57 protein-coding genes and 1 pseudogene (1 of these 58 cut by a window edge) are annotated in these 55,204 nt (G+C 60.1%); 27 read left to right on the top strand and 31 right to left on the bottom strand.

Annotated features, from left to right (window positions below; translation table 11 throughout):
• Positions 1–69, bottom strand: partial view of a flagellar basal body-associated protein FliL gene (locus AC1RJ3_RS06055; protein ID WP_054594575.1) — the 5' end (the start) only. Its footprint begins 339 nt before the window's first position; 69 of the gene's 408 nt are visible here — the first part of the coding sequence; its start codon is at positions 67–69; its stop codon lies off the left edge, out of view.
• Between the two features lie 151 nt (positions 70–220).
• Between AC1RJ3_RS06055 and AC1RJ3_RS06050 the strand changes: the two genes are divergently transcribed.
• The 3 genes from AC1RJ3_RS06050 (at position 221) to glpT (ending at position 3,379) form a co-directional block, all read left to right on the top strand.
• Positions 221–1,198: an NADPH:quinone oxidoreductase family protein gene (locus AC1RJ3_RS06050; RefSeq protein WP_493077947.1), complete on the top strand. Its 978-nt coding sequence runs from the start codon at positions 221–223 to the stop codon at positions 1,196–1,198.
• A 51-nt stretch (positions 1,199–1,249) separates the two neighbouring features.
• On the top strand, positions 1,250–1,864 hold the full coding sequence (locus AC1RJ3_RS06045) for a flagellar basal body-associated protein FliL (RefSeq protein WP_493077945.1): 615 nt from the start codon (positions 1,250–1,252) through the stop codon (positions 1,862–1,864).
• A gap of 165 nt (positions 1,865–2,029) precedes the next feature.
• A complete protein-coding gene (glpT, locus tag AC1RJ3_RS06040; RefSeq protein WP_054594577.1) occupies positions 2,030–3,379 on the top strand; it encodes a glycerol-3-phosphate transporter in 1,350 nt (449 codons plus the stop codon).
• On the opposite strand, the gene AC1RJ3_RS06035 is transcribed toward glpT, so the two are convergent.
• Positions 3,376–4,014, bottom strand: coding sequence for a gamma-glutamylcyclotransferase (locus AC1RJ3_RS06035; RefSeq protein WP_054594578.1), 639 nt, complete (start codon positions 4,012–4,014; stop codon positions 3,376–3,378). The genes glpT and AC1RJ3_RS06035 overlap by 4 nt on opposite strands.
• A 341-nt stretch (positions 4,015–4,355) precedes the next feature.
• On the opposite strand from AC1RJ3_RS06035, the gene AC1RJ3_RS06030 reads away from it, so the two are divergent.
• Positions 4,356–4,835 carry a sn-glycerol-3-phosphate transporter gene (locus AC1RJ3_RS06030; protein WP_493077943.1) on the top strand — a complete coding sequence of 160 codons (480 nt, stop codon included), beginning with the start codon at positions 4,356–4,358 and terminating at the stop codon, positions 4,833–4,835.
• Here AC1RJ3_RS06030 and AC1RJ3_RS06025 read toward each other — a convergent pair.
• The 5 genes from AC1RJ3_RS06025 to AC1RJ3_RS06005 all read right to left on the bottom strand — a co-directional run bounded on the left by AC1RJ3_RS06025 (position 4,832) and on the right by AC1RJ3_RS06005 (position 10,088).
• Positions 4,832–5,818 (bottom strand): CDP-6-deoxy-delta-3,4-glucoseen reductase, encoded by a 987-nt coding sequence (locus AC1RJ3_RS06025; protein WP_103317839.1) that lies wholly within the window; start codon positions 5,816–5,818, stop codon positions 4,832–4,834. The genes AC1RJ3_RS06030 and AC1RJ3_RS06025 overlap by 4 nt on opposite strands.
• A complete protein-coding gene (gene ubiD / locus AC1RJ3_RS06020) occupies positions 5,818–7,284 on the bottom strand; it encodes a 4-hydroxy-3-polyprenylbenzoate decarboxylase (RefSeq protein ID WP_054594581.1) in 1,467 nt (488 codons plus the stop codon). Before ubiD ends, AC1RJ3_RS06025 begins: the two co-directional genes overlap by 1 nt.
• Before the next feature lie 141 nt (positions 7,285–7,425).
• On the bottom strand, positions 7,426–8,685 hold the full coding sequence (rho, locus tag AC1RJ3_RS06015; RefSeq protein ID WP_007899384.1) for a transcription termination factor Rho: 1,260 nt from the start codon (positions 8,683–8,685) through the stop codon (positions 7,426–7,428).
• A 248-nt stretch (positions 8,686–8,933) separates the two neighbouring features.
• Complete coding sequence (gene trxA / locus AC1RJ3_RS06010; protein WP_003206727.1) at positions 8,934–9,263, bottom strand: thioredoxin TrxA; 330 nt, start codon at positions 9,261–9,263, stop codon at positions 8,934–8,936.
• A gap of 120 nt (positions 9,264–9,383) precedes the next feature.
• Positions 9,384–10,088 carry a FadR/GntR family transcriptional regulator gene (locus AC1RJ3_RS06005; protein ID WP_493077940.1) on the bottom strand — a complete coding sequence of 235 codons (705 nt, stop codon included), beginning with the start codon at positions 10,086–10,088 and terminating at the stop codon, positions 9,384–9,386.
• A 254-nt stretch (positions 10,089–10,342) separates the two neighbouring features.
• Between AC1RJ3_RS06005 and AC1RJ3_RS06000 the strand changes: the two genes are divergently transcribed.
• The 5 genes from AC1RJ3_RS06000 to ppx all read left to right on the top strand — a co-directional run bounded on the left by AC1RJ3_RS06000 (position 10,343) and on the right by ppx (position 14,963).
• Positions 10,343–11,128 carry a transporter substrate-binding domain-containing protein gene (locus AC1RJ3_RS06000; RefSeq protein WP_427529728.1) on the top strand — a complete coding sequence of 262 codons (786 nt, stop codon included), beginning with the start codon at positions 10,343–10,345 and terminating at the stop codon, positions 11,126–11,128.
• Between the two features lie 34 nt (positions 11,129–11,162).
• Positions 11,163–11,831 carry an amino acid ABC transporter permease gene (locus AC1RJ3_RS05995; RefSeq protein ID WP_347928300.1) on the top strand — a complete coding sequence of 223 codons (669 nt, stop codon included), beginning with the start codon at positions 11,163–11,165 and terminating at the stop codon, positions 11,829–11,831.
• A complete protein-coding gene (locus AC1RJ3_RS05990) occupies positions 11,828–12,478 on the top strand; it encodes an amino acid ABC transporter permease (protein WP_019694200.1) in 651 nt (216 codons plus the stop codon). Before AC1RJ3_RS05995 ends, AC1RJ3_RS05990 begins: the two co-directional genes overlap by 4 nt.
• The gene (locus AC1RJ3_RS05985) at positions 12,465–13,202 is read left to right on the top strand and encodes an amino acid ABC transporter ATP-binding protein (protein WP_493077937.1); all 738 of its coding nucleotides are present in this window, start codon (positions 12,465–12,467) and stop codon (positions 13,200–13,202) included. Before AC1RJ3_RS05990 ends, AC1RJ3_RS05985 begins: the two co-directional genes overlap by 14 nt.
• 258 nt (positions 13,203–13,460) lie before the next feature.
• Entirely contained in the window at positions 13,461–14,963 is a 1,503-nt protein-coding gene (gene ppx / locus AC1RJ3_RS05980; protein WP_054594587.1) for an exopolyphosphatase, read from the top strand.
• A 106-nt stretch (positions 14,964–15,069) separates the two neighbouring features.
• Here the strand turns inward: ppx and ppk1 are convergent, their stop codons facing one another.
• Positions 15,070–17,283: a polyphosphate kinase 1 gene (ppk1, locus tag AC1RJ3_RS05975; RefSeq protein ID WP_493077934.1), complete on the bottom strand. Its 2,214-nt coding sequence runs from the start codon at positions 17,281–17,283 to the stop codon at positions 15,070–15,072.
• An 18-nt stretch (positions 17,284–17,301) separates the two neighbouring features.
• Positions 17,302–18,315, bottom strand: coding sequence for a porphobilinogen synthase (gene hemB / locus AC1RJ3_RS05970; protein ID WP_054594589.1), 1,014 nt, complete (start codon positions 18,313–18,315; stop codon positions 17,302–17,304).
• 207 nt (positions 18,316–18,522) lie between these two features.
• On the opposite strand from hemB, the gene AC1RJ3_RS05965 reads away from it, so the two are divergent.
• A complete protein-coding gene (locus AC1RJ3_RS05965; RefSeq protein WP_493077932.1) occupies positions 18,523–19,155 on the top strand; it encodes a DedA family protein in 633 nt (210 codons plus the stop codon).
• On the opposite strand, the gene AC1RJ3_RS05960 is transcribed toward AC1RJ3_RS05965, so the two are convergent.
• Positions 19,136–20,371: a sterol desaturase family protein gene (locus AC1RJ3_RS05960; RefSeq protein WP_493077931.1), complete on the bottom strand. Its 1,236-nt coding sequence runs from the start codon at positions 20,369–20,371 to the stop codon at positions 19,136–19,138. The two genes, AC1RJ3_RS05965 and AC1RJ3_RS05960, sit on opposite strands and share 20 nt — an antisense overlap.
• Positions 20,372–20,486: 115 nt before the next feature.
• On the opposite strand from AC1RJ3_RS05960, the gene elbB reads away from it, so the two are divergent.
• Positions 20,487–21,152, top strand: a complete 666-nt coding sequence (gene elbB / locus AC1RJ3_RS05955; protein ID WP_347928304.1) for an isoprenoid biosynthesis glyoxalase ElbB — start codon at positions 20,487–20,489, stop codon at positions 21,150–21,152.
• A gap of 41 nt (positions 21,153–21,193) precedes the next feature.
• On the opposite strand, the gene AC1RJ3_RS05950 is transcribed toward elbB, so the two are convergent.
• Together AC1RJ3_RS05950 and AC1RJ3_RS05945 are read right to left on the bottom strand one after the other, a co-directional pair.
• Positions 21,194–21,649, bottom strand: a complete 456-nt coding sequence (locus AC1RJ3_RS05950; protein ID WP_493077930.1) for a YaiI/YqxD family protein — start codon at positions 21,647–21,649, stop codon at positions 21,194–21,196.
• Positions 21,650–21,782: 133 nt separating this feature from the next.
• The gene (locus tag AC1RJ3_RS05945; protein ID WP_493077928.1) at positions 21,783–23,681 is read right to left on the bottom strand and encodes an FTR1 family protein; all 1,899 of its coding nucleotides are present in this window, start codon (positions 23,679–23,681) and stop codon (positions 21,783–21,785) included.
• A gap of 308 nt (positions 23,682–23,989) precedes the next feature.
• Between AC1RJ3_RS05945 and AC1RJ3_RS05940 the strand changes: the two genes are divergently transcribed.
• From AC1RJ3_RS05940 to AC1RJ3_RS05925, 4 genes are read left to right on the top strand one after another with little or no spacing between them, the layout of a single operon-like run.
• Positions 23,990–25,387: a COG3014 family protein gene (locus AC1RJ3_RS05940; RefSeq protein WP_347928306.1), complete on the top strand. Its 1,398-nt coding sequence runs from the start codon at positions 23,990–23,992 to the stop codon at positions 25,385–25,387.
• Positions 25,388–25,400: 13 nt separating this feature from the next.
• Entirely contained in the window at positions 25,401–25,772 is a 372-nt protein-coding gene (locus AC1RJ3_RS05935) for a YcfL family putative periplasmic lipoprotein (protein WP_347928307.1), read from the top strand.
• 32 nt (positions 25,773–25,804) lie between these two features.
• Positions 25,805–26,392 carry a penicillin-binding protein activator LpoB gene (gene lpoB / locus AC1RJ3_RS05930; RefSeq protein ID WP_054594596.1) on the top strand — a complete coding sequence of 196 codons (588 nt, stop codon included), beginning with the start codon at positions 25,805–25,807 and terminating at the stop codon, positions 26,390–26,392.
• A 3-nt stretch (positions 26,393–26,395) separates the two neighbouring features.
• Complete coding sequence (locus AC1RJ3_RS05925) at positions 26,396–27,139, top strand: penicillin-binding protein activator LpoB (protein WP_054594597.1); 744 nt, start codon at positions 26,396–26,398, stop codon at positions 27,137–27,139.
• Positions 27,140–27,202: 63 nt separating this feature from the next.
• Here the strand turns inward: AC1RJ3_RS05925 and AC1RJ3_RS05920 are convergent, their stop codons facing one another.
• Complete coding sequence (locus tag AC1RJ3_RS05920) at positions 27,203–27,835, bottom strand: LysE family transporter (RefSeq protein WP_054594598.1); 633 nt, start codon at positions 27,833–27,835, stop codon at positions 27,203–27,205.
• A 187-nt stretch (positions 27,836–28,022) separates the two neighbouring features.
• Positions 28,023–29,933 carry an ATP-binding cassette domain-containing protein gene (locus AC1RJ3_RS05915; protein ID WP_216744323.1) on the bottom strand — a complete coding sequence of 637 codons (1,911 nt, stop codon included), beginning with the start codon at positions 29,931–29,933 and terminating at the stop codon, positions 28,023–28,025.
• A 50-nt stretch (positions 29,934–29,983) separates the two neighbouring features.
• Here AC1RJ3_RS05915 and AC1RJ3_RS05910 point away from each other — a divergent pair, with 50 nt between their 5' ends.
• On the top strand, positions 29,984–30,448 hold the full coding sequence (locus tag AC1RJ3_RS05910) for a TIGR02444 family protein (RefSeq protein WP_123581038.1): 465 nt from the start codon (positions 29,984–29,986) through the stop codon (positions 30,446–30,448).
• Here AC1RJ3_RS05910 and AC1RJ3_RS05905 read toward each other — a convergent pair.
• Positions 30,445–31,524, bottom strand: a complete 1,080-nt coding sequence (locus tag AC1RJ3_RS05905) for an AlgP family protein (RefSeq protein ID WP_493077923.1) — start codon at positions 31,522–31,524, stop codon at positions 30,445–30,447. The genes AC1RJ3_RS05910 and AC1RJ3_RS05905 overlap by 4 nt on opposite strands.
• Positions 31,525–31,716: 192 nt before the next feature.
• On the opposite strand from AC1RJ3_RS05905, the gene AC1RJ3_RS05900 reads away from it, so the two are divergent.
• Positions 31,717–32,382: an FKBP-type peptidyl-prolyl cis-trans isomerase gene (locus AC1RJ3_RS05900; RefSeq protein ID WP_054594602.1), complete on the top strand. Its 666-nt coding sequence runs from the start codon at positions 31,717–31,719 to the stop codon at positions 32,380–32,382.
• Between the two features lie 69 nt (positions 32,383–32,451).
• Here the strand turns inward: AC1RJ3_RS05900 and AC1RJ3_RS05895 are convergent, their stop codons facing one another.
• The 8 genes and pseudogenes from AC1RJ3_RS05895 to AC1RJ3_RS05860 all read right to left on the bottom strand — a co-directional run.
• On the bottom strand, positions 32,452–32,910 hold the full coding sequence (locus AC1RJ3_RS05895) for an Rsd/AlgQ family anti-sigma factor (protein ID WP_054594603.1): 459 nt from the start codon (positions 32,908–32,910) through the stop codon (positions 32,452–32,454).
• A 175-nt stretch (positions 32,911–33,085) separates the two neighbouring features.
• Complete coding sequence (locus AC1RJ3_RS05890; protein ID WP_493077920.1) at positions 33,086–33,637, bottom strand: disulfide bond formation protein B; 552 nt, start codon at positions 33,635–33,637, stop codon at positions 33,086–33,088.
• A 230-nt stretch (positions 33,638–33,867) separates the two neighbouring features.
• The gene (locus AC1RJ3_RS05885) at positions 33,868–35,106 is read right to left on the bottom strand and encodes a heme biosynthesis protein HemY (RefSeq protein ID WP_347928312.1); all 1,239 of its coding nucleotides are present in this window, start codon (positions 35,104–35,106) and stop codon (positions 33,868–33,870) included.
• Positions 35,103–36,227, bottom strand: a complete 1,125-nt coding sequence (locus AC1RJ3_RS05880) for a uroporphyrinogen-III C-methyltransferase (RefSeq protein ID WP_493077917.1) — start codon at positions 36,225–36,227, stop codon at positions 35,103–35,105. Before AC1RJ3_RS05880 ends, AC1RJ3_RS05885 begins: the two co-directional genes overlap by 4 nt.
• 16 nt (positions 36,228–36,243) lie before the next feature.
• Positions 36,244–37,008 (bottom strand): uroporphyrinogen-III synthase, encoded by a 765-nt coding sequence (locus tag AC1RJ3_RS05875; RefSeq protein WP_347928314.1) that lies wholly within the window; start codon positions 37,006–37,008, stop codon positions 36,244–36,246.
• Positions 37,005–37,946, bottom strand: coding sequence for a hydroxymethylbilane synthase (gene hemC / locus AC1RJ3_RS05870; RefSeq protein WP_493077915.1), 942 nt, complete (start codon positions 37,944–37,946; stop codon positions 37,005–37,007). Before hemC ends, AC1RJ3_RS05875 begins: the two co-directional genes overlap by 4 nt.
• A 138-nt stretch (positions 37,947–38,084) precedes the next feature.
• On the bottom strand, positions 38,085–38,831 hold the full coding sequence (locus tag AC1RJ3_RS05865; protein WP_054594609.1) for a LytR/AlgR family response regulator transcription factor: 747 nt from the start codon (positions 38,829–38,831) through the stop codon (positions 38,085–38,087).
• A pseudogene (locus tag AC1RJ3_RS05860) lies at positions 38,828–39,077 on the bottom strand (sensor histidine kinase); the annotation flags it as partial. The pseudogene AC1RJ3_RS05860 and the gene AC1RJ3_RS05865, both read right to left, overlap by 4 nt.
• A gap of 252 nt (positions 39,078–39,329) precedes the next feature.
• Between AC1RJ3_RS05860 and argH the strand changes: the two are divergent.
• Positions 39,330–40,724, top strand: coding sequence for an argininosuccinate lyase (gene argH / locus AC1RJ3_RS05855; RefSeq protein WP_493077913.1), 1,395 nt, complete (start codon positions 39,330–39,332; stop codon positions 40,722–40,724).
• A gap of 126 nt (positions 40,725–40,850) precedes the next feature.
• Here argH and AC1RJ3_RS05850 read toward each other — a convergent pair whose 3' ends face one another.
• Complete coding sequence (locus tag AC1RJ3_RS05850; protein ID WP_493077911.1) at positions 40,851–41,510, bottom strand: glutathione S-transferase family protein; 660 nt, start codon at positions 41,508–41,510, stop codon at positions 40,851–40,853.
• A gap of 125 nt (positions 41,511–41,635) precedes the next feature.
• Between AC1RJ3_RS05850 and AC1RJ3_RS05845 the strand changes: the two genes are divergently transcribed.
• From AC1RJ3_RS05845 to AC1RJ3_RS05835, 3 genes are all read left to right on the top strand, one after another.
• Positions 41,636–41,920 (top strand): hypothetical protein, encoded by a 285-nt coding sequence (locus tag AC1RJ3_RS05845; protein WP_054594612.1) that lies wholly within the window; start codon positions 41,636–41,638, stop codon positions 41,918–41,920.
• 287 nt (positions 41,921–42,207) lie between these two features.
• Positions 42,208–42,453, top strand: a complete 246-nt coding sequence (locus AC1RJ3_RS05840; protein ID WP_019694230.1) for a TIGR02647 family protein — start codon at positions 42,208–42,210, stop codon at positions 42,451–42,453.
• 184 nt (positions 42,454–42,637) lie between these two features.
• Complete coding sequence (locus AC1RJ3_RS05835) at positions 42,638–45,487, top strand: class I adenylate cyclase (protein WP_493077908.1); 2,850 nt, start codon at positions 42,638–42,640, stop codon at positions 45,485–45,487.
• A 6-nt stretch (positions 45,488–45,493) separates the two neighbouring features.
• On the opposite strand, the gene rnk is transcribed toward AC1RJ3_RS05835, so the two are convergent.
• The 3 genes from rnk to cyaY all read right to left on the bottom strand — a co-directional run bounded on the left by rnk (position 45,494) and on the right by cyaY (position 47,021).
• On the bottom strand, positions 45,494–45,904 hold the full coding sequence (rnk, locus tag AC1RJ3_RS05830) for a nucleoside diphosphate kinase regulator (RefSeq protein WP_054594614.1): 411 nt from the start codon (positions 45,902–45,904) through the stop codon (positions 45,494–45,496).
• Positions 45,905–46,459: 555 nt separating this feature from the next.
• Complete coding sequence (locus AC1RJ3_RS05825) at positions 46,460–46,684, bottom strand: DUF1289 domain-containing protein (RefSeq protein ID WP_493078230.1); 225 nt, start codon at positions 46,682–46,684, stop codon at positions 46,460–46,462.
• Positions 46,685–46,688: 4 nt separating this feature from the next.
• On the bottom strand, positions 46,689–47,021 hold the full coding sequence (cyaY, locus tag AC1RJ3_RS05820) for an iron donor protein CyaY (protein WP_054594615.1): 333 nt from the start codon (positions 47,019–47,021) through the stop codon (positions 46,689–46,691).
• A 238-nt stretch (positions 47,022–47,259) separates the two neighbouring features.
• Between cyaY and lptM the strand changes: the two genes are divergently transcribed.
• The 6 genes from lptM to AC1RJ3_RS05790 are packed head-to-tail and all read left to right on the top strand — an operon-like array spanning position 47,260 to position 51,867.
• Positions 47,260–47,433, top strand: coding sequence for an LPS translocon maturation chaperone LptM (gene lptM / locus AC1RJ3_RS05815; protein ID WP_019694236.1), 174 nt, complete (start codon positions 47,260–47,262; stop codon positions 47,431–47,433).
• 9 nt (positions 47,434–47,442) lie between these two features.
• The gene (gene lysA, locus AC1RJ3_RS05810; protein ID WP_493077905.1) at positions 47,443–48,690 is read left to right on the top strand and encodes a diaminopimelate decarboxylase; all 1,248 of its coding nucleotides are present in this window, start codon (positions 47,443–47,445) and stop codon (positions 48,688–48,690) included.
• Between the two features lie 4 nt (positions 48,691–48,694).
• Positions 48,695–49,525: a diaminopimelate epimerase gene (gene dapF / locus AC1RJ3_RS05805; RefSeq protein ID WP_054594617.1), complete on the top strand. Its 831-nt coding sequence runs from the start codon at positions 48,695–48,697 to the stop codon at positions 49,523–49,525.
• A gap of 13 nt (positions 49,526–49,538) precedes the next feature.
• Positions 49,539–50,264, top strand: a complete 726-nt coding sequence (locus AC1RJ3_RS05800; RefSeq protein WP_054594618.1) for a DUF484 family protein — start codon at positions 49,539–49,541, stop codon at positions 50,262–50,264.
• 2 nt (positions 50,265–50,266) lie between these two features.
• The gene (xerC, locus tag AC1RJ3_RS05795) at positions 50,267–51,166 is read left to right on the top strand and encodes a tyrosine recombinase XerC (protein WP_054594619.1); all 900 of its coding nucleotides are present in this window, start codon (positions 50,267–50,269) and stop codon (positions 51,164–51,166) included.
• A complete protein-coding gene (locus AC1RJ3_RS05790) occupies positions 51,163–51,867 on the top strand; it encodes an HAD family hydrolase (RefSeq protein WP_054594620.1) in 705 nt (234 codons plus the stop codon). The genes xerC and AC1RJ3_RS05790 overlap by 4 nt, the downstream gene beginning before the upstream one ends.
• Positions 51,868–52,045: 178 nt before the next feature.
• On the opposite strand, the gene sutA is transcribed toward AC1RJ3_RS05790, so the two are convergent.
• The 4 genes from sutA to glnK form a co-directional block, all read right to left on the bottom strand.
• A complete protein-coding gene (sutA, locus tag AC1RJ3_RS05785) occupies positions 52,046–52,372 on the bottom strand; it encodes a dormancy-specific transcriptional regulator SutA (protein WP_019694242.1) in 327 nt (108 codons plus the stop codon).
• Between the two features lie 102 nt (positions 52,373–52,474).
• The gene (locus AC1RJ3_RS05780; protein WP_054594621.1) at positions 52,475–52,900 is read right to left on the bottom strand and encodes a secondary thiamine-phosphate synthase enzyme YjbQ; all 426 of its coding nucleotides are present in this window, start codon (positions 52,898–52,900) and stop codon (positions 52,475–52,477) included.
• A 213-nt stretch (positions 52,901–53,113) separates the two neighbouring features.
• Positions 53,114–54,451 (bottom strand): ammonium transporter, encoded by a 1,338-nt coding sequence (locus AC1RJ3_RS05775; protein WP_054594622.1) that lies wholly within the window; start codon positions 54,449–54,451, stop codon positions 53,114–53,116.
• Between the two features lie 33 nt (positions 54,452–54,484).
• Complete coding sequence (glnK, locus tag AC1RJ3_RS05770) at positions 54,485–54,823, bottom strand: P-II family nitrogen regulator (RefSeq protein WP_002555808.1); 339 nt, start codon at positions 54,821–54,823, stop codon at positions 54,485–54,487.
• Positions 54,824–55,204 lie beyond the last annotated feature (381 nt).

Genomic DNA, 55,204 nt, shown 5'->3' with positions numbered 1-55,204 from the left:
TTTGGCTTCTTCGGCCATCGCTGCCACAGGCAGAGACAGGGCCAGCATCAACATGATCCACGCTTTCACAATTCGCTCCTCATCCGGTTTGCGGCCTAGCATAACCACCCGCAGCCCAAGCACAAAGCTTATGGCTGCCTATCAGGGGCGGGCATGCTCGTTGACCCGTTGACTCACACACCTACACTTATCGGCCATCACTCCCAAAGGAATAGCCCTGATGAAAGCCGTGCTGTGCAAAGCCTTCGGCCCTGCCGAATCGCTGGTGCTGGAAGAAGTCGCGAGTCCTGTCGCCAAGAAGAACGAAATCCTGCTGGACGTGCATGCGGCCGGGGTGAACTTCCCTGACACGCTGATCATCGAGGGCAAATACCAGTTCAAGCCACCCTTCCCGTTTTCGCCGGGCGGTGAAGCGGCTGGAGTGGTGAGCGCGGTGGGCGAAAAAGTCAGCCACCTCAAGGTCGGTGACCGGGTCATGGCACTGACCGGATGGGGCAGTTTTGCCGAGCAAGTCGCGGTGCCGGGCTACAACGTGTTGCCTATCCCGCCGTCGATGGACTTCAACACCGCCGCAGCCTTCAGCATGACCTACGGCACTTCGATGCACGCGTTGAAACAGCGCGGCAACCTGCAACCGGGGGAAACCCTGCTGGTGCTCGGCGCTTCGGGCGGTGTCGGCCTGGCCGCCGTGGAAATCGGTAAAGCCATGGGTGCCCGGGTCATCGCTGCCGCCAGCAGCGCCGAGAAGCTCGCCGTGGCCAAGGCTGCCGGCGCCGATGAGCTGATCAACTACAGCGAAGCCAACCTCAAGGACGAAATAAAGCGCCTGACCGATGGCAACGGTGCCGACGTGATCTACGATCCGGTGGGTGGCGACCTGTTCGACCAGGCGATCCGCGCCATTGCCTGGAATGGCCGCCTGCTGGTGGTCGGTTTCGCCAGCGGACGCATCCCCGAACTGCCGGTGAACCTCGCCCTGCTCAAGGGTGCAGCCGTACTTGGAGTGTTCTGGGGCTCATTCGCCCAACGCCAGCCGCAAGACAACGCCGCCAACTTCCAGCAACTGTTCGGCTGGTTCGCCGAAGGCAAGCTCAAGCCTCTGGTGTCGCAGGTTTACCCGCTGGCTCAGGCGGCCAACGCCATCAATGATCTGGGCCAGCGCAAGGCCGTTGGAAAGGTGGTGGTGCGGGTACGGTGAACACGACTCCCTGCTACGCTTCGAGTCTGTTTACCCATCACAGGACGGAGGATGAGCATGATGCTGCGCAAGCTGTTATTGAGTCTGGCGGTCTTGCCTGCACTGTTGATTTCAATGCAGACATTGGCAAATCAGAATAACAAGGAGGTTCCGGGCTTGAAAAATGTCACCGTACTGATCGTCCGACATGCGGAAAAACCCGATCAGGGCATGGGACTCAGCCCTCGTGGCGAGCAGCGCGCCGAGGCGTATGCGCACTATTTCGACCCACTGCAGTTGGGCAGCAAGAACCTGGTACCGCAACGCCTGATCGCCACCAGCGACAGCAAGTCCAGCGCGCGACCACGGCTGACCCTGACACCGCTGTCGCAGCGTCTGCACCTTCTGATCGAGCAACCCTATGCCGATGAAGAAGTCGACAAACTGGTCAAATCACTGGGCAAGAACAACCAGGCCCCGGTCGTATTGATCGCCTGGCATCACGGGCATATCGACAATCTGATCGAAGCGTTCGGTGGTGATGGCCAAGCGTTGACCGGGCAGAAATCCTGGCCGGAAGACGTCTATGACTGGCTGATCGTATTGCGCTTCGACGACCAGGGGAATTTGGTCGAATCCCACAGCAAGAAGATCCAGGAACATCTGTTGCCCGGAGATGGCAGCTGATTATCCGAATCCCCCCGCCCCTCCACCTGAAGAGCGCATGTTCATAAAAGAACATGCGTTCTCGTTCACTTCTCTGGATTTCCTTGGCTACAAGCGGTGCTTTTTTCGGTAACGAAACTGTAACATTCGCATCCGCAGTCAAAACAAGAAATCTGGAGCTCTTGAATGTTTGCTTTTTTTCGTCCTGCCGCCCATCAGGCTCCATTGCCTGAAGAACACGTAGACAGCACCTACCGGCGCCTGCGCTGGCAAATCTTCGCCGGGATTTTCTTTGGCTACGCCGGTTATTACCTGCTGCGCAAAAACTTCTCCCTGGCCATGCCGTACCTGATCGACGAAGGCTACACCCGTGGCCAGTTGGGCCTGGCGATGTCGGCGATCGCGATTGCCTACGGTTTGTCGAAGTTTTTGATGGGGCTGGTGTCCGACCGTTCCAACCCGCGTTACTTCCTGCCCTTCGGCTTGCTGGTATCGGCCGGGGTCATGTTCATTTTCGGTTTCGCACCGTGGGCAACGTCCAGCGTGACCATGATGTTCATCCTGCTGTTCATCAACGGCTGGGCCCAGGGCATGGGCTGGCCACCGAGTGGCCGGACCATGGTGCATTGGTGGTCGCAGAAAGAACGCGGTGGCGTGGTGTCGGTCTGGAACGTCGCGCATAACGTCGGCGGTGGCCTGATCGGCCCGTTGTTCCTGCTTGGCATGGGCCTGTTCAACGACTGGCACGCGGCGTTCTACGTCCCCGCCGCCGTTGCGTTGCTGGTGGCTGTGTTCGCCTTCATGGTGATGCGCGATACCCCGCAATCGGTAGGCCTGCCACCCATCGAGAAGTACAAGAACGATTACCCGGAAGGCTACGACGCCAGCCACGAAGACGAATTCAGCGCCAAGGAAATCTTCGTCAAGTACGTGCTGCGCAACAAAATGCTCTGGTACATCGCCATGGCCAACGTCTTCGTCTATCTGCTGCGCTACGGCGTACTGGACTGGGCGCCGACCTACCTGAAGGAAGCCAAGCACTTCGACGTGGATAAAACCTCGTGGGCGTATTTCTTCTACGAGTGGGCCGGTATTCCGGGCACGCTGTTGTGTGGCTGGATGTCGGACAAGATCTTCCGCGGCAACCGTGGCCTGACCGGCATGGTGTTCATGGCACTAGTGACCGTAGCGACTCTGGTTTACTGGCTGAACCCGGCCGGCAATCCGACCATCGACATGATCGCGCTGTTCTCCATCGGTTTCCTGATCTATGGTCCGGTGATGCTGATCGGCCTGCAAGCGCTGGAACTGGCGCCGAAGAAAGCCGCCGGCACGGCTGCGGGTTTCACCGGTTTGTTCGGCTATCTGGGCGGCTCGGTCGCGGCCAGTGCAGCGATGGGCTACACCGTGGACCATTTCGGCTGGGACGGCGGCTTCGTGTTGCTGGTTGGTGCGTGCCTGCTGGCGATGGCTTGCCTGGCACCGACCTTGTGGCACAAGCAAGTCGCCAGTCAGGGCCGTGAAGCGCTCGCTTAAGCCTTGCAGCGCTTGAGCCGCGCCTCCAGATTCCGGTCTGGCATGGCGTGGCTGCGCAGGGCGTGGACGGTCTGCTCGACATAATCGCGAGTAGTGCCGTAACGCCCGCAAGCGCTTTCGAACACCTGGCTCAGCACATGGTCCGGCAAGTTGCCGGCATAGCTGGGCAGGTGCCGCTCCAAAACAAACCCCAATGCCTGAACCTTGCTGCCGTCTTCCAGCCGGCAATTGAGCCAGTGCGGGCGATAAGACGGCACCGGCATTTCGCGCTGCCACAAGGCAAACAACGAGGCTTCCAATTGCTCCTCGGGCAACCGATAGGCAAAGCCGCTGCAAGACCCACCGCGATCCAGGCCAAACACCAGCCCCGGCATTTCCGGCGTACCACGATGTTCGTGAGACCACAGGTACAAGCCGCGATGGTAACCATGCACGCGTCCGCGCACCCGCTCGACCGCTGTGCATTCCGGGCGCCAGATCAATGAACCGTAAGCGAATAACCAGACCGGCCCGCCCTTGTGCCGGGCCATGGTGGCCTGCATCGAGCTGAGCAATTGTTCGTGAGTCAGCTGCGCGCCCAGATCGAGCCGCGGAGGGTAAGCCAGATTCAAACAAGCAGATTCAATGGCGGTCATGGCAAAGGGTGTTCAGTCCCACAAGTATTACAGGATGTAAGCAAGATTAACGTCATAGAACATATAGCAGTAAACGTAAAACGAAAAGTGCTAAAGGACGTATGACCCTTCTATATCAAGGACTGCGCCAATTAAGGAGTCTGATATATAGCCTAATACTCTTTGGGAAATATCTTAAATACCCGAATGAAATATGCATAAGCCTTGCGGCCGTTCAGAATCAACCGTCATTTAACAGATCTTTCTGACGTATACGTCTGATACCCTGCCGCCCCTTCTTTGAATGCAGGCGTATAGCAGCCTCCACAGGCGCAAGCCGAATTACCAATAGAGGTCGCAAGATGAAAAACCTGAAAATGTACGGACTGCTGTTGCTGGCGCTGGCCACCCCGGCGCTGGCAGTCGAAAGCCCGACTCAAGCAGACAAGGGCTTCTGGTACCTGCAAGGTAGCCTCTATACCAAACACTATTCGCCAGACCCCGATCACAATAACAATCAGGACCTGATCGGCCTTGAACGCAATGAAGCATCCGGCTGGCTGTTTGGCGCGGTGACTTTTCGTAACTCGTTCAGTCAGCGCTCGTATTACGCCTATGCGGGGAAGCGTTACGAGAGCGCCGACTATCCGGTGTATATAAAACTGACCGGTGGATTACTCCAGGGTTACAGCGGTGAGTCCAAGGACAAGATTCCGCTCAACCACTTCGGTATAGCGCCCGTGATCATTCCATCACTGGGCGCGCATTACGGCCCGGTCGCTGCCGAGTTGGTTCTGCTCGGCTTTAACGCCGCGATGATCACCACCGGCGTGCGCTTTTAGGCAGGGTTGTTGGCTTGTGGACGAGGCGCGTAGGCGAAGACGTCAGCGCGCATCTGGTGCGCGTCCATCCCGGCGTTGACCAAGGCATCCAGCGTGCCGTAAACCATCGCCGGCGAACCGCTGGCGTACACATGCAGGGACTTCAGGTCGGGGAAATCCTCGCAAACCGCCTCGTGCAGCATGCCGCAACGCCCTTCCCAACCGCACAGATCGCTGACGACCTTGTGCAGGAACAGGTTGGGCAGCTTCAGCCATTCATCCCAATGTTCGATCTGATAGAAGTCTTCCGGCCGCCGCACGCCCCAGTACAGGTGTACCGGATGCTTGAAGCCCTTGGCCCGGCAATGCTCGATCAGGCTGTGGATCTGCCCCATGCCGGTACCCGCCGCCATCAACACCAGCGGACAGTCAGGCAACTCGGCCAGATGCGTATCGCCGAAGGGCATTTCAATGCGCACCATGCGATTGCGCTGCAACTGCTCGATCAGGCTGAGCGCACTGGCTTCGCGCGCCAGCACATGCAGTTCCAGATCTCGCCCTGAATGCGGCGCAGAGGCCAGCGAGAAGGCGGATTTCTCGCCATTCTCGCGCTCGATCAGCAGGTACTGCCCGGCGTGATAGCGCGGCGGCTTGCCAGCCGGTGCCCGCAGTCGAACCCGCCAGGTATCACCGCCGACGTCTACGCATTCAGTGACCTGACACGACAGGCTGCGCACCGGTAGTTCTCCCAGCGCAAGGACGCCATCCCACAATACGATGCAGTCTTCCAGCGGCTCTGCTATGCAAGTGTAGAACTCACCGTGATCGCGCACATCGCCGGTCTGCTTGACCCGACCTTCGACCAGCAACGCCGCGCAAACGTGGCAGTTGCCATTACGGCAGCTTTGCGGGCACTCATAGCCCAGGCGCCGCGCCCCATCGAGAATCCGCTCGCCGGGCAGTATCTCAAGCACTGCTCCGGACGGCTGCAAGGTTACACGCATCAATCTATTCCTAATTGATTCCAGATGGCATCGATCCGGCGTGTTACCGCCTCATCCTTGACGATTACCCGGCCCCACTCGCGGGTGGTTTCGCCGGGCCATTTATGCGTGGCATCGAGCCCCATTTTCGACCCCAGGCCGGAAATCGGCGAGGCGAAGTCGAGGTAGTCGATCGGCGTGTTATCGATCATCACCGTATCGCGCTTGGGGTCCATGCGCGTGGTGATGGCCCAGATCACGTCGTTCCAGTCGCGGGCGTTGATATCGTCGTCAGTGACGATAACGAACTTGGTGTACATGAACTGTCGCAAAAACGACCAGACACCGAGCATTACCCGCTTGGCATGGCCGGGGTACTGCTTTTTCATGGTCACGATAGCCATGCGGTACGAGCAGCCTTCAGGCGGCAGGTAGAAGTCGGTGATCTCCGGAAACTGCTTTTGCAGGATCGGCACGAACACTTCATTCAGCGCCACACCGAGAATCGCCGGCTCATCCGGTGGACGGCCGGTGTAGGTGCTGTGGTAGATCGGTTTGATGCGGTGCGTGATGCGCTCGACGGTGAACACCGGGAAGCTGTCGACTTCGTTGTAATAGCCGGTGTGGTCGCCGTACGGACCTTCATCGGCCATTTCGCCTGGATGAATCACACCTTCAAGGATGATCTCGGCGGTGGCCGGCACTTGCAGGTCGTTGCCACGGCACTTCACAAGCTCGGTACGGTTACCGCGCAAGAGGCCGGCGAAGGCGTACTCGGACAGGCTGTCCGGCACCGGCGTTACCGCGCCGAGAATGGTTGCAGGGTCGGCACCCAATGCCACGGACACCGGGAATGGCTGGCCCGGATGTTTTTCGCACCACTCGCGATAGTCCAGCGCGCCGCCACGGTGGCTCAACCAGCGCATGATGACTTTGTTGCGGCCAATCACTTGCTGGCGATAGATGCCGAGGTTCTGGCGGTCCTTGTTCGGGCCTTTGGTGACTGTCAGGCCCCAGGTGATCAGCGGGCCGACGTCGCCGGGCCAGCAGGTCTGCACCGGCAGCATTGCCAGGTCGACGTCATCGCCTTCGATGACCACTTCCTGGCAGACCGCGTCCTTGACGACTTTCGGCGCCATGGCAATGATTTTGCGGAAGATCGGCAGCTTGGACCAGGCATCTTTCAGCCCCTTTGGTGGCTCGGGCTCCTTGAGGAAGGCCAGCAACTTGCCAATCTCGCGTAGTTCGCTGACAGCTTCGGCGCCCATGCCCAAGGCCACGCGCTCAGGCGTACCGAACAGGTTGCCAAGCACGGGAATGTCATAACCGGTCGGGTTTTCGAACAGCAGCGCCGGGCCCTTGGCCCGCAAGGTGCGATCGCAGACCTCGGTCATTTCCAGCACTGGGGACACCGGAACCTGGATGCGCTTGAGCTCGCCGCGCTGTTCCAGGCCGCTGATAAAGTCGCGCAAGTCGCGATACTGCATGCGTTAGCCTCGTTTTGGCCATGGCGTTCGGGGGCATGAGTTTAGCCTCGAACCCACCCATTCAGAAGAGTGACCAGGCAAATCATCAACGGTCAGATAGCAAAAAGCCGGGTTTCCCCGGCTTTTGCTGGCCTGATCGACTTACTTGCGTTTCATCGACAGGAAGAACTCATCGTTGGTCTTGGTCTGTTTCAGCTTGTCGACCAGGAACTCGATGGCAGACACTTCATCCATAGGATGCAGCAGCTTGCGCAGGATCCACATGCGCTGCAACTCGTCGTCGGCAGTCAGCAACTCTTCGCGGCGGGTGCCGGAGCGGTTGATGTTGATCGCCGGGAAGACGCGCTTTTCAGCGATCTTGCGATCCAGAGGCAGTTCCATGTTGCCGGTGCCCTTGAATTCTTCGTAGATCACTTCGTCCATCTTCGAGCCGGTTTCAACCAGCGCGGTAGCGATGATGGTCAGCGAGCCGCCTTCTTCGATGTTCCGTGCGGCACCGAAGAAACGCTTTGGTTTCTCCAGGGCGTGGGCATCGACACCACCGGTGAGGACCTTGCCGGAGCTCGGGATCACAGTATTGTAGGCACGTGCCAGACGGGTGATGGAGTCGAGCAGGATGACCACGTCTTTCTTGTGTTCAACCAGGCGCTTGGCCTTCTCGATCACCATTTCGGCAACCTGCACGTGGCGGGTTGGCGGCTCGTCGAACGTCGAGGCAACCACTTCGCCGCGCACGGTGCGCTGCATTTCGGTTACTTCTTCCGGACGTTCGTCGATCAGCAGCACGATCAGATGAACTTCAGGGTTGTTACGAGCGATGTTGGCAGCGATGTTCTGCAGCATGATCGTCTTGCCCGCTTTTGGCGGAGCAACGATCAGACCGCGCTGGCCTTTACCGATCGGGGCGCACAGGTCGATGACACGACCGGTGAGGTCTTCGGTGGAACCGTTACCGGCTTCCATCTTCATGCGCACGGTCGGGAACAGCGGGGTCAGGTTCTCGAAGAGAATCTTGTTTTTCGCGTTCTCGGGACGATCGTAATTGATCGTGTCGACCTTGAGCAGTGCGAAATAACGCTCGCCTTCCTTTGGAGGACGGATCTTGCCAACGATGGTGTCACCGGTGCGCAAGTTGAAGCGACGGATCTGGCTCGGCGAGACGTAGATATCGTCTGGGCCGGCAAGATAGGAGGCGTCTGCAGAGCGGAGAAAGCCGAAGCCGTCCTGGAGAATCTCCAGCACGCCATCACCGGAGATTTCCTCGCCGCTTTTCGCGTGCTTTTTCAGCAAGGAGAAAATCACATCCTGCTTGCGCGAACGGGCCATATTTTCTATGCCCATCTGTTCGGCCAATTCGAGCAGTTCGGTAATCGGCTTTTGCTTGAGTTCAGTCAGATTCATATAGGAATGACGTAATCATTTATGGAGGGGGGGAAATTAAGCTTTTGGCTTAATGAGGCCGCGCCGCAGAGAAGGCGACAGGATCGCGTACTTATTCGAAAAGGAGAGCGTCGGCGACGGCTTGCAGGGGGCGCTGGAGAAACCAGTGCGGGGCCGAATGTAACACCTGAGTTTCGGAGCGTCTAGCCCTGAATAACGAAAAAGCCCCGCTATTTGCGGGGCTTTTTGGATGACGCTTGCAACAACGCTTAAATGTTGGCGTCGAGGAAGGCAGCCAGTTGCGACTTCGACAGCGCGCCGACCTTGGTCGCTTCGACGTTGCCGTTCTTGAACAGCATCAGGGTCGGGATACCACGTACGCCGTGCTTGGCCGGGGTTTCCTGGTTTTCGTCGATGTTCAGCTTGGCAACGGTCAGCTTACCTTTGTAGGTTTCAGCGATTTCGTCCAGAACCGGAGCGATCATCTTGCATGGGCCACACCACTCAGCCCAGTAGTCGACCAGTACAGCACCTTCGGCCTTGAGTACGTCAGCTTCGAAGCTAGCGTCGCTAACGTGTTTGATAAGATCGCTGCTCATGGAAGTCTCCAGGTTGTAAGCAAAAAAACGTGGCCCATCATAGCCGCCCTTCCCTCGTTCAGGAAGCCGCAGATGATTGAGTCTCGCTATGGTGGTGCATGAGTTTGGGTATAGCTCAAGTCACGCCGTGGCGGGGGTCACGAAGGAGATTCCAGTGCGCAAGGCCGCGTTGCGCACGTGCTCCTGCATAGCCTTCTGCGCGCCCCCCGAAGCCCGGCGGGCCAGCGCTCGGAGGATCTTGCGGTGTTCCTGCCAGGTTTCCATGGCCCGTTCGGCCCGGATAAACGGTAGTTTCTGGCTCTCCAGAAAGAGCTCGGCACTCGCCGTCAGAATGCTCAACATCGCCTGATTACCACTGGCCAGCAGGATTCGTCGATGAAATTCGAAGTCCAGCCGCGCCGCTGCGTCGAAGTCCCCGGCACGCAACTCGTCGCGCATCGCGGCGACGTTATCCTCAAGGGCATCGAGCTCATCGGCGCTCAATGTCACCGCCGCCAACCCCGCCGCAAAACCTTCCAGGGCATAGCGCAGCTGAAAGATATCCACAGGCGAGGCTTGAGCCGCGAACGGCCAACTGACTCCCGATACCGCCGGGGATGGCTCGACTGCCTGAACAAAGACCCCTTTACCGGGCTGCACGCTGATCACTCCCAAGGCACTCAAGGATGACAACGCCTCACGCAGCGACGCCCGACTCACGCCCAGTTGCAGTGCCAGGTCGCGCTGCGAAGGCAGCACGTCCCCCGGCCCGAAACCTTGTTCGGCAATCAGTTTACGGATGGCGTGCAGCGCCACTTCGGGTACGGCGCGGGAGATCGAATTCATGGTTTTTCAGACGAGCCAGACCAGTGAGCGGCTAGTTGTAAAGCTAATCGCCGAGTCAGGCAAGTCGTGCCCCACGGGGGTTCGAGCGCTTTGCGCGATGCCCGATCAAGGTGCGAAAACATCAGCAACTGTTCAGACCAGTAAGACCGACCAACACCAGTAAATCCGTGGCCTTACAGGCATTTCGCCGAGGGTTGGCATGGCCTGTGCTCTGTCGATTCGCAGAAATCACTAGCCGAATCCGGAGATTTGCCATGACCCAGCGTTGCAGCGCCCTGCTCACTGCCCTGTTCGCCAGCCTGATGCTCTGTCAGCTCCCCGCCCATGCCGACGGCCTGGAGGATGTGGTCAAACGCGGCACGCTCAAGGTCGCCGTGCCTCAGGACTTCCCGCCGTTTGGCTCGGTGGGCCCCGACATGAAACCCCGCGGCCTGGACATCGACACCGCCAAACTGCTGGCCGACCAGCTCAAGGTCAAACTCGAACTGACGCCGGTCAACAGCACCAACCGCATTCCGTTCCTGACCACCGGCAAGGTCGACCTGGTGATCTCCAGCCTCGGCAAAAACCCTGAGCGCGAGAAGGTCATCGACTTCTCCCGCGCCTACGCGCCCTTCTATCTCGCAGTGTTCGGCCCGCCGGACGTCGCCATCAATGGCCTGGATGACCTCAAGGGTAAAACCGTCAGCGTCACCCGCGGCGCGATCGAAGACATCGAGTTGACTGCCGTGGCTCCGCAAGGCGTGACCATCAAGCGCTTCGAAGACAACAACTCGACTGTCGCCGCTTACCTCGCAGGGCAAGTCGACCTGATCGCCAGCGGCAATGTGGTGATGGTGACCATCAGTGAGCGCAACCCGAAACGCATTCCGGCGCTGAAACTGAAGCTCAAGGATTCGCCGGTCTACGTCGGCGTGAACAAGAACGAGCCGGCGCTGCTGGACAAGGTCAACCAGATCCTGACCACCGCCAGGACCGATGGCAGCCTGGAGAAAAACGCTCAAACCTGGCTCAAGCAGCCGCTGCCGGCCGATCTCTGATCGTCGCGACGGCGCTTAATCGAGGAAACTGTCCATGGCCTATCAGTTCGACTTTTTACCGGTGGTGCAGAACACCGACCTGCTGCTGCGCGGTGCGCTGTTCACCCTTGAGCTGACGGCCATCGGCGCACTGCTCGGGGTGAGCCTGGGGATTGTCGGCGCGGTGGTGCGGGCGTGGAACATCCGTCCGTTTGCCGGGATTTTCGGGGTTTACGTCGAGTTGATCCGCAACACACCGTTTCTGGTGCAACTGTTCTTCATCTTCTTCGGCTTGCCGTCGCTGGGCCTGCAAATTTCCGAATGGCAGGCGGCAGTGCTGGCGATGGTGATCAACCTCGGCGCCTATTCGACGGAAATCATTCGCGCGGGCATTCAAGCGATTCCGCGTGGCCAGCTGGAAGCTGCGGCGGCGTTGGCGATGAGCCGCTTCGAAGCGTTTCGCCATGTGGTGCTGCTGCCGGCGCTGGGCAAAGTCTGGCCGGCCCTGAGCAGCCAGATCATCATCGTCATGCTCGGTTCGGCAGTGTGCTCACAGATCGCCACGCAAGAGCTGAGTTTTGCCGCCAACTTCATTCAGTCGCGCAACTTCCGCGCCTTCGAAACCTACGCCCTGACCACGCTGGTCTACCTGTGCATGGCCTTGTTGATCCGCCAGCTACTGAACTGGATTGGGCGACGCTACATTGCGAGGAACGACCAATGAGCGATTTCACCTTCTGGGACATCGTCCGCAACCTGCTCACCGGCCTGCAATGGACCCTGGCGCTGTCGCTGGTGGCGTTTATCGGGGGCGGGCTGATCGGCTTGCTGATCATGACCCTGCGTATCTCGAAAAACGCCCTGCCACGAGGCTTCGCCCGTACCTACATTGAGCTGTTCCAGGGCACACCACTGCTGATGCAGCTGTTCCTGGTGTTTTTCGGCGTAGCGCTGCTGGGGATCGAGATTTCGCCGTGGCTGGCGGCGGCGATTGCCTTGACGCTGTTTACCAGCGCTTACCTGGCGGAGATCTGGCGCGGCTGCGTCGACTCGATCGCCAACGGGCAGTGGGAAGCGTCGGCGAGCCTGGCGCTCAATCCTTTTGAACAACTGCGCTACGTGATCCTGCCGCAAGCCCTGCGCATTGCCGTGGCACCGACCGTGGGCTTCTCGGTGCAGGTGGTCAAGGGCACGGCGGTGACCTCGATCATCGGCTTCACCGAACTCACCAAAACCGGCGGCATGCTCGCCAACGCAACCTTCGAACCCTTCATGGTCTACGGCCTCGTGGCGCTCGGTTACTTCCTGCTCTGCTACCCGTTGTCCCTCAGTGCCCGCTACCTGGAAAGGAGACTGCATGCCTCTGCTTAGAATTTCCGCCCTGCATAAATATTACGGCGATCACCATGTGCTCAAAGGCATCGACCTGAGCGTCAACGAAGGCCAGGTGGTGGCGATCATCGGGCGTAGCGGCTCGGGGAAATCGACCCTGCTGCGCACCTTGAACGGCCTGGAGTCGATCAACGACGGGGTGATCGAAGTCGACGGCGAATACCTCGACGCCGCCCGCGCCGACCTGCGTAGCCTGCGGCAGAAGGTCGGCATGGTGTTTCAGCAATTCAACCTGTTCCCGCACCTGACGGTGGGCGAAAACGTCATGCTCGCGCCGCAGGTGGTGCAGAAAGTCTCCAAGACCAAAGCCGCCGAACTGGCGCGACAGATGCTGGAGCGGGTCGGGCTCGCGGAGAAATTCGATGCGTTCCCGGATCGACTGTCCGGCGGCCAGCAACAGCGTGTTGCGATTGCCCGGGCCCTGGCAATGTCGCCGAAAGTGCTGCTGTGCGACGAAATCACCTCGGCACTTGATCCCGAGCTGGTCAACGAGGTGCTGAGCGTGGTCCGGCAACTGGCCAGGGACGGAATGACGCTGATCATGGTCACCCACGAAATGCGCTTCGCCCGTGAAGTCGGCGACAAACTGGTGTTCATGCACCAGGGCAAGGTGCATGAGGTGGGCGATCCGAAAGTGTTGTTTGCCAATCCGCAGACGGCAGAGCTGGCGAATTTCATTGGCACCGTTGAGGCGACTGCCTGAAGCCTTGTGGCGAGGGAGCTTGCTCCCGCTCGACTGCGCAGCAGTCGTAAGGCCTGCAGATGCGGTCTGCCTGGTAGAAATCGGGCCCACCATTGAGGACCGCTTCGCGCTCCAGCGGGAGCAAGCTCCCTCGCCACAGGGGATAGACGCTCGAGCCACCGAGTTTCGTGCCTCATATCAATGCTTTAATTCGTGCGCGTTGGCGGCAGCGGTTGATCGTGGCAGGATGTCGAGGTTATCGACCGAGACCCCCTCACCATGCCTCAATCCCAAGCCAAAAATCTGTCCCTGATCGCCGCTATAGACCTGGGCTCGAACAGCTTTCATATGGTCGTGGCCAAGGCCCTGCACAATGAAATCCGTATTCTCGAGCGGCTTGGCGAGAAGGTTCAGTTGGCCGCGGGGATCGACGAAGAGCGCCAACTTACCGAAGAATCCATGCAGCGCGGGCTCGATTGCCTGAAGCGCTTTGCCCAACTGATCAACGGCATGCCACCGGGCGCCGTGCGGATCGTCGGCACCAACGCCCTGCGTGAGGCGCGCAACCGTGGCGAATTCATCCGCCGCGCCGAAGAAATCCTCGGTCACCCGGTAGAAGTCATCTCCGGTCGTGAAGAAGCCCGCCTGATCTACCTTGGCGTCTCCCACACCCTCGCCGACACACCGGGCAAGCGTCTGGTGGCCGACATCGGCGGTGGCAGTACCGAATTCATCATCGGCCAGCGCTTCGAGCCGCTGCTGCGCGAAAGCCTGCAAATGGGCTGCGTCAGCTACACCCAGCGCTATTTCCGCGACGGCAAGATCACCCCGGCCCGTTACGCCCAGGCCTACACGGCGGCGCGGCTGGAGATCATGAGCATCGAGCACGCCCTGCACCGCCTGACCTGGGATGAAGCGATCGGCTCCTCGGGCACCATCCGTGCCATTGGTCTGGCGCTGAAGGCGGGTGGCCACGGGACTGGCGAGGTCAATGCCGAAGGTCTGTCCTGGCTCAAGCGCAAGCTGATCAAACTCGGTGACGTTGAAAAAATCGATTTCGAAGGCATCAAACCGGATCGCCGGGCAATTTTCCCGGCTGGCCTGGCGATTCTCGAAGCGATCTTCGACGCTCTCGAACTGCAACGCATGGATCACTGTGAAGGCGCCCTGCGTGAAGGCGTGCTCTATGACCTGCTGGGCCGTCATCACCACGAAGACGTCCGCGAGCGCACCCTCAGCTCGCTCATGGAGCGTTACCACGTCGACGTGGGACAGGCCGACCGCGTCGAACGCAAAGCACTTCACGCATTCGATCAGGTGGCCGATGACTGGGACCTGAATGACGGCGTCTGGCGCGACTTGCTGGGCTGGGCCGCCAAGGTCCACGAAGTCGGGCTGGATATCGCCCACTATCAATTCCACAAGCACGGCGCCTACCTGATCGAACACTCCGATCTGGCCGGTTTTTCACGTGAAGACCAGCTGATGCTGGCGCTGTTGGTACGCGGCCACCGCCGCAATATTCCCAAGGACAGGTTTGCCGAGTTCGGCGATGACGGCATCAAGCTGATTCGCCTCTGCGTGCTGCTGCGCTTCGCGATTCTGTTCCATCACATCCGTGGCACCCAAAAGATGCCGCAGGTCACGTTGCAAGCCAACGGCGATACCCTGGATGTGTTGTTCCCGGAGAACTGGCTGGACGAAAACCAGCTGACCCAGGCCGACTTCGCGCTGGAAGCGGAATGGCTGACCCGCGTCAACTTCGTGCTTAACGTTCGCTAAAGGCCCGTTAAAACACGATCCCGTAGGAGCATGGCTTGGTGCGGGGGGCGTTCCGACGATGGCGTCTGTGAGATCGCCATCGCCGGCAAGCCGTGCTCCTACGGCGTTAACTAACAGTCAGAATCGGGCTACCCAAACGCTCCAGCAAGGTTGCCTGGGCGCTGCGCGGGTTCTGGTTGCCGGTCGGTGTGTTGCGGATGTAACGGCCGTCCGGCTGCAGGCTCCAGCTGTGGGTGTTATCGGTGAGGTAAAGCTCCAGCTCTTTCTTGACCCGGGTAATCAGCTTCTTGCCTTCCACCGGGAAGCAGGTCTCGACGCGTTTATCGAGGTTGCGCTCCATCCAGTCGGCACTCGACAGGAACATCTGCTCTTCACCGCCGTTGAGGAAGTAGAAGACCCGCGTGTGTTCCAGGAAGCGACCGATGATCGAGCGCACGTGGATGTTGTGCGAAACCCCGGCGATACCCGGCCGCAGGCAGCACATGCCGCGTATCACCAGATCGATCCGCACCCCCGACTGACTGGCTTTGTACAACGCGCGGATAACCTTCGGGTCGGTCAGCGAGTTGAACTTGGCGATGATGTGCGCCGGTTTGCCATCAAGGGCGAACTGGGTTTCCCGGGCAATCATGTCGAGCATGCCCTTCTTCAGCGTGAACGGCGCATGCAGCAGTTTTTTCATGCGCAGGGTTTTACCCATGCCGATCAACTGGCTGAACAGTTTGCCGACGTCTTCGCACAAGGCGTCGTCGGACGTCAGCAGGCTGTAGTCGGTGTAAAGGCGGGCGTTGGCGGCGTGGTAGTTGCCGGTGCCCAAGTGGGCGTAGCGGACAATCTCGCCAGCCTCGCGGCGCAGGATCAGCATCATCTTGGCGTGGGTCTTGAAGCCCACCACGCCGTAGATCACCACCGCGCCGGCCGCTTGCAGGCGGCTGGCCAGTTGCAGGTTGGACTCTTCGTCGAACCGCGCACGCAATTCGATCACCGCGGTGACCTCCTTGCCGTTACGCGCTGCGTCGACCAGGGCGTCGACGATTTCCGAGTTGGCGCCGCTGCGGTAAAGGGTCTGGCGGACCGCCAACACGTGCGGGTCCTTGGCCGCCTGGCGCAGCAAATCGACCACCGGAGTGAAGGACTCGAACGGGTGCAGCAGCAGAATGTCCTGCTTGCTGATCACGCTGAAAATGTTCTCGCTGTTCTGCAGCAGTTTCGGGATCTGCGGGGTGAACGGCGTGTATTGCAGCTCCGGGTGACTGTCCAGGCCGGTGATGCTGAACAGCCGCGTCAGGTTGACCGGACCGTTGACCTGATACAGCTCGGTCTCGCTCAGGTTGAACTGCTTGAGCAGGTAGTCGGACAGGTGTTTCGGGCAGGTGTCCGCGACTTCCAGACGCACCGCGTCACCGTAGCGACGGGAGAACAGCTCACCGCGCAGCGCGCGGGCCAGGTCTTCGACGTCTTCGGTGTCGACCGCCAGGTCTGCGTTTCGGGTCAGGCGGAACTGGTAGCAGCCCTTGACCTTCATGCCCTGGAACAGGTCGTCGGCGTGAGCGTGGATCATCGACGACAGGAACACATAGTTGTCGCCGGTGCCACCGACTTCTTCCGGCACCTTGATCACACGCGGCAGCAAACGCGGGGCCGGGATGATCGCCAGACCGGAATCGCGACCGAACGCATCGATACCTTCGAGTTCGACGATGAAGTTCAGGCTCTTGTTCACCAGCAACGGGAACGGGTGCGTCGGGTCGAGACCGATCGGGGTGATGATCGGCGCGATCTCGTCGCGGAAATAGCGGCGCACCCAGGTCTTGAGTTTGGTGGTCCAGTAGCGGCGACGAATGAAGCGGACCTGATGTTTTTCCAGTTCCGGCAGCAGGATGTCGTTAAGGATCGCGTATTGGCGATCGACGTGACCGTGCACCAGATCGCTGATGCGCGCCAGCGCCTGATGCGGTTGCAAGCCGTCGGCACCGGCTTGTTCACGGGCGAAAGTGATCTGTTTCTTGAGCCCGGCAACACGAATCTCGAAGAACTCGTCCAGGTTGCTGGAGAAGATCAGCAAAAACTTCAGCCGTTCCAGCAAGGGATAGGACTCATCCAGCGCCTGCTCCAGCACGCGGATGTTGAACTGCAGTTGCGACAGTTCGCGATGGATGTACAGGCTGCTGTCATCCAGACCCGGAATCGCGACTGCCGGCGCCACCGGTGCAGCTTCGGCTACCACCACCGCGGGCGGGGCAGGCTCGATTTCGACGACAGGCTCAACCAGGGGTTGAGCTTCTTTTACGGCAACTTCAGTAAGTCCTTCGGTATTCATCGGATGTTCCTGGGAGGGCTATTGTTGCTCTCGTAACAATTGAGCGGCACGTACGGCAAAGTAAGTCAGGATGCCATCAGCTCCAGCGCGTTTAAAAGCGGTCAGGGACTCTAGAATAACCCCTTCGCTCAGCCAGCCATTCTGGATTGCTGCCATGTGCATCGCGTACTCACCGCTGACCTGATAGACAAAGGTCGGCACTTTAAATTCTTCTTTGACCCGGTAAAGGATGTCCAGGTACGGCATGCCTGGTTTGACCATGACCATATCCGCGCCTTCTGACAAGTCCGCCGCCACTTCGTGCAGGGCTTCGTTGCCGTTGGCCGGGTCCATTTGATAGGACGCCTTGTTGGCCTTGCCCAGGTTCAGCGCCGAACCCACCGCATCGCGGAACGGACCGTAATAGGCGCTGGCGTACTTGGCCGAGTAAGCCATGATCCGCACGTTGACGTGACCGGCCAGCTCCAGCGCTTCACGAATCGCCTGGATGCGGCCGTCCATCATGTCCGACGGAGCCACCACCTGCGCACCGGCAGCGGCGTGGGACAAGGCCTGTTTGACCAGCGCATCGACGGTGACGTCGTTCTGCACATACCCTTCTTCATCCAGAATACCGTCCTGACCGTGGGTGGTGAACGGGTCCAGCGCTACGTCGGTAATCACCCCCAGCTCCGGGAAGCGTGCACGCAGGGCACGGGTGGCACGCTGGGCGATACCCTCCGGGTTCCACGCCTCGGCAGCGTCGAGGGATTTGAGTTCGGCCGGGGTCACCGGGAACAGCGCCACGGCTGGAATGCCCAGCTCGACCCACCGGGCCGCTTCTTCAAGCAACAGGTCGATCGTCAGGCGTTCGACACCTGGCATCGAGGTAACCGCTTCGCGACGGTTTTCGCCGTCGAGCACGAAGACCGGAAGAATCAGGTCATTGGTGGTCAGGACGTTTTCACGGACCAGACGACGAGAAAATTCATCACGACGGTTGCGACGCAGGCGGGTTGCAGGAAACAAACGATTGGCGGGGGTAAAGCTCACGGCAGACTCCTGAGCCCGCGCTGACGGGCGAGCGTGACAGTTATAAGCGGTCATTATGACCAACACATTACAGTTATGTGCACCCCTGCGACCTGTAGTCGCAACCATTGTCCTTGTAGGAAATGTTCACGTCGAGACACATTTCGACACTTTCCTGAATGTGCCTGAAGGGTTAGGCTGCGCGTTCATTTCGCCAGCACCCAGACAATGCTCCAACAATTTCTGCATGACTTCGGCTACTTTGCCCTTTTCCTCGGGACGTTCTTCGAAGGCGAAACCATTCTGGTACTCGCAGGCTTCCTCGCGTTCCGCGGATACATGGACATCAACCTGGTGGTAATCGTGGCGTTCTTCGGCAGTTACGCCGGCGATCAGCTGTGGTACTTCCTGGGGCGCAAGCACGGCCGCAAACTGCTGGCGCGCAAACCACGCTGGCAACTGATGGGTGATCGGGCGCTGGAGCATATCCGCAAGCACCCGGACATCTGGGTGCTGAGCTTTCGCTTCGTCTACGGCCTGCGCACGGTAATGCCCGTGGCCATCGGCCTGTCGGGTTACCCGCCGGGACGCTACCTGATACTCAATGGTATTGGTGCAGCGATCTGGGCCAGCGCCCTGGCGGCTGCCGCTTACCACTTTGGCGCGGTGCTCGAAGGCATGCTCGGCAGCGTCAAGAAGTACGAACTGTGGGTACTCGGCGCCCTGCTGGTGCTGGGCTTCTGCCTCTGGCTGCGCCGGCGTTTCAAGAATGCTCGCCTCGCCAAGCAGATCTACGAAGACGATCAGCTCCTGCAAGCTGAAGAGGCCAAGAGCAGCGAACCTACGACGCCAGTCGAGTGATGCGGTTTTTGCAGCAGTAGAGACCGATGCCGCTGAGCAGGCTGTAACTGAGCAGGCCGATCCAGCCCACCGCGCTGGCCGGCCATAGCCCGACCAGCGGCGCCAGCCAGACCAGCGGCAGGTTCAGCGCCAGCCGCAGCAACTCCAGCTTCAACGCCTGTGGGCGATTCTCCAGCGCCACGCCCAGCACAAACAAACCCAGCGCCACCGCCCCCCAACCCAACACCAGGGCCGCAGCTGGCAAGCTTCGCTGCAGATTCATCAGGTAGCTGCCCAGCGCGATGTACAAGCAAAACTGCAGCGCGATATACACCTGCTGTCGCCCATCCAGCGGCACCTCGAATTTGCGGAACTGACTCAGGTCCGGCTTGTTCATCGGGTACTTCGCCGCCACGTCCGCCGGCCGCCAACCGGTGCGCATGAACCATATTCGCAGCTTGTCCCACCAGCGTTCGGCGCGTCGTGCATCGGCCCATAACTGCGCATAGAACTGCACGTTCGCCCACAACGGGTTCCAGCTCGCCAACGGTGTGGTCACGCCAAAAATCACCGGTTCGTTGTCGTCCTCTTCCTGGAACGAGCCAAACAGCCGATCCCAGATAATGAACACCCCACCGTAGTTGCGATCCATGTAGAGCGCGTTCTGCGCATGGTGAGCCCGATGGTTGGAGGGCGTGACGAAGAACCATTCGAACCAGCCGAGCTTGGGGATGTGTTTGGTGTGAACCCAGAATTGATACAACAGGTTCAGCGCCGCGACGCTGACGAACACCAGCAGCGGCACGCCGAGTACCGCCATCGGCAGGTAGAAAATCCAGCTCAGCAGGAACCCGGTGCTGGTCTGGCGCAACGCCGTGGAGAGGTTGTAGTCCTCGCTTTGGTGATGCACCGAATGCGCCGCCCAAAGGATGTTGCGCTCATGCCCCATGCGGTGCAGCCAGTAGTAGCAGAAGTCATAGAGGACAAAGGCGAACACCCAGACCCAAATGCTCTCGGCCGACAGCTCGAACAACGCCAGATGCTTCAGCGCGAACGCGTACGTCACCAGCCCCACACCTTTGGTCAGCAGGCCGGTGGTGGTCGACAACACGCCGGTGCTGAGGCTGTTGATCGCATCGGCCAGGCGATAATTACGCACCCCGCGCCAACGATCCGCCAGCAGCTCGATGGCAATCAACACGAAGAAAAACGGCACCGCATACAGAATGAAGTCCATGACGCGACCTGATCGCAATGGTGATGACTGATCCTAGGTGTAGCCGTGAAATAACCCTATGGCAACGAGTGACAAATTAGTGGACATTTAACGCCATGAAACTGGAGAAGAACCCATGAGCAAAAAAGTTGCAGTGATACTTTCCGGCTGTGGCGTGTATGACGGCGCCGAGATCCATGAAAGCGTGATGACCCTGCTGCGCCTCGACCAACGCGGCGCGCAGGTGCAGTGTTTCGCCCCTGATATCGCGCAATTGCATGTGATCAACCACCTGACGGGCAAAGAAATGCCCGAGTCGCGCAACGTGCTGGTGGAGTCGGCGCGCATTGCCCGCGGGCAAGTGAAAGACCTGCGCGAGGCCAACGCCGAAGACTTCGATGCGTTGATCGTGCCCGGTGGTTTTGGTGCGGCGAAGAACCTGTCCAACTTCGCCATCGAAGGCGCCGGTTGCAGCATTCAGCCAGATGTCCTGGCGCTGGCCGAAGCCTTTGCCGAAGCCGGCAAACCGGTTGGCCTGATCTGCATCTCGCCGGCGTTGGCGGCGAAAATCTACGGCCCGGGCGTGACCTGCACCATCGGCAACGACGCCGACACCGCCGCCGCCATGACCCGTATGGGCGCGACCCATGTCGATTGCGCCGTCGGCGAGATCATCGAAGACAAGGCACGCAAACTGGTCAGCACTCCGGCCTATATGCTGGCGCAATCGATCAGCGAAGCGGCTTCAGGGATCAACAAGCTGGTTGATCGGGTACTGGAACTGACTCACGAGAATGCGTAAACCTTCTCTGACAGTCGAGAGCTTTGTGGCGAGGGGGCTTGTCAGGGTTTTCGGGATAGCCGGGTGATGATCCGGTCCAGCGCATTGGCGAACGCCTGCTTCTCGCGATCGCCAAACGGCGCTGGCCCGCCCCCCATTTGGCCCTGCTCGCGCAGGTCGGTGAACAGGTTACGCACCGCCAACCGATCGCCCATGTTCTGCGCATCGAACTCCTTGCCCCGCGGATCCAGCGCGGCAACGCCTTTCTTCACCAAGCGGTCGGCCAGCGGTACATCGCTGCAAATCACCAACTCACCCGGGATTGCGTGCTCCACCAGGTAATCGTCGGCGGCATCCGGGCCGCTCGGCACCACGATCAACTTCACCAGGGCCAGGCCCGGCTTGATCTGCGGCTGCCCGGCCACCATCACCACCTCAAACTGGCGCTTGAGCGCAAACTTCACCACCAGGTCCTTGGCTGCCCGAGGGCAGGCGTCGGCATCGATCCAGACACGCATTGTGTTTACCTCTTTCAAAAGCATCGCGGGCAAGCCTTGCTCCTACAGGGTTTCCTGTCGTGCCACAAACACGTGAACGACACGAATCCGTAGGAGCAAGGCTTGCCCGCGATAATGAGCGCAGCGAATACGGTTAAGACACTTGCACCCGCCGCTTCTCCGCCATGCGACTACGGCTATACAGCACGACAATCGCCAGAATCGCCACCGCCTGCGCACCCAGCGAATAAGCGTCAGCGTGAATCCCCAACCAGTCGAAGTCAAAGAATGGCACCGGACGAGTGCCGAAGATCCCGGCCTCCTGCAAGGCCTTGACGCCATGCCCGGCGAACACCACCGACAACGCGCAGAGCAAACCGGCGTTGATCCCGAAGAACAGCGCCAGCGGCAGTTTCGCCGAACCGCGCAGGATCACCCAGGCCAGACCAATCAACAGCACCAGCGCCGTGGCGCCACCTGCCAATACCGCGTTATGCCCGGCCGGGCCGGCTTGCAGCCACAGGGTTTCGTAAAACAGCACCACTTCGAACAGCTCGCGGTAGACCGAGAAAAACGCCAGCGCGGCAAACCCGAAACGCCCACCGCCGCTGACCAGGCTGCTCTTGATGTAATCCTGCCAGGCCGCCGCGTGGCGACGGTCGTGCATCCACACCCCGAGCCAGAGCACCATGACACTGGCAAACAATGCGGTGCAGCCTTCCAGCAACTCGCGCTGGGCACCGCTGACATCGATCACGTACGCCGCCAGCGCCCAGGTCGCCAGACCGGCCACCAGTGCCAATCCCCAACCGATGTTGACGCTGCGAATCACCGACTGCTGACCGGTGTTGCGCAAGAACGCCAGCACCGCAGCCAGGACCAGAATCGCTTCCAGCCCTTCGCGCAACAGAATCAGCAAGCCGGAGACATAGCTCAGCGACCAGCTCAAACCATCGCTGCCCAGCAGGTCCGCGGACTCCTTCAGCTTGGTTTTGGCAAACGCCAGCCGTTGCTCGACTTGCTCGATCGGCAGCCCGTCCTGCAACGACTGACGGTAAGCCATCAGGGATTTTTCAGTGTCTTTGCGCACTACGGTGTTGACGTTGTCCAGCGAGCTTTCGACCAGTTCGAAGCCCTCCAGGTACGCCGCTACCGAGAGGTCATAAGCCTGCTCGCGCTCGCCGGCACGGTAAGCGGCCAGGCTCTTGTCGAGGGTCGCGGCGGTGTAATCGAGCAACTGCGCCGGGCCACGCTTGACCTGCGGCGGTTGGGCGCGCTGGGCGCGGAACGTGGCGGCTGCCTGAGGGCCTTCGGCCGCCAGCACTTCCATCGGGGTCTGCCGGGCAAGGTCGGCAAGGTTGAAGTTCTTTTCACTTTTGGCCGCAGCCGGATCGGCGCTGAACGCGGCGATGTAGGTCGCCAGATCCCAGCGCTGACGCTCGTCGAGTTGATCGGCGAAGGCTGGCATGTCCGTGCCTTCGATGCCCTGCCCCAACGTGCTGTAGATCGCGTACAGGCTCAGGCGGTCGAGCCGCGTGGCATCACGCAGATTGGCCGGTGGCGGCGTCAGGCCAACACCTGCAGGACCATCACCGGCACCGGCGTCGCCATGGCACACCGAGCAGTGCTGCGCGTACAACGGCGCACCGCGCGTGGGATCCGGGGTAATGATCGGTGCCTGACTGACTTCATACGCCACCGCCAGTTTCGCGCCCAATTGCCGCGCTTGTCGGGCCACCTCCGCACCGTCCTGACGCTGGGTCACCGCGTTGCGCAGATTGCTCACGCCCTGCTCAATTTCCGCTCGCTCGGGTTTGGCCGGCAGCGCAACGATCAGCCCCTGCAAAACGCCAAGAAACTCCAGCTGTTCGCGGTATTCGCCGTCATCGATGACCTGGCCCGCCTCCACGGTCGCCGGATAATCGGCACCGATGTAATCGAGTAAATGCAGTGCCTGTGGCGCACCTTCCAGCGTGTCGGCCAGCAGGTTGAAACTGCACAGGGCAAACAAAGGGAACACCAGCCAGGCCAGGAAACGGGACGGGGCAGTCATGAATGAATCTCAATTGATAATACGAAGTAACACATTGTTCACTCTCAATGCTTTCCGCTCAAGCTTTGTCGTCCACAGTTTGAGGATTCGGACACCTCCCGGATGGTGGCACCAATAGAAAAAATGAAATTAAAAAGCCATCACATAGCCAGTATCCGCGCTTATAATGCCGCGCCCTCGTTATTGCGATCGGGCATTTAAGCTCCTCTTTTTATGAGGATTTGGCATGGAAAGCCATTTTCCCTGTCGATTGGTTCACCCAGCCCGACCAGCACGCTCGGCTGTTTAAACTCAGGGAAGAAGTACTCATGGCATCCCGCGCCCTCACCTCGATCGCGCTCAGCGCAGTCACTTTGCTTGCCGGTTGTTCGGCCTTTCGCAGCTACGACACAGAACTGCAGCAAACCAACCAGCAGTTGGCCAGCGGTCACGTCGACGCCGCACTGACACTGCTGGAAAAGAACAACACAGGTGAAAACAAGGACCTGCTCTATTACTTCGAGAAAGGTGAACTGCTGCGCGCCAAGGGTGACCTGACCGGCAGCCAGACCGCCTGGAGAAGCGCGGACCAGGTCGTCGGTACCTGGGAAGAGTCGGTCAAGCTGGACACCGACAAATACCTGACCCAGTTCGGCAGCTTTCTGGTCAATGACAAGGTCCGCCGCTACGAAGGCTATGACTACGAAAAAGTCATGCTGACCACGCAAATGGCCTTGAACCTGCTGGCGGTGAACGATTTCGACGGTGCCCGTACCGAAATCAAGAAAACCCACGAACGTGAAGCGGTGATCGCCGAACTGCGCGACAAGGAATACCTCAAGCGCGAGGACGAGGCCGAGAAGCAAGGCGTCAAGACTCAGTACAAGGACCTGCAGGGTTACCCGGTGGCGAGTCTCGACGCGCCTGAAGTGGTCGGCCTGAAGAACAGCTATCAGAGCGCATTCAGTCATTACCTGGCCGGTTTCGTCTACGAAGCCCTGGGTGAAAAAGACCTGGCCGCGCCGGGCTATCGCAAAGCCGCCGAACTGCGCCCCAACACGCCGTTGCTCGAACAAGCGCTGCTGAACCTGGACAAGCCGGCTGGCAAAAGCGAAGAAAGCGACATCCTGATCGTCGTGCAAAGCGGCCTCGCGCCAGCCCGCGACTCGATTCGCATCCCGCTGCCACTGCCGATCAGCAACAACGTGGTGATCACGCCGTTGTCATTCCCGGTGATCAAGCCTGACACCTCGACCGTGACTTACGCGCAGATCGGCGTCGACGGCCAGCAACAGAACCTGACCCAGCTCAACAGCACTACGGCCATGTCCCGTCGCGCACTGCGTGACGATATGCCCGGGATCATCCTGCGCACCACCGTCCGCGCGATAACTCGCGCTGTGGCGCAAAAGAAGATCAACGAGACCAATCCACTGGCCGGTCTGGCCGTGGGTATTTCGTCGGCGGTGATGGAGGGCGCGGATACCCGCACCTGGCGCACCCTGCCCGACAACACCCAGGTGGTGCGCCTACGCCTGGCCAAAGGCGAGCATCAACTGAGCCTGCCAAACGCTCTGGGCGGTTCGCGAATCACGGTCAAGGTCGATCAGCGCTTCCAGGTGATCAGCCTGCGTACGGTGGGCAATCAGGTGTTCGCCAGTGGCGCCGCCGCCCACGTGATCCCTAGCGCCACCCCGCAAGTCGTGGCCAGCGTCAAACAACCTTAAGCGGAGCTTCTCCATGCGTTTCAAACTGATTACTGTCGCCACCCTGGCTCTGCTGGCCGGTTGCGCCACCCCGCCGCCACCTGCGCCCGGCAGTGCCGCGAGCACAGTCGTGGTGATGAACAAGTTCAACAACATCGCCATAGGCGCGATGCGGGTCGCCCGTGAAAACGGTTTCCTGACCGTCAAGGTCGCGCTGAACAACACCAGCCACACCAACATGACGATGTACTACCGCTTCGTCTGGCTGGGCGATGACGGCTTCCCGGTGGCCGATGAAGAAAGCTGGAAAACCCTGAACCTGTATGCCGCGCAGGCCACGTTCCTGCCAGCCATCGCGCCTGTGCCCAAGGCCACCGACTTCCGCCTTGAAGTCAAAACTCCTTAAGCCCCCCTATTTCGTGACAGAGAGACACTCCCATGTTTGCACGCTTTTCGTTCCTCGCCGTGGTCGCCCTTCTGGCCAGCGGCTGCGCCAACAACTCGCCGGTCCTGGGCGGGAAAAACATCGGTTACGGCGACAGCAAGGCTGTGGAGCTGGTGACCAACGAGTTCGGTTCCACTGACCTGCAGATGATCGCCGAGTCCATGACCCGTTCCCTGGCCCAGTCCGGCATCTTGCAGGGCCGCCCGGTCGTGCAGGTCTACGACGTGAAGAACAAGACCAGCGAATACATCGATACCCGCGAAATCACCACCAGCATCAAGACTCAACTGATGAAGTCCGGTACCGCCCGTTTTGCCAGCGACAACACCGCGATGCAGAGCCAGGTTGACCAGCTCAAGCTGCAAAACCAGAGCGGCCTGTACAAGAAAGGCACCGTGGCCAAGACCGGCAACATGATCGCCGCCAAATACCGTCTTGAAGGTTCGATCAGCTCGATCGTCAAGCGCAGCAGCGATTACAAGGACGTTTTCTACAAGTTCAGCCTGCAACTGATCGACGTTGAAAGCGGCCTGGCCGAGTGGATGGACGAGAAAGAGATCCGCAAAACCACGGAGCGTTAAGCAATGCGTGCATGGATTGGCATCATGGCCCTGGCCTGCGCGTTTGGCGCGCAGGCGGCCCCGAAAATCGCGGTCACCGACCTCGCCTACCAAGAGCGGGTGGAGCAGTACATCCACATCGTCTCTGCTCAGAGCAACATGCAGGCGGGCATGTACCACGCCAGCGGCTCGTCGAGCTACAACGAGGTCGAGGCCAGCAGCAGCTATATCGAGCAAGGCGAGCTTCGCAAGTTCACCGGCGACATCAAGGGCGAGATTCTCAAGTCCGGGATGTTCCAGCTGGTGCAGGGCACGCCGTACACGGCCAAGTCCAAGGAAGACGTCTACGACGTGATCAAGCGGATCAAGGCCGGTAACTACAAGGGCGCCGACTATGTGTTGTTCGGCACCCTGTCGGATATCGACTTCACCCGCGACATCACCTCGCTGGCCAACACCGACAGCTACTCGGCGATTCTCGGCCTGAACCTGGTGGCGGACTTCAGCCTGATCAATACCCGGACGTTTGAAATCACCTCGGCGTTCACCGCCATGGGTGAAGGCCAGGACACCAAGCTGGTCAACGGCAACGATGTCAAAGTGTCGCTGAATCGCCCACGGGTGGTACGTGATGTGTCCAAGTCGCTGGGTGAGGATGTGGCCCGTCAGTTGGCCGAGCAACTCGGTCGCGGCGTTCAGCAACAGCCGGGGCAAGCACCGCTGCGCAATAACCTGCCGCAGGATACGGCGCCGGTTATTCTGCGCTGAGTAACATTCGCGGGAACGAAAAAGGCGACCTCTTGAGGTCGCCTTTTTTGTGCGTTGCGGGTGTTATACCGCTGCTCTGCGAATGGTCGCCAGCAGCCCGGCCGCACCAATGAACAGGCCGGCAAACGTACGGTTCATCCGTCGTTGTTGCTTGGGTGTGCGCAGCAGTCGCAGTACCTTGGAAGCGAGGCCGGTATAGCCGGCCATCACGATCAGGTCCACGCAGATCATCGTTATGCCCAGGATCAGGTACTGCGCCACCAACGGCGCGTGCGGGTCGATGAACTGCGGCAGCACCGCCAGCATGAATACCAGCGCTTTAGGGTTGCTGACATTCACCAGGAACCCGCGAAACAACAGCGCCAGCGGTTTGCCGATCTGCCGAATGGCCGCGTCATCGCTCATGTTGCTGGGCAGTGCGCGCCATTGCTTGACCGCCAGATACACCAGGTACGCCACGCCAAACCATTTGATCGCGTAGAAGGCCGTGGCCGATGCGGCGAGGATCGCGCCCACACCGGCGGCGACAATCGCAATCTGCATCGCCAGCCCCAGTTGCAGGCCAAGGGCGTTCCAGTAGCCGCGCCAGAAACCGTATTGCAAACCACAGGACATCGACGCAATAGCACCGGCGCCCGGGGAAAGACTGATCACCCAACAGGCGGCAAAAAACGCCAGCCATGTCTCAAGCACCATCACACACCTCGACTCAGACTCGTTATAGACGTCTAAGCTAATGCGCTGGCCTGTGAATGACTATCGTTTTTTTGCAGAAAAATGGCCCTGCCGACCAGCGTTAGCGGCAGCCCGGCTTATTTTCCGAAGCTGCTCGACAACGCTTCGCTGCCGCGCCAGCGTCATACCGAACGCTGGCAGGCCGCTATCAGGACAGCGCTTCCAGCTCTGCCTGCATGCTTTCGAGCAGTTCCAGGGCTTCCATCCAGGTTTCTTCAAGCTCGGCTTCGCGCACTTTCAGCTTGGCCTGTTCGGCCAGCAGATCACGCAACTCGTCCTTGCGGGCGGCTTCGTAGACGGCGCTGTCGCCGAGGCTGGTTTCGATCTTCGCCAGCTTCTCGTGCAACTTGCCCAACTCGGCTTCGAGCTTGTCGGCCTCGCGCTTGTGCGGCGCCAGTTGCTGACGCAACGCAGCAGCAGCCTGACGCTGGGCTTTCTTGTCGGTCTTGTCCGGATTGACCGGCGAGTTGTTCACCGGCGCATTGCGCTGGCGATAATCGACCAGCCAACGGGCGTAGTCTTCCAGATCGCCGTCGAACTCTTCGACCTTGCCGTCGGCCACCAGGTAGAAGTTATCCGTGGTGCTTTTGAGCAGATGACGATCGTGGGAGACCACCAGCACTGCGCCACTGAATTCCTGCAGGGCCATGGTCAGCGCCAGGCGCATTTCCAGGTCCAGGTGGTTGGTCGGTTCGTCGAGCAGCAACAGGTTTGGCCGGCCCCAGGCGATCAACGCCAGTGCCAGACGGGCCTTTTCACCACCGGAGAAATTCAGCACCGGCTCGTCGATCCGCGCACCGCGGAAGTCGAAACCGCCGAGGAAGTCGCGCAGGGTCTGCTCGCGTTCAGTCGGCGCCAGACGCTGCAAATGCAGCAACGGGCTGGCCTTGGAATCCAGCGAATCCAGCTGATGCTGGGCAAAGTAGCCGACCACAGTGTTTTCGCCACGGGTCAAGCGGCCGGACAACGGTTCGAGTTCACCGGCAAGGTTTTTGATCAGGGTCGATTTACCGGCACCGTTGGGGCCGAGCAAACCGATCCGTGCGCCAGGAATCAGTTGCAGCTTGACCTTCTCCAGCACGGCTCGCTCGCCATAACCCAGACGGGCGTCGGAGAGGTCGATCAATGGGCTGGAAATCTTCACCGACTCGCGAAAGACGAAGTCGAACGGCGAATCGACGTGGGCGGCGGACAGCTCCTCCATCCGCTCCAGCGCCTTGATCCGGCTCTGGGCCTGACGGGCCTTGGTGGCCTGGGCCTTGAAGCGGGCGATGTAGCTTTCCATGTGCGCACGTTGCGCCTGTTGCTTCTCGTAGGCCTGTTGTTGCTGGGCCAGACGTTCGGCACGGGCACGCTCAAACGCCGAGTAGCCACCGCGATAGAGGGTAATCTTGCGCTGGTCGACGTGAGCCACGTGATCGACCACGGCGTCGAGGAAATCGCGGTCGTGGGAAATCAGCAGCAAGGTGCCAGGGTAGCTCTTGAGCCACTCTTCCAGCCAGATAATCGCGTCGAGGTCCAAGTGGTTGGTCGGTTCGTCGAGCAGCAACAGGTCCGACGGGCACATCAGCGCCTGCGCCAGGTTCAGGCGCATCCGCCAGCCACCGGAGAAATCTCCGACCTGACGATCCATCTGTTCGTTGGTGAACCCCAGACCCGCAAGCAACTTGCGCGCCCGGGCATCGGCGGTGTACCCGTCGGCGCTGTCGAGTTCTGCGTGCAGACGCGCCTGCGCGGCACCGTCATGGGCGGCTTCGGCGGCGGCGAGGTCGCGTTGCACCTCACGCAGGCGCAGGTCGCCATCGAGCACGTAGTCGACCGCCAGGCGTTCGAGCGTCTCGATCTCCTGGCGCATGTGGGCGATGCGCCAGTCGGCCGGCAGGAAGCAGTCACCCGAGTCCGGGTGCAGTTCGCCCCGGATCAAGGCGAACAGGCTGGATTTGCCGGCGCCGTTGGCACCGATCAGGCCGGCTTTGTGACCGGCGTGCAGGGTCAGCTCGGCGTCTTCTAGCAGACGTTGCGGGCCACGTTGTAAAGTCAGGTTCTGAAGTCGAATCATAATGGCGGCGGAGTCTACCAGCTTCGCTCGCAACTGGCGCGAGTAGCACTATGTCCTCTGACCTGTGGAGCTTTTCCCTGACCCTCTACACCCGAGCGGGTGTTGAGGACGCCTGCCTGAAGCTGCAAGCAGCCGGCGCCGACGTTTGCCTGTTGTTGTGCGCCGCCTGGCTCGGACAGCGCGGCGTGAGATGCAATGCACAACGCCTGCAACACCTCCAGCACCTGGCAGGGCCATGGCATGCGGAAGTCGTGCAACCGCTTCGACAACTGCGCACGCAATGGAAAGCCGCTGCCCTCGACGACGAGGAACTGAATACGTTACGCACGCAAGTCAAAGCTCTGGAGCTGGAAGCGGAGCGGCAACTGTTGTTGCGTCTGGAAAATGCGGCGCAAGCATGGCCGCAGGGTCAAGCCAAAGACCTTGCCGTGTGGCTGGAAGGGTTGGCGGCGAGCGCCGCCAACCTGAACCGCGACGCGCTGAATCAGCTGCGCGTCGCAGTGACCGGCACTTAGGAAGCGCTGGTCGGGGTGCTGGCAGTGCTTGCAGCCGCTGCCGGTGCAGGCGAAGCGGCTGGCGTGCTTGCGGATGGAGCAGGTGAAGCCGCCGGTGCAGGCGTCGCAGGCTTGGCAGCCGCTGGTGCGGTCGCCGGTTTTGCTGCAGCTGGTTTTGCGGCGGCAGGTTTGGCCACGACTGGCTTTTTCACCGCCGGCTTGGCTGCTGGTTTGGCAGCAGACGTTGCAGGTTTCGCAGCAGCCGGTTTGGCAGCGCTGGACGTTGCTGGCTTGGCAGCGACGGCGGGTTTAGCTGCGGGCTTGGCCGGCGCTTTGGCAGCTGCGGTTTTGGCCGCTGGCTTGGCGGCAGGTTTTGCAGCAACCGGTTTAGCAGCTGGCTTGGCAGCCGGTTTCACCGCAGCGGTTTTGGCTGCTGGTTTGGCAGCAGTTTTTGCAGCTGGTTTCGCTGCGGCAGGTTTGGCGGCGGCAGTTTTAGCAGCCGGTTTGGCTGCTGGTTTAGCGGCAGCTGGTTTGGCAGCGGTCGGTTTGGCAGCCGGTTTGGCAGCACTGGCAGCGACTGGTTTTTTCGCTGCAGGTTTGGCGGCGGCTTTCGCTGGAGCCTTGGCCGGCGCCTTGGCAGCTACCGGTTTGGCAGCCGGTTTTTTCGTGGTGCCAGCAGCGGCGGCTGGCTTGGCCGAACGCAGGGTCAGCGTTTTGCCGACAGCCTCTTTCACGCGACCAATACCCTGGGCCAGTTTCAGGCTTTCCTGGGCATCACGCTTGAGTTGCAGAATGTAGCTGCGAGTCTCGGACTGACGCTCCTTGAGCGCGTCCAGCAGGTCTTCAAGTTCTTGAACCGCATCTTTGGCCTTGGCTTGTGCCTTGGCTTTGCCGGCCGCCGCAGCGTCCTGCAATTTGGTGCGAGATTTGTGCAGTTTTTCCTGTGCTTTTCCGCGCTGCTTTTCCAGTTTGGCGAGCAGTTTTTCAGCATCAGCCAAGGCTTGGGAACAAGCGTTTTCCAAATGCTCGAGCAAGCTGCCCGAGAGCTGATGGAGTAAGTGCAACGGAGTATTTACAGGCTTCTTATTGGCCGACATGGTTTACCTCCTGGCTGACGTGAGTGCGGCTCATACTAGACCTCTGCTGCTACCGCCGCTAGGGCATGTTGACAGTATCGAGTGCCGGGCGTTGCAGCGATTTGAAAATGTTCTGCGCACACTTAAAAGCAGTTCACCGGTCACAGCATTCTCACTGGCATAATCCTCCCCATCTCAGGCTGGAGAGTGCCCATGTCGCGTTACCTTTTTTTACCCTTGTGCGTGTTTTTTTCAATGGCTCAAGCCGCAGAAAAAGCTACGGAAACCGACGCCCATGATCTCGCCTACAGCCTCGGTGCCAGTCTGGGTGAACGTCTGCGCCTGGAGGCTCCCGATCTGCAAATCCAGGCACTGGTGGAGGGATTGCAACAAGCCTATCAAGGCAAGCCACTGGCGCTGAAGGATCAGCAAATCGAGCAGATTCTCGCCGAGCACGAAGCACAAATGGCCGAGCAACCCGCCGTGCCGCAAAGCGAAGTTGCCCTGGACAAGGAGCAACGTTTCCTGACGGCCGAGAAGGCAAAACCAGGGGTTCGCGAACTGGCGGATGGCATCCTCCTGACCGAACTGGTCGCGGGCAGCGGCGCCAAGGCCGGACCCAATGGCAAGGTGCAGGTTCGCTACATTGGCAAGCTGCCCGATGGCACGGTGTTCGATCAGAACAACCAGGCGCAATGGTTCAGCCTCGACAGCGTGATCAGTGGCTGGCGCAGTGCGTTGCAACAGATGCCGGTGGGTGCGAAATGGCGCCTGGTGATTCCATCCGCGCAAGCCTACGGCGCCGATGGCGCGGGGGACCTGATTGCGCCGTTCACGCCGCTGGTGTTTGAAATCGAACTGCTCGGCGCGACGGGCTGAGCAATCGCCCAAACGAAAAACGGTGCGCAATGCGCACCGTTTCAGGGATCGTTTGTATCGAGGAGAAACTCAGGCTTGCTCTGGAGTTTCTTCCTTGTGGGCCGTGTGCAGCACTTCGATCAGGCAATCTTCCAGTTCGAAGCGCTCGTGCAACAGACCGCCGAGCTCCTGGAATTTCTCGGCAACGCACTTGCCTGCATCGCAGAGATCGTTGAACGCCAGCAGCTTCTCGGTGATCACGTCGATGCGCGGGTAAATGGTTTCAGCCAATTCAAGCCCGCGTGTATCACCGAACGCCTTGGCTTCGCCCGTCAGTTGTTCGTAGATTTCGAAGTGGCCGGCAGAGACGTAATCGACCAGGACACCACAGAACTCCTGCAACGGCTTGCGGTTTTCGCCCAGAGTCTCAGGCTTGGCGCCGAGAGCATCATAGGCTCGAACCAGTTCGTGACGCTCCTGCAACCAACGATCGATCAGCAGATGCACTCCACCCCAGCGTTCCTGAGCATTCTGACAACTTTCGAGCATGGTGATCTCTCTTCCCTTATGGGTAATGCCGCCCGCACTCGCCGCAAAACTTGAAAATCAAGATTTGGCCAGGCTGAGCACCATCGAGCAACAATTCCAATGATACGTGCGGGCCAGATTATGCCCGCACGCCAACAGCTTCAAGGTACGCAGGAGATAAAGTTCATACAAGTGTTTAATCAGCCGCCCTGCCCCGGTGCGACGACTCGCCGCTGGGCGGTCGCTGATACGCATACCAGACCAGCCGCACGATCTGGTAAACCCCGAGAATCGTCACTCCGACAAAAAACAACAGACTCCATTCCGGAATACTCAGGTCGAACAGCGTCCAGGAAATTTCCGCGCAGTCAGCCGTTCCGCTGAAAACCCTCTCCACAACACACAGCCAGGACATGTCGGTGAACAGGCCTTCCAGACCGGGAGAGCACCCCGACACGTGTTGAACCGAATCACTTTGCAATACCACCTGGCGCCACGCTGTCACCATTCCCGCCAGGCTGCAGAACAGACCGAGCAGCCAATAAAGTAAACAGCCCAGGCGCCTGGGCCCGTGCAGCGCGGCGATCAGGCAGACCATCGTGAACAGGACGAGAAAAAGCCGCTGCAACAGGCACAGCCCGCACGGCTTGAGCCCGATAGAGAACTCCAGATAGTACGAAGCGCCCAAGGCCAGGGCGCCCGCTATGAAAGCCATGAAAAACAAGGAACGTGTGCAGGCCAAAGACATGGCTTATCCGTAACAGAAGAGACAGGCAGTTACGGTAGAGGAAAGCCCTCTGGCCTTTCAAGGCAAGGCAGTGCGGAGACTTCGCCAAAGATGTAGGGAATTCCCGACAGAAGAGACAGGATCAAATGTAGTCCCTTGTAAGACGCTGCCTATACCCGGCATGACAAGGAAGAATTTTACGGTATTCAAACGCCGGGGCGCCCGTTCGGGCGACCCGGTCGTCCAGCACCTTACACGCGGGCGGGCACCGGCAAAGGCGAAGCCAGCAGGCGCTTGTCCAGCAACCCCAGGCCTTCCTGGAAGAGCTGGTTGCTGCGCTCGGTGTCACCCAACTGAGCCAGCAGACGTGCGAGCTCGGCACAGGCCTCGGGGTTGCGCTGAACCCGCAAGCTGCTTTCCAGATAGTCCCGTGCCTTACCCCACAGGCTGCTTTGCAAACACAACCGCCCCAGGGTCAGCAGCAAGCTTGGGTCGCCAGGATGGTCCTTCAACCAACCCTCGGCCACGTGCAGTTGCCGCGCCGGATCGCTGCCACGCAGCAAGCCATACAGCCGCGCCAGATGGCTGTCATATTTACGTTTGAGCGCCCCGCGCAAAACCTCTTCTGCCTCGACCTCAGCCCCCAGTTGTCGCAACTGTTCGGCATAGGCCAGCACCAGTTGCGGTTCTTGGCGCTGAGCGGAAGTCAGCTGTTGCCAGGCGCGATTGAGTGCCTGTAATCCAACCGTACCGTCTTCCTCCCGGCGAGCTGCCAGGGTGAGGTTTTCACCCCAGGCACGACGCTCCAGCTCTGCCAGCTCGCTGGCCGGCAGAACCTTGTCCTTGCGCAATTCCGGTAGCAGGCGAATGACCGCCGACCAGTCGCCACGCTGTTGATGCAAACGTTGCAACTGACGCAAGACCTGAACGCTGTGAGGATGACGCTCGTGCATGGCCTGAAGAGTTGTCAGCGCACCGTCGGTATCGCCACGATCGGTCTGCAACTGCGCATGACTCAAGGCAATCGCCAACTCGGCCTGAGGCTGACGCTCCAGCGCACGCTCCAGCAAGCTGTCGCTTTCGTCATAACGACCTTGCTCGTTCGCCGCTCGCGCAGCCCCCAGGTAGTAGAGCAGCGGCTGGCGTTCGGCTTCAGCAGCGCGAGACAAGTGACGCTGAGCGCTGGCCCAACGACCTTCAGCCAGGTCCAGCTGGCCATGCTCGATCGCCACTTGCACACGACGACTGCGGTTGCGGTTCGACCAGGGATTGACTACACCGCTGGAAGTGGCCACCAACTCGATCAGCATCTTGATGCCCCATAGCACCAGCCAGATCACCGCCACCAGCGCCAACGTCGCCCACAGGCTCGATTCGTAGCGGAAGGTCTTGTAGGCGATCAGCACGTAACCCGAGTGCTGGGCGATGGCCAGTCCCAACGCCCCGGCGGCGGCGATGAGCAAAAACACAATCACATAAAGTCGCTTCATGGGCTGGTCACCGGCGTAGTGCTCGCGGCAGGTTTCACCGAGTCCTCGGCACTGACGTTACGCCGCTCCAGATACGCCTGCACCGTGCTCAGGGTGGTTGCCAGGTCAGGCGTGATGACCGTTACCGGTTGTTTGCTCAACTCGGCAACCTGTTCGAGCATCACTTTGCTTTGCGGGTTGTCCTGATTGAAGCTGCCTTTGAGCACATCCCGCGCCTCGGTCAGCGCCTGGGTATACACCGGCGCCTGGCCGTTGAGCGCGGCCCATTGCGCTTGCTCAAGCGCCAGGCTCAGTGCCAGACGGACCTGAGTCAGGCTTTGCCCGGCGAGCAATGGACGAATGTTTTTATCGGCATTGAAATCGATGCGAATGTAGCGCGAAATCTGGTCCCACCATTGCGCCCAGCGACTGGCGCCATCGCCATCGGAGGTCAGGGCCGAGAGCGAATCGCGCTCATGAAACTCCGGGGCGAGTTCGCTGAGTTCAGCCACCTGATCACGCAAGGCACCCAGTTGCAGGAACAACCCGGTGCGATCCGGTTGCTCGGTACTGCGCAGCGCAGCAAGACTTTTCGCAATCTGCTCGCGGGCGGCGAAAGAGCCCGGATCATTCTGCTCTCGAAGGATTTCATCGGCACCTTGCACCAGTGCCTGAGCGCTGCTGATGTCCTGCAAGGCAGACAGACGCAAACTGGCCAGACGCAGCAGGTGCTCGGCCTCGGCCAAGCGCCAATCCTTGCGGCTGGCGCCCAGAACCGTTTCCAGACGCTGATTCAAGCGCTGCTGGTCGCCCTGCAACTGGATCACCAGGCGTCGTCGGTCTTCCAGTTCATTGGCTGGCGGTAATTGCTCAATCCGGGCTGACAGGCGCTGCTCATTGAGCTTGAGGCTTTGTGCTTGATCGTTCAGGGCCTGCAACTGCCCCAATTGTTGCTGGTTGTTGGCTTGCAGGCTACGTACCTGCCAGATCCCCCAACCGCCAGCGGCAACCCCCGCGGCACCCAGCAACATTGCCAGGATCACCAGCCCTGAGCCACGGCGCGGCTCAGGGCTCTTTACAGTTTCAACCGACGCATCGAGCGCTGGCTGGACGTTATCTTTTGGCAAGGCTGTTTCGCTCACGTATCCATCCTTTGCATTAGAGAACGGGCCGGGTTTCCCGCAACGCCGTTAGCAAAGCCGCGGCACTGGCGCCACGACAATCCACAACTGTTTGGGCGCCGGCAGCCAGCGCCATCTCGGCTACCCGAGGGCTTGGAACAAACAAAGGCAACCGCGCCAACTCAGGCCAGGCGCTGCCCGCCAATTGGCGCAGGTGCTCAAATCCCTGCCCACTGCTGACCACTACGCCGTTCAAGCGTTCCGCTCGAATCCGCTCAGGCAATGCCCCCTCGGCATAGCGCGGCAAGCCGCGACGGTACAGCTCCAGATAATCGACACTAGCACCTTGCTCACGCAAACGCTCTGCGAGCAGTTCACGTCCACCCTCGCCGCGCATGATCAACACACGGGCATCGGCCCGGGCGATAGCCTCGCGCAACGGAGTCAGTTCAAGCAATGCTTCGCTGTCATCGCCCTCCACCGGGAAGCTGACGTCCAACCCATGATCCTGGAGGATCTGCGCGGTCGCCGCGCCCACGCTGAACCATTTCAAGCGCAGTGATTGCGAGCAGTACCGATCAAGCAGATCCACACCGATTCGGGCGGCCGGCTTGCTGACCACAATGACCGCGCAATAGCGATCCATACCCTGAATCACCTCGCGCATTGTCTCAGAGACAGGAATCGGCTCTATCTCCAAAAGCGGCAAGCTGCTGCTGAAAATCCCCTTTTCGGCAAGAATATCGGTCAGCATCGCCGAATCATCCACGGGACGCGTCAACAGCAGGCGCCACCCCGTCACTCGTGACCTGCCTCGCCATAGACCGACTTCAGAATGTCGTTGGCGCCCTGGCCAAGAAGGTCTTCGGCAACTCGTACACCCAAGGCTTCGGCATCGTTGCGTGGCGCACGACCCTCGGCACGGAGCAGCAGCCCCCCCTTCGGATCACCCACCAGGCCGCGCAGCCAGATCCGCTCGCCTTCGAGCACCGCGTAGCACGCGATCGGCACCTGACAGCCGCCGTTCAAATGCTTGTTCAACGCACGTTCGGCAGTGACCCGCGTGGCGGTGTCCTGGTGATGCAGAGGGGCAAGCAGGGCATGAATGTCAGTGTCGGCGCTGCGGCATTCGATACCGACAGCACCCTGGCCACCTGCTGGAAGACTGTCATCGACACTGATCGAAGAGCTGATGCGATCTTCAAAGCCCAGCCGAATCAAACCGGCCGCCGCGAGGATGATCGCGTCGTACTCACCGGCGTCGAGCTTGGCCAGCCGAGTGTTGACGTTGCCCCGCAGAAAGCGGATTTGCAGGTCCGGCCGGCGGGTCAGCAGTTGTGCCTGGCGACGCAGGCTGGAGGTGCCGACCACGCTGCCCTGAGGCAACTCGTCGAGGCTTGCATAGGTGTTGGAAACAAAGGCGTCACGTGGATCTTCGCGTTCGCAGATGCAAAACAGGCCTAGGCCTTCAGGGAAGTCCATCGGCACGTCTTTCATCGAGTGCACGGCAATGTCGGCTTCGTTTTCGAGCAGCGCGGTTTCCAGTTCTTTGACGAACAGGCCCTTGCCGCCGATTTTCGACAGCGGTGAATCGAGCAGCTTGTCGCCGCGGCTGACCATAGGCACCAGCGTCACGACCAGCCCCGGGTGGGCCTGTTCCAGACGAGCTTTGACGTATTCGGCCTGCCACAAGGCCAAGGCACTTTTGCGGGTAGCGATGCGGATTTCGCGAGGGGACATGGATCAATCCGTACTGAATAGATACAGCGGATAATAACAGCTCAGCCAAATCCGCTTTGACTTGTATCAGAAACAGCGCAGCCTCCCTGGCCTCACCTGTCCGGTAAAGGAGAGTGAAATCCGTGCGCGAACAGCGGACTAAAGCTGTTGCATCATCTTGCGCACACCCGCGACATGACGTCGGCTGACAATCAGCGCATCACCGTTGAGGCCTTTGAGAAAGAGCTGGAAATGCCCAAGTGGCGTGCGCTGCAGCCGTTCGATACGTTCGCGGGCTACCAGTGCATTGCGGTGAATACGTACGAACCGGTCGCCAAATTCGTCTTCAAGGGCTTTCAATGGCTCGTCCAGCAGAACCTCGCCACTTTCGTGGCGCAAGGTCACGTATTTGTGGTCGGCAATGAAATAGACCACTTGAGCCAACGGGATCAGTTCGATGCCTTTACGGGTTCGCGCACTGATATGGCTGCGTGGGCCACTGCCGGTTTCTGCCGCCGGCCGAGTCAGCGCCGCGAGCTGGACGCGGTTGGGGCGCTCGGCTTTTTTCAGGGCGTCGAGCAGCTGCTCCGAACGCACCGGTTTTGCCAGGTAGCCAACCGCGCTGGCTTGCAGGGCGTCCAGGGCAAATTCATCCTGGGCCGTACAAAACACCACCGCCGGTGGCGTCTCGCGTTCACACAACCTTGCGGCGACTTGTAAACCGTCGAGGCCAGGCATGCGGATGTCGAGCAGCACGATATCGGGCTTCAGGCTGTCGATCAGGGTCAATGCCTCATCGCCATTGGTGGCGCTGGGCTCCAGGACACTGTAACCCTCGAGTTCGCCGACCATACGGCTCAGGCGCTCACGGGCTTGGGGTTCGTCATCAACGATCAGGACATTCATATTGCGCTGGATTCCTGCGTGAGTCTCGCACAAGGATAGCGTAGACAGGTGAAGTGACATCCGTCACCGCGATCCACGCTAAGACTAGCGCGAGCGCCAAAAAGTGCCGTACGTCGGGTTGCAATATTTATCGGTGCCTGCGCAGTTCCATTCGAAGCCAGCCGCGACGTGGCGTCACCGTAGGGATTGCTGCTACACAATATGAACACCCCTCTTCTCTATATAGTCGGCTTCGACACTGACGTCGCACGCTTCGATGAGACTCAGCACATGATCGACAATTGCGCTGACCCTCACGTCCAACTGTAGACGCTTGCCGCGACGACAGTGCTCATTTGAAAAATATCGTTGCGTAAACGCGGCAGCGACTCAATTGAGTATGGTCGGTCAAATAAGAAAAAAACGTAGCGACCAGTGTCACCGACAGGATTGGCAACCCTGTTATTATCCACCGCAGGTTTTAACGCCATTTTCCTTCAGCCGATCACGAGCGAATTCATGAGCACTGACAAGACCAATCAGTCCTGGGGCGGCCGCTTCAGTGAACCCGTCGACGCCTTCGTCGCCCGCTTCACCGCCTCCGTCACTTTCGACCAGCGCCTCTATCGTCACGACATCATGGGCTCCGTAGCCCACGCCACCATGCTCGCCAAGGTCGGCGTGCTGACCGATGCCGAACGCGACAGCATCGTCGACGGCCTGAAGACCATCCAGAGCGAAATCGAGGCCGGCACCTTCGACTGGCGCATCGACCTTGAAGACGTGCACATGAACATCGAGGCGCGCCTGACCGACCGCATCGGCGTTACCGGCAAGAAGCTGCACACCGGCCGCAGCCGCAACGACCAGGTAGCGACCGATATCCGCCTGTGGCTGCGTGACGAGATCGATCTGATCCTGGGCGAAATCACCCGCCTGCAAAAAGGCCTGCTGGAACAGGCAGAGCGCGAATCCGGCACCATCATGCCCGGCTTCACCCACCTGCAAACTGCACAGCCCGTGACCTTCGGTCATCACATGCTGGCCTGGTTCGAAATGCTCAGCCGCGACTACGAGCGCCTGGTCGATTGCCGCAAGCGCACCAACCGCATGCCGCTCGGCAGCGCCGCACTGGCCGGCACTACCTACCCGATCGACCGCGAGCTGACCGCCCAACTGCTGGGCTTCGACGCTGTTGGCGGCAACTCGCTGGACAACGTCTCGGATCGCGACTTCGCCATCGAGTTCTGCTCCGCTGCGAGCATCGCGATGATGCACCTGTCGCGCTTCTCCGAAGAGCTGGTGCTGTGGACCAGCGCGCAGTTCCAGTTCATCGATCTGCCTGATCGTTTCTGCACCGGCAGCTCGATCATGCCGCAAAAGAAAAACCCCGACGTCCCGGAACTGGTGCGCGGTAAAAGCGGCCGGGTGTTCGGCGCGCTGATGGGCCTGCTGACGTTGATGAAGGGCCAGCCATTGGCCTACAACAAGGACAACCAGGAAGATAAAGAGCCGCTGTTCGACGCCGCCGACACCTTGCGCGACTCACTGCGGGCCTTTGCCGACATGATCCCGGCGATCAAGCCAAAGCACGCCATCATGCGTGAAGCCGCACTTCGCGGTTTCTCCACGGCTACCGACCTGGCGGATTATCTGGTGCGCCGCGGCCTGCCGTTCCGTGACTGTCACGAAATCGTCGGTCACGCGGTGAAGTACGGCGTGGAAACCGGCAAGGATCTGGCAGAGATGAGCCTGGAAGAACTGCGCAAGTTCAGCGACCAGATCGAACAGGACGTGTTTGCCGTCCTGACCCTGGAAGGCTCGGTGAATGCCCGTAACCACATCGGCGGCACCGCGCCGGCGCAGGTGAAGGCCGCTGTGGTTCGCGGTCAGGCGCTGTTGGCCAGCCGCTAAATCGCTAAAAGCATCGCGGGCAAGCCTTGCTCCTACAGGATTTATGTCGTATCGCAAACACGTGAACGACACGAATCCGTAGGAGCAAGGCTTGCCCGCGATTGCGTCCTGAAGAACGCTACAAACTTACTTCTTGGCGCTGATCATCGCCAAAAACCCTGGCATCGCCGCTTCCTTGTCTGCCGCAATGCGTTTGGCATGCGGTGTCTGCTCCAATTGCTCAAGCAACGCCTTGGCGCCTGGCAACTCGGCCAGCAAATCCAGATCGAAGAGCTTTTTACCAACCGCGCAGGCGATGCTGACGCCGTACAGGAAGTACAGGTCCGCCACGCTCAGGGTTGCGCCCGCGACGTACGGCGCGAACTTGCCGTGACGCCCCAGTGACGCAATCCCCAGCAGCAGCTCGGCCTTGGCTTTTTCCTTGATCGCTTCCGGCACCGTCATACCGAAAAAGGCCTCAGGGAAACAGGCGCGAGCCGGTAGTTCGATGTACAACTCGATTTCCTTGGCCAGCGCCAGAACCTGAGCCCGCTCGAACGGTGTTTTGGGCAGCAGCGCAGGACCCGATTGAGTGTCTTCGAGGTACTGAAGAATCACGCTGGTCTCGTTGATGAACCCTTGTTCGACACCCAACACCGGAACCTTGCCGCGCGGGCTGATGGCCAGCGCCTCAGGGCTTTGACCGGCGTAAAACGCTACTTCCTCAAAGGGCAGGCCCTTCTCCAGCAACGCATGCTTGACCATGTTGTAGTAGTTGCTGACGGAAAATCCATAAAGCTTGAGCATCACATAGCCTCCAGGCCGTGCAGGGGGTTGGCAGCCACTGTTATAGAACGTCGGGAGCACTCTCGCCAGCAGCATCACACGGCTGAATGCAGGTAAACTGGCGACCTTTCCTTTTGGAGCCTGCCATGAGCGAGCCTAGCGATATCGACAACGACGAAGAAGAATTCGCCGAAACCACCCTGATCGAAGCCATCGAAAACCAGATCGAAAGCGACAACCCGCCAGCAGCCAAGGCGACGTTCAACAAACTGACCCTGGTCGGTTACGAGCGTGAAGAAATCCTGCAATTGATGGCTCACGTTCTGGCCATTGAAATTGACGCACTCCTCGAAGAAGACCGCGCGTTCAATACCGAGTGGTATGAAGCCGCGCTGCGCGCACTGCCAGAGTTGCCGCCAGAAAAGAACTAAACCCCTATCGCGCGGGCACGGCTCTCATTGTGGCGAGGGAGCTTGCTCCCGCTCGATTGCGCAGCAATCGCAAAACCGCTGGATACGGTGCAACTGGTAAAATGTGGTTGCAGGGTTTAGGGCAGCTTCGCAGCCCAACGGGAGCAAGCTCCCTCGCCACGGGTACTGCGCCTGCAAGCTCGTTCAACTGCCTGCAACGAAAAGCTCTAAGGCAACACTGGACAGCTCGCCCGAGTGCGTTCACCTTAGGGGCGCTGTCGTCTATTCCTAGAAAGTCTGGAGTCCTTATGTCGCTTACCCCTGAGCTGGTTGCCGAACTGGAAATCCTTGCACTCTTCAACCTGGACAGTTCCCAGGAAGGTTTGAAAATTCATCAGACCGCTGCCCCGAAAGCCATTGCCGCCGCACAACGCCTGTTCGACAAAGAGTTGATCACCCAGCCCGATGGCGGTTATCTGACCAGCCTGGGCCGTGATGCCGCACAGAATATTCAGACCGTTCTGACCATTCTGTCTGTCCAAGAAACCGCATAACCGCTGCCGTATCGCCCACGGGAACCCCTGCTACGGGATTTCCGCGGGCAGACTGTCGCTCATCGATAGAAATTTGACGCCAGAAACCAAAATTCAGCTTAAAAGTCCTGAGCATCAGGCTGTAAACTGCCCATCGCCCTGAGACCTTCCCACGTTCGAGCACTGCGAGCCGGTTTGAGCTGACATGACCCGCACCCATGAAATCCGCCCTGATCTGGACGAAGGAATCGATCGCAAGGTTCTCAGCCAGCTGCGTGCGCGCTTTCTGAAGCTCAATGACGGCCGACTGGCCCGAGCCATGGAAGGGTTGTCACCCCGCCAGCAAGGGGTTTTGACCCTGCTGCCGCTGTTCTTCCATGTTAATCACCCGCTGTTGCCAGGTTACGTCTCGGGCAGCACGCCGGCCGGGCTGTCGAATTTCGAACCTGACGCCACGGCGCTCGCCGAAGCGCAACGCCTGACCCGCTCCTTCTCCTACAAGCCCCGCCACGGCAATCCGCCGCGGCCGATTCAGGGTCTGTTCCTGATGGGCAGCCTCGGCACCCTCGCCCAGGCCGATCAAAGTGACATGGACGTGTGGGTTTGCCACGCCCCGGACCTGAGCGAAAGCGAACTCGCCGAACTGCGTAAAAAATGCCAACTGCTCGAAATCTGGGCCGCCAGCCAGGGCGCCGAGGCGCATTTCTTTCTGATCGACCCGCAACGTTTCGTCCGCGGCGAACGCGACACCCAATTGAGCTCCGATGACTGCGGCACCACCCAGCATTACTTGCTGCTCGATGAGTTCTATCGCACCGCCATCTGGCTCGCGGGGCGCACGCCGATCTGGTGGCTGGTGCCGGTGTACGAAGAGACCGGCTACGACCAGTACACCCATACATTGCTGTCCAAACGCTTTATCCGCGCCGATGAAACCCTCGATCTCGGCCACTTGGCGCGGATTCCACCCGGCGAATTCATCGGCGCCGGGCTCTGGCAGTTGTTCAAAGGTATCGAGTCACCCTACAAATCGGTGCTCAAGCTGCTGCTGACCGAGGTCTACGCCAGCGAACACCCGAACGTCAAATGCCTGAGCCTGCGCTTCAAGCAAGCCGTGTTCGCCAACCGTCTCGATCTGGATGAGCTCGACCCGTACATCGTGGTCTACCGGCGCATTGAGGAATACCTCACGGCCCGAGGCGAGCCGGAACGGCTGGAGCTGGTTCGGCGCGCCTTGTACCTCAAGGTCAACCGCAAGCTGACCGGCAACAGCGGCCAGCGCAACAAAAGCTGGCAGCGCCTGCTGCTGGAGCGGCTGGCTGAGGAATGGGGCTGGGATCAGCGGCAACTGGCAATGCTCGACAGCCGCAGCCAATGGAAGGTCCGTCAGGTCAGCGCCGAACGCCGGGCCCTGGTGAATGAACTCAATTACAGCTACCGCTTCCTGACCCAGTTCGCCCGTACCGAGCAGAGCGTCAGCCTGATCAACAAGCGCGACCTCAATGTACTGGGTCGCAGGCTGTATGCCGCCTTCGAACGCAAGGCCGACAAGATCGAGTTCATCAACCCCGGGATCGCACCGGATCTTGCCGAAGACACACTGACCCTCGTCCAGTCAGCAAACAAGAAAGAGCCTGGGCAGAGCCACTGGGGTTTGTACAACGGCAACCTGGGCAATCTGGAGTGGGAACATTTCGCGCCGATCAAGCGCTGTCGCGAACTGCTGGAACTCCTGACCTGGTGCCACCGTAACGGCGTGATCGATAGCAGCACGCGCCTGGCCTTGCACCCCGGCAGCAGCGACCTGAGCGAGTTCGAGCTGTTCAATCTGCTGGGCAGCCTGCAACAGACCATCGCGCTGCCCCTGACCAGCGTCAGCGAAGAACAACTGCTGCATGCCAGCGTGCCGAGCGAGGTGTTGATTCTGGTGAACGTGGGTGTCGACCCGCTCAAGCATCACCGCGACCTGAACATCCTGATGACCACCGAGCGCACAGACTCGCTGAGCTACGCCGGGGTGCGCGAAAATCTGGTGCTGACCCTTGATCAGGTCACGCTCAACAGCTGGAACGAAGTGCTGGTCAGCCGCTACGACGGCGCCCACGCCCTGCTCGATTGCCTGCGCGATTACCTCAACAATCTGCCAAGCGGCCCACAGCAACCTCGACTGCGCGTGCGCTGCTTCTGCCATAACCGTGCGCAGTTCATCGCCCAACGTGTCGAAGAAGTCCTCGATACCGCGCAGAACCTGCTGCTCAGCAAACTCAATCATCGCTACCTGATCCAGGTCCAGCAGCATTACCACGTGCTGGAACTGATACCCGGCCAGGTCAATCATGTCGCGCTGGCCAGCCTGCCGGCACTGCTCGATTACCTGAACCAGGACCTGATCCGTTACAGCCCGCTGCAACTGGACCCGATGGCGCTGGTGGACCACGACCTGGCGCTGATCCTGCCGATGGGCCAGCCCGACTGCATTCAGGTGTTTTACCGCATCAACGATGCCCACGCCGAGTTGTACGTGCTGGATGAATTCAATGCCCTGTGGCAACAGCGCCAGCCGTATCACGACGAGCAAAGCCTGCTGGTGCCACTGCAACGTTTCCTGCAATCGATCCTGTTTCGCCGTGACGCACTGTTGCCGATGGACCCCGCCCAACCGGTGACGGTGCTGGAAACCCTGTACTACCAACTGCTGCCATCGGGCACTAATCGTGCACGCCGGGTCGAGCCACGCCCGGCGCCGCAGACACCGGTGAACAAGCCGTTCTACGACGTCCAGGCAATCGTCGGCAAAGCCGTACCGGGGCAAGGCCAAGTCACCTTGTATTGCAATCAGCGAGAGTTTTCCGAGCTGGAGCATGGCGACCAGCTATTTGCTGTGGTCGCGCAGGAGATCGTCGGGCAGCGTCGCGAGGCGCAACACTATCGCTGCTACATCACCGACCTGGACCTGTCCGGCCTGCTCGGTGATGGTCAGGGTTCGAGCAATCTTTACCTGCGCTACAAAGCAGACCTGGAGCGCGCATTGAACAAGGCGCTCGAACAGGCCTGAGGCGTGTCAGAACGCGCAGTCGCCGCCATTCTTGGGTTGCGACTCAACCTCAAGCAGGGTCAGCTTCAAGGTCTTGCCACCCGGTGCCGGCCAGTCGATGTGCTGGCCAACCTTCAAACCGAGCAATGCGCTGCCTACCGGCGCCAGAATGGAAATCCGGCCTTCGTCGGCATTGGCGTCCTGTGGATAAACCAGGGTCAGGTGATAGTCCTTGCCACTGCTTTCTTCACGGCAATGCACACGCGAGTTCATGGTCACGACATCGGCAGGCACTTCATCGTGACCGACCAGCGTATCGGCGCGATCCAGTTCGGTTTGCAGCGCGATAACACCTGGCAGCGAGTCATCCAGGCTGTCGATCAAACGCTCCAGACGTTGCACGTCCAGGCGGGTAAGGATGATGGAAGGTGCGGTCATGATTAAGGCAGACTCCTTTTTTCTGCACGACAAAAGCAAAACCCCGCCAGAAATAGGCGGGGTTTTCACGGACCTCGATGAGTTGAGGCGTATCCGGACACTATCACAGCTCAAAAAATATACAAGCCGCCGCCCCCCCCCAACCAACCACTCAGGCCACCCCCCCACTCAGGCCGGTCGGTAGGCCGCCGTGCTGTTGCTGTTGATCTTGATCCACCCGCCCCTATCGGGAGGCCGAGTGGAGGTGTTCATCAGGGGGTGGGCGCGCAGCGCCGTACGGCGCAGCCGGACACATCGAGAGGAGGTCGTCGCGAAGCAGACCGTAGGCGATGCCCCCTGATGAATGCCGGAATGAGGGAACGCCGAGCCTAGGCGAGGTGCCGTACGCTTGGGGCGAAGCCTTTTGGTTCCTTTTTGGCGTTTGAAAAAGGGACTCGCTGTAAGAGCGAAACCATAAGCGGCCGTTACCGCAGGAATGGATATGTACACCTGCGGGAGATGGGTCGGCTGTCAGGCCGCCATCGCGAGCAAGCTCAGCTCCTACGAGTACGAGGACTAGCGCGGGGATAAGTTCTTGCGCTGTTGGGCCTGGGCGCAAATCACCCGGCGGCGATCATCGTCCGCCGAGCGCCATTCGCGGATATCTTCGACGTGGCGGAAACAACCCAGGCAGACTTTCTGCTCGTCCAGCCGACAGACGCTGGTGCACGGCGACGGCACCGCCGCGCTGACGTTGCTGTACAGCGGCTTTGGCGGACGGGTAGGCGCTGCCTCGGTCACCAGATCACAGCCCTTCGAAATCAAGCTTGGCACCAGCCTGCTCGCCGACAATGCGCTCAAGCATCTCGCCGAGCTGCTCTTCGCTCTTGTCACACATCCAGCGTTCGCTTTCTTCGTCATAGTCGAAGTGGAAGCCGCCGGACACGGCCGCCAGCCACAGCTGACGCAGCGGCTCCTGGCGACTGAAGATCAACTGGCTGCCACTTTCGAACTTGACGGTGAGCACACCGGCCGAGCTTTCCAGATCAACATCCAGGCCACTGTCATCGAAAATATCCTCCAGCGTTTGCTGGGTGGCATCGACCAGATCGTGGAAACGGGCTTCAGTCAAACTCATTGCGGGAACCTCAAAAAATGTCTACTCACGCTCAAGCGCCGCAAGATACGGCCGAGCCCCAGCGATTGCAAAGGATACCGACCACGCACCAGACAAGAGTAGAAAATATCGACACACCTTGCGCCGCTTGATCGCCTGCCCAGGCAAAGGCCCGCCGGACGGGTGGTCCATCGCATAGGCAAGCTGCCGGGTGGCCGGTATACTCCGGCGCAATTAACGCATTTTCAAGGATTTCGCCATGAAGCGCCTGATCTCTTCCCTTGCTGCGCTCGTCGCGGTTGCCTGCCTTGTCACTGCCTGTGGTCAAAAAGGGCCGCTGTATCTGCCCGATGACAGCAAATCGCCTGAAGAACAGGCGAAGTCGTCGCAGTCCAAAGCGCACCAGCACAGCACCAGTACCAGCACCTACTAAGGGAACATCATGGACGCTTTTAACTACCGTGACGGTGAGCTGTTCGCGGAAGGTGTTGCCCTGTCCGCCATCGCCGAACGCTTTGGCACACCAACCTACGTCTACTCCCGCGCGCACATCGAAGCCCAGTATCTGGCGTACGCCGATGCCCTGGCCGGCACGCCGCACCTGGTCTGCTTTGCGGTCAAGGCCAACTCCAACCTGGGTGTACTGAATGTCCTGGCGCGTTTGGGCGCTGGTTTCGACATCGTCTCCGGTGGCGAGCTGGAACGTGTTCTGGCCGCCGGTGGCCAGCCCGACAAGATTGTTTTCTCGGGCGTCGGCAAGACCCGTGAAGACATGCGTCGCGCCCTGGAAGTCGGCGTGCACTGCTTCAACGTCGAATCCACCGACGAGCTCGAACGCCTGCAAGTCGTCGCGGCCGAGCTTGGCGTTCGCGCGCCGATCTCGCTGCGGGTCAACCCGGACGTCGATGCCGGCACCCATCCGTACATTTCTACCGGTCTCAAGGAAAACAAGTTCGGCATCGCGATTGCCGACGCCGAAGACGTGTACGTCCGCGCCGCCCAACTGCCTAACCTGGAAGTGGTCGGTGTCGATTGCCACATCGGCTCGCAACTGACCACCCTGCCGCCCTTCATCGATGCCCTCGACCGCCTGCTGGCGCTGATCGACCGCCTGGGCGATTGCGGAATCTACCTGCGCCACATCGACCTCGGCGGCGGTTTGGGCGTGCGTTATCGCGATGAAGAGCCGCCATTGGCTGCCGACTACATCAATGCCGTACGCGAACGCATCGACGGTCGCGACCTGACGCTGGTGTTCGAGCCGGGCCGTTTCATCGTCGCCAACGCCGGCGTGCTGCTGACCCAGGTCGAGTACCTCAAGCACACCGAGCACAAAGACTTCGCCATCGTCGACGCAGCCATGAACGACCTGATCCGCCCGGCGCTGTATCAGGCCTGGATGGACGTCACGGCCGTGCGCCCGCGTGCAACTCCGGCACGCGCCTACGACATCGTCGGGCCGATCTGCGAAACCGGCGACTTCCTCGCCAAGGATCGCCATCTGGCACTCGAAGAAGGCGACTTGCTGGCCGTGCATTCGGCCGGTGCGTACGGGTTCGTCATGAGTTCCAACTACAACACTCGCGGCCGCGCCGCTGAAGTGCTGGTGGACGGTGATCAGGCAGTTGAAGTGCGTCGCCGCGAGACGGTAGCCGAGTTGTTTGCTGGCGAAAGCCTGCTGCCGGAGTAAGCCCATGCTGCTGCGTTTTACCAAGATGCATGGCCTGGGCAACGACTTCATGGTCCTCGACCTGGTCAGCCAGCACGCGCACATTCTGCCCAAGCACGCCAAGCAATGGGGCGATCGGCACACCGGTGTCGGTTTCGACCAATTGCTGATCGTCGAAGCGCCGAGCAACCCGGACGTGGATTTCCGTTACCGGATCTTCAACGCCGACGGTTCCGAAGTCGAGCAATGCGGCAACGGTGCACGCTGCTTCGCACGCTTCGTTCTGGACAAGCGCCTGACCGCCAAGCGGCAGATTCGCGTCGAGACCAAAAGCGGCATTATCGAACTGGATATCCGCAACGACGGCCAGATCAGCGTCAACATGGGTGCACCGCGCCTGGTGCCGGCAGACATTCCGTTCCAGGCGCCCGCTCAGGCCTTGAGTTATCAGGTCGAGGTCGATGGCCAGACTATCGAACTGGCCGCAGTCTCCATGGGCAATCCCCACGCCGTCGTGCGGGTCAGCGACATCAACAACGCGCCGGTGCATGAGCTGGGACCGAAGATCGAAAACCACCCGCGCTTCCCGGCGCGGGTCAATGTCGGTTTTCTCCAGGTCATCGACCGGAGCCGAGCGCAGTTGCGCGTCTGGGAGCGCGGCACCGGGGAAACCCAGGCCTGCGGGACCGGGGCCTGCGCTGCCGCAGTGGCCGCGATCAGCCAGGGGTGGATGGATTCGCCGCTATTGATCGACCTGCCTGGCGGGCGCTTGTCCATTGAATGGGCAGGTCCTGGCCAACCGGTGATGATGACCGGCCCGGCAGTACGCGTATACGAAGGACAAGTGCGTCTTTGAGTGAGCGAAATACATGACTGATCAGCCTCAGGTTCCAGCCCCACAGCCCGACGAATCCCCTTCCGAAAGCCTGGAGGCGGCGGCGATTGCCGCGTACCTGGAGGCTCATCCGGATTTCTTCGTCGAGCACGAAGAACTGCTCCCGGCGCTGCGCATTCCGCACCAGCGCGGCGACACCATCTCGTTGGTCGAACGCCAGATGAAAATTCTGCGCGAACGCAACATCGAGATGCGCCATCGCCTCTCGCAACTGATGGACGTCGCCCGCGACAACGACCGGCTGTTCGACAAAACCCGCCGACTGACGCTCGCCCTGATGGACGCCAGCAGCCTGGACGACGTGGTCATCAGCGTCGAAGACAGCCTGCGCCAGGATTTCCAGGTGCCCTTTGTCAGCCTGATCCTGTTCAGCGACGAGCCCTTGCCGGTCGGTCGCTGGGTGACCAGTGCCGACGCGCAAAAGGCCATCGGCGGCTTGTTGTCGGAAGGCAAAAGCGTCAGCGGCAGCCTGCGCGAGCACGAGCTGGACTTCCTGTTTGGCGAAGAACAGCGCAAGCAGATCGGTTCGACGGCGGTAGTCACCATCAGCCATCAAGGCCTGCACGGTGTCCTGGCGATCGCCAGTCGCGATCCGCAGCACTACAAAAGCTCGGTGGGCACGTTGTTCTTAAGCTACATCGCTGAAGTCATGGGCCGCGTACTGCCTCGGGTCAACACTTCCCTACGCTCGGTACGCTGACCATGGAACGACAACTGGACGCCTACTGCGAGCACCTGCGCAGTGAGCGTCAGGTGTCGTCTCACACGCTGGAAGCCTATCGGCGCGACCTGAACAAGGTCCTGGCGCACTGCAAAAAACAGAACATCGGCAGCTGGACCGCGCTGGACATCCAGCGCCTGCGCAGCCTGATCGCTCGCCTGCACTCGCAAGGACAATCCTCGCGCAGCCTGGCGCGGCTGCTGTCGGCGGTACGCGGGCTCTATCACTACCTGAACCGCGAAGGCCTCTGCGACCACGACCCGGCCAACGGCCTGGCGCCCCCCAAGGGCGAGCGTCGACTGCCGAAAACCCTCGACACCGACCGGGCGCTGCAACTGCTCGATGGCGCCGTGGAAGACGACTTCATGGCGCGCCGCGACCAGGCGATTCTCGAGCTGTTTTACTCGTCCGGTTTACGCCTGTCGGAGCTGACCGGGCTCAACCTTGAACAGCTCGACCTGGCGGACGGCCTGGTGCAAGTACTCGGCAAGGGCAGCAAGACCCGAGTGCTGCCCGTCGGCAAGAAGGCCCGCGAAGCCCTGGAACTGTGGTTGCCGCTGCGCGCCATGGCGAACCCGGTGGACGATGCGGTATTCGTCAGCCAGAAAGGCCGGCGCCTCGGCTCACGGGCGGTTCAGGCGCGGGTCAAAGCCGTCGGTGAGCGCGAACTGGGGCAAAACCTGCACCCGCACATGTTGCGACACTCCTTCGCCAGCCACTTGCTGGAGTCCTCGCAAGACTTGCGTGCGGTACAGGAATTACTCGGCCACGCGGACATCAAAACCACGCAGATCTACACCCACCTGGACTTCCAGCACCTGGCCTCGGTCTACGACAGCGCCCATCCACGGGCCAAACGCATCAAAGGCGATGAGCAATGACAATCCAACTGATCACCTTCGACCTCGACGACACCCTGTGGGACACCGCCCCGGTGATCGACAGCGCTGAAGCAGTGCTGCGCCAGTGGTTGGCCGAGCACACACCGAACCTCGGTGCCTTGCCGGTCGATCATTTGTGGGCGATTCGTGAGCGGGTATTGAGCCACGAACCAAGCCTCAAGCACCGCATCAGCGCCCTGCGCCGCCGGGTGCTGTTTCACGCACTGGAAGAAGCCGGTTACGCCCATGAACAAGCCTGCGAGCTGGCCGATCAGGGCTTTGAAGTGTTTTTGCACGCACGACATCAGCTGGAAATCTTCCCCGAGGTGCAACCGACACTGGAGATTCTGGCCAATCACTACGCCTTGGGCGTGGTCACCAACGGCAATGCGGATGTGCGCCGCCTAGGGCTGGCGGATTACTTCAAGTTCATCTTGTGCGCAGAGGATATCGGCATCGCCAAACCCGATGCCCGGCTGTTCCACGAAGCCTTGAAACGCGGCGATGTAACAGCTGAGGCCGCCGTGCATATCGGCGATCATCCCGGCGATGACATTGCCGGCGCTCAGCAGGCAGGGTTGCGGGCGATCTGGTTCAACCCGACCGGTAAAGCCTGGGAAGCCGACAAGGTGCCCGATGCCGAGATTCGCAGCTTGACCGAGTTGCCAGCGTTGTTGGCGCGGTGGAACTCGATTTCGTAGCGTCCTCAAGATAGTCATCGCGGGCAAGCCTTGCTCCTACGGGATTGTCGTCACCTGCTCGAACGACGCCAGTCTGTAGGAGCAAGGCTTGCCCGCGATGCTTTTCGGTCTCTATTGTTTCACCCATGAAAAAGCCCGCAGCGACGGCGGGCTTTTTCAGCAAGCACGTAGCAGGCGCTTAGATAGGCCGGCTGCCGTACTTGTTATCAGGCTTCTTTGGCGGGTCCGCCACCACGTTGGCCTCGACTTCCTGAACCTTGCCACCTTTGGCAAGGAACTCTTCCATCGCGCGCGCCAGAGCATCACGCTCTTTGTTCTTGGCCTCGACACTCGGCAGCTCGTCTACCGACACCGCAGCCTTGGCCTTGCCTTTGGCGGTCGGGACCGGCGTGTCATCACCGCCATCGTCGTCAGCAACGTCTTCCGCCGCTGCTTCCAGGCCTTCTTCGGTCTCGTCTTCGTCGCCTACTTCGAGGTCGTCGTTTTCCAGATCATCGTCGCTCATGTTCTACCTCATGACTTGCGAAAAGCAGATTAGTTATAGCCCAGCTTTGTCGTCTGTCGACGACCGCCGGAAAAAAATCAACATCCACTGGTAACCAGCGGTTTATGCCTCTTCACCGTGCACGGTGGCGAGGACTTTGCGAGCACCGCCATGATCGCGGTGCTCACCCAGATAAACACCTTGCCAGCTACCTAACGCCAATCGGCCCGCCCTTATCGGCAGACTCAACTGACAGCCTAGCAAACTGGCCTTGAAGTGCGCCGGGAGGTCGTCCAGGCCTTCGTCGTTATGCTCATAGCCAGCTGTTCCTTGTGGGACCAGCCGATTGAAAAACCGTTCGAAGTCGCGACGTACCGCCGGATCGGCGTTCTCGTTGATGGTCAACGACGCCGAGGTGTGCTGCAGCCACAAATGCAACAGACCGACCCGACATGCCTGGAGTTCAGGCAGGCCGGCGAGTAACTCGTCCGTTACCAGATGAAAGCCCCGGGGCCGTGCCCGCAGGGTTATCAGAGTCTGTTGCCACATACAGTTCTCCGCACGTTCGGGGCGCATTCTAGCGCGCTCTGGGAAAAAACAAAGGCCCTAATATTCCTTCAATCATGTAAGCCATTGGCCGCGGAAAAACACTCGTCACAAACACCACTAAACGTGTGCGAAAAAACCTTTCAGCCGTACTTTCAGAGAAAAAATCCAGACAAAAAAATGCCCGGCAAGCCGGGCAAATTTTTATGCGCTTGCTTACATGTTGTAGCCGCGCTCGTTGTGAAGCGCCAGATCGATGCCCACCGACTCTTCTTCCTCGGTAATGCGCAGCCCCATGACGGCGTCGAGCACCTTGAGGATGATGAACGTGGCGATCGCGGTGTAGATCACCGTGAAACCCACGCCTTTGCACTGAATCCAGACTTGTGCCGCGATGTCGGTCACGGTGCCGAAGCCACCCAGTGACGGAGCTGCGAATACACCCGTGAGGATCGCGCCGAGAATACCGCCGATGCCGTGCACGCCGAAGGCGTCGAGGGAGTCGTCGTAACCCAGTTTGCGTTTCAGGGTCGTGGCGCAGAAGAAGCACACCACGCCCGCTGCCAGACCGATGATCATCGAGCCCATCGGGCCAACGGTACCCGCAGCCGGAGTGATCGCAACCAGACCGGCAACCACGCCCGAAGCGATACCCAGCGCGCTAGGTTTGCCGTGGGTCAGCCACTCGGCGAACATCCAGCCCAGGGCCGCTGCGGCGGTAGCAATCTGAGTTACCAGCATGGCCATACCGGCAGTGCCGTTGGCCGCTGCGGCGGAACCTGCGTTGAAACCGAACCAGCCCACCCACAACATCGCGGCGCCCATCAGGGTGTAACCGAGGTTGTGCGGAGCCATCGGAGTGGTCGGGAAGCCTTTGCGCTTACCCAGTACCAGGCACGCCACCAGACCTGCGACACCGGCGTTGATGTGGACCACGGTGCCGCCCGCGAAGTCGAGCACGCCCCAGTCGCCCAACAGCGAACCCGGACCACTCCAGACCATGTGCGCAATCGGCGCGTAAACCACGGTGAACCAGATGCCCATGAACACCAGCATCGCGGAGAACTTCATCCGCTCGGCGAATGCACCGACGATCAGCGCCGGGGTGATGATGGCGAAGGTCATCTGATAGGTGACAAACACCGCCTCGGGGAACAGCGCTGTAGGACCAGTAATACTGGCGGGCGTGATGCCGGCAAGGAAAGCCTTGGCGAAGCTGCCGACAAAGGAATTGAGGTTGACGACGTTGGCTTCCATACCCGTGGTGTCAAACGCCATGCTGTAGCCATAGAGGAACCACAGGATGGTGACCAGGCCGGTAATGGCGAAGCACTGCATCATCAATGAGAGAACGTTTTTGGAACGAACCATGCCGCCGTAGAACAGCGCGAGGCCTGGAATGGTCATGAACAGCACGAGGGCAGTAGAGGTCAACATCCAGGCAGTATCGCCGGAATTGAGGACTGGAGGAGCCACCGGATCTGCCGCCATGGCCAGGCCGGGCATTACGATGGACAACAGGGCTCCTAGCCCTGCGAATTTACGCAGAGTCATTTTGTTTTCTCCTGGGGCGTTGGGTTTGGCGGCTTAGATTGCGTCGGTATCGGTTTCGCCGGTACGGATGCGAATAGCCTGTTCCAGATTGACCACGAAAATCTTGCCGTCACCAATCTTGCCGGTGTTGGCCGCCTTGGTTATCGCCTCGATAACCCGGTCCAGATCCTTGTCGTCAATGGCGACATCGATCTTCACCTTGGGCAGGAAATCGACCACGTATTCCGCCCCGCGATACAGCTCGGTATGCCCCTTCTGCCGACCGAAGCCTTTGACCTCAGTGACGGTAATGCCCTGCACGCCGATCTCGGACAACGACTCGCGTACATCGTCCAGTTTGAACGGCTTGATGATGGCAGTGACTAGCTTCATGAAAACTCTCTCCCGAATTGGTGGACTTGCCCCAGGAAAACAAACCCGACTCAAGTCTAAGCGCAGTGCCTGGCTTTGTAACGCATCGTCGGCCCTACTCGCCCGACCGACGCCAGTTAACCGTTCCTGACGAAACTCCCCGCTCCGCCTGTCGCACTGCATTCGTCACAGCGACTGCATCAGTGCATGGGTCACAAGGGACTAAGCAGAAAGCTTGCCATCTCGTGAAAACCTACTGATTTCAATCCCTTGGCCGCTGCCACAGGCACCAATGCCCCATCACCGCCGGCGATACGCACAACAACAGTGCGCGAACGCCCGGCAACATGCGCGAAAAGCGTGCATTCGTGCCCGCGCCAATGACTATAGACACTGCGTGAT

It is taken from the genome of Pseudomonas sp. GW822-FHT04C11 (genome assembly GCF_058800905.1).
This window is presented reverse-complemented; position numbering and strand designations above follow the sequence as displayed.

Coding starts and splice junctions, on each gene's coding strand:
- xerC (WP_054594619.1), top strand. CDS start 50,267: ATGGAACGACAACTGGACGCCTACTGCGAGCACCTGCGCAGTGAGCGT.
- AC1RJ3_RS05850 (WP_493077911.1), bottom strand. CDS start 41,510: ATGCTCAAGCTTTATGGATTTTCCGTCAGCAACTACTACAACATGGTC.
- AC1RJ3_RS05780 (WP_054594621.1), bottom strand. CDS start 52,900: ATGTGGCAACAGACTCTGATAACCCTGCGGGCACGGCCCCGGGGCTTT.
- AC1RJ3_RS05925 (WP_054594597.1), top strand. CDS start 26,396: ATGCGTGCATGGATTGGCATCATGGCCCTGGCCTGCGCGTTTGGCGCG.
- glnK (WP_002555808.1), bottom strand. CDS start 54,823: ATGAAGCTAGTCACTGCCATCATCAAGCCGTTCAAACTGGACGATGTA.
- AC1RJ3_RS06030 (WP_493077943.1), top strand. CDS start 4,356: ATGAAAAACCTGAAAATGTACGGACTGCTGTTGCTGGCGCTGGCCACC.
- ubiD (WP_054594581.1), bottom strand. CDS start 7,284: ATGCAGTATCGCGACTTGCGCGACTTTATCAGCGGCCTGGAACAGCGC.
- AC1RJ3_RS05940 (WP_347928306.1), top strand. CDS start 23,990: ATGGCATCCCGCGCCCTCACCTCGATCGCGCTCAGCGCAGTCACTTTG.
- lpoB (WP_054594596.1), top strand. CDS start 25,805: ATGTTTGCACGCTTTTCGTTCCTCGCCGTGGTCGCCCTTCTGGCCAGC.
- AC1RJ3_RS05945 (WP_493077928.1), bottom strand. CDS start 23,681: ATGACTGCCCCGTCCCGTTTCCTGGCCTGGCTGGTGTTCCCTTTGTTT.
- hemC (WP_493077915.1), bottom strand. CDS start 37,946: ATGTCCCCTCGCGAAATCCGCATCGCTACCCGCAAAAGTGCCTTGGCC.
- AC1RJ3_RS05835 (WP_493077908.1), top strand. CDS start 42,638: ATGACCCGCACCCATGAAATCCGCCCTGATCTGGACGAAGGAATCGAT.
- AC1RJ3_RS05840 (WP_019694230.1), top strand. CDS start 42,208: ATGTCGCTTACCCCTGAGCTGGTTGCCGAACTGGAAATCCTTGCACTC.
- AC1RJ3_RS05845 (WP_054594612.1), top strand. CDS start 41,636: ATGAGCGAGCCTAGCGATATCGACAACGACGAAGAAGAATTCGCCGAA.
- sutA (WP_019694242.1), bottom strand. CDS start 52,372: ATGAGCGACGATGATCTGGAAAACGACGACCTCGAAGTAGGCGACGAA.
- AC1RJ3_RS05960 (WP_493077931.1), bottom strand. CDS start 20,371: ATGGACTTCATTCTGTATGCGGTGCCGTTTTTCTTCGTGTTGATTGCC.
- AC1RJ3_RS05900 (WP_054594602.1), top strand. CDS start 31,717: ATGTCGCGTTACCTTTTTTTACCCTTGTGCGTGTTTTTTTCAATGGCT.
- AC1RJ3_RS05790 (WP_054594620.1), top strand. CDS start 51,163: ATGACAATCCAACTGATCACCTTCGACCTCGACGACACCCTGTGGGAC.
- AC1RJ3_RS05890 (WP_493077920.1), bottom strand. CDS start 33,637: ATGTCTTTGGCCTGCACACGTTCCTTGTTTTTCATGGCTTTCATAGCG.
- AC1RJ3_RS06005 (WP_493077940.1), bottom strand. CDS start 10,088: ATGAATTCGATCTCCCGCGCCGTACCCGAAGTGGCGCTGCACGCCATC.
- ppk1 (WP_493077934.1), bottom strand. CDS start 17,283: ATGAATACCGAAGGACTTACTGAAGTTGCCGTAAAAGAAGCTCAACCC.
- AC1RJ3_RS05950 (WP_493077930.1), bottom strand. CDS start 21,649: ATGCGTGTCTGGATCGATGCCGACGCCTGCCCTCGGGCAGCCAAGGAC.
- AC1RJ3_RS06035 (WP_054594578.1), bottom strand. CDS start 4,014: ATGACCGCCATTGAATCTGCTTGTTTGAATCTGGCTTACCCTCCGCGG.
- AC1RJ3_RS05985 (WP_493077937.1), top strand. CDS start 12,465: ATGCCTCTGCTTAGAATTTCCGCCCTGCATAAATATTACGGCGATCAC.
- AC1RJ3_RS05990 (WP_019694200.1), top strand. CDS start 11,828: ATGAGCGATTTCACCTTCTGGGACATCGTCCGCAACCTGCTCACCGGC.
- AC1RJ3_RS05800 (WP_054594618.1), top strand. CDS start 49,539: ATGACTGATCAGCCTCAGGTTCCAGCCCCACAGCCCGACGAATCCCCT.
- AC1RJ3_RS05865 (WP_054594609.1), bottom strand. CDS start 38,831: ATGAATGTCCTGATCGTTGATGACGAACCCCAAGCCCGTGAGCGCCTG.
- AC1RJ3_RS05910 (WP_123581038.1), top strand. CDS start 29,984: ATGTCCTCTGACCTGTGGAGCTTTTCCCTGACCCTCTACACCCGAGCG.
- lptM (WP_019694236.1), top strand. CDS start 47,260: ATGAAGCGCCTGATCTCTTCCCTTGCTGCGCTCGTCGCGGTTGCCTGC.
- AC1RJ3_RS05915 (WP_216744323.1), bottom strand. CDS start 29,933: ATGATTCGACTTCAGAACCTGACTTTACAACGTGGCCCGCAACGTCTG.
- AC1RJ3_RS05920 (WP_054594598.1), bottom strand. CDS start 27,835: ATGGTGCTTGAGACATGGCTGGCGTTTTTTGCCGCCTGTTGGGTGATC.
- AC1RJ3_RS05995 (WP_347928300.1), top strand. CDS start 11,163: ATGGCCTATCAGTTCGACTTTTTACCGGTGGTGCAGAACACCGACCTG.
- ppx (WP_054594587.1), top strand. CDS start 13,461: ATGCCTCAATCCCAAGCCAAAAATCTGTCCCTGATCGCCGCTATAGAC.
- AC1RJ3_RS06050 (WP_493077947.1), top strand. CDS start 221: ATGAAAGCCGTGCTGTGCAAAGCCTTCGGCCCTGCCGAATCGCTGGTG.
- elbB (WP_347928304.1), top strand. CDS start 20,487: ATGAGCAAAAAAGTTGCAGTGATACTTTCCGGCTGTGGCGTGTATGAC.
- AC1RJ3_RS05905 (WP_493077923.1), bottom strand. CDS start 31,524: ATGTCGGCCAATAAGAAGCCTGTAAATACTCCGTTGCACTTACTCCAT.
- AC1RJ3_RS05895 (WP_054594603.1), bottom strand. CDS start 32,910: ATGCTCGAAAGTTGTCAGAATGCTCAGGAACGCTGGGGTGGAGTGCAT.
- argH (WP_493077913.1), top strand. CDS start 39,330: ATGAGCACTGACAAGACCAATCAGTCCTGGGGCGGCCGCTTCAGTGAA.
- AC1RJ3_RS05965 (WP_493077932.1), top strand. CDS start 18,523: ATGCTCCAACAATTTCTGCATGACTTCGGCTACTTTGCCCTTTTCCTC.
- dapF (WP_054594617.1), top strand. CDS start 48,695: ATGCTGCTGCGTTTTACCAAGATGCATGGCCTGGGCAACGACTTCATG.
- rho (WP_007899384.1), bottom strand. CDS start 8,685: ATGAATCTGACTGAACTCAAGCAAAAGCCGATTACCGAACTGCTCGAA.
- trxA (WP_003206727.1), bottom strand. CDS start 9,263: ATGAGCAGCGATCTTATCAAACACGTTAGCGACGCTAGCTTCGAAGCT.
- AC1RJ3_RS05775 (WP_054594622.1), bottom strand. CDS start 54,451: ATGACTCTGCGTAAATTCGCAGGGCTAGGAGCCCTGTTGTCCATCGTA.
- glpT (WP_054594577.1), top strand. CDS start 2,030: ATGTTTGCTTTTTTTCGTCCTGCCGCCCATCAGGCTCCATTGCCTGAA.
- cyaY (WP_054594615.1), bottom strand. CDS start 47,021: ATGAGTTTGACTGAAGCCCGTTTCCACGATCTGGTCGATGCCACCCAG.
- AC1RJ3_RS06000 (WP_427529728.1), top strand. CDS start 10,343: ATGACCCAGCGTTGCAGCGCCCTGCTCACTGCCCTGTTCGCCAGCCTG.
- AC1RJ3_RS06045 (WP_493077945.1), top strand. CDS start 1,250: ATGAGCATGATGCTGCGCAAGCTGTTATTGAGTCTGGCGGTCTTGCCT.
- AC1RJ3_RS05935 (WP_347928307.1), top strand. CDS start 25,401: ATGCGTTTCAAACTGATTACTGTCGCCACCCTGGCTCTGCTGGCCGGT.
- AC1RJ3_RS06025 (WP_103317839.1), bottom strand. CDS start 5,818: ATGCGTGTAACCTTGCAGCCGTCCGGAGCAGTGCTTGAGATACTGCCC.
- AC1RJ3_RS05885 (WP_347928312.1), bottom strand. CDS start 35,106: ATGAAGCGACTTTATGTGATTGTGTTTTTGCTCATCGCCGCCGCCGGG.
- lysA (WP_493077905.1), top strand. CDS start 47,443: ATGGACGCTTTTAACTACCGTGACGGTGAGCTGTTCGCGGAAGGTGTT.
- rnk (WP_054594614.1), bottom strand. CDS start 45,904: ATGACCGCACCTTCCATCATCCTTACCCGCCTGGACGTGCAACGTCTG.